Source organism: Herbaspirillum sp. (genome assembly GCF_035644555.1).
In the GTDB taxonomy this organism is placed as follows: Bacteria; Pseudomonadota; Gammaproteobacteria; order Burkholderiales; family Burkholderiaceae_D; genus Herbaspirillum.
Genome location: NZ_DASQOH010000005.1, coordinates 57672 through 115342, shown reverse-complemented (window position 1 = coordinate 115342; position 57671 = coordinate 57672). Strand labels below are relative to the sequence as shown.

Annotated in this window: 51 protein-coding genes (2 of these 51 cut by a window edge); 35 read left to right on the top strand and 16 right to left on the bottom strand. The window is 62.8% G+C overall.

Annotation, left to right across the window (positions count from 1 at the left end):
• Both fdhD and VE092_RS01650 read left to right on the top strand, forming a co-directional pair.
• Nucleotides 1-640: the 3' portion of a formate dehydrogenase accessory sulfurtransferase FdhD gene (gene fdhD / locus VE092_RS01655; RefSeq protein ID WP_324873166.1), read on the top strand. 212 nt of this gene lie to the left of the window's left edge; 640 of the gene's 852 nt are visible here — the last part of the coding sequence; its start codon lies beyond the left edge, outside the window; the stop codon is at nt 638-640.
• Nucleotides 641-702: 62 nt separating this feature from the next.
• Nucleotides 703-930, top strand: a complete 228-nt coding sequence (locus VE092_RS01650) for a formate dehydrogenase subunit delta (RefSeq protein ID WP_180667105.1) — start codon at nt 703-705, stop codon at nt 928-930.
• 100 nt (nt 931-1030) lie between these two features.
• Here the strand turns inward: VE092_RS01650 and VE092_RS01645 are convergent, their stop codons facing one another.
• Nucleotides 1031-1540 (bottom strand): flavin reductase, encoded by a 510-nt coding sequence (locus VE092_RS01645; protein WP_077237886.1) that lies wholly within the window; start codon nt 1538-1540, stop codon nt 1031-1033.
• 192 nt (nt 1541-1732) lie between these two features.
• Between VE092_RS01645 and VE092_RS01640 the strand changes: the two genes are divergently transcribed.
• The 3 genes from VE092_RS01640 to VE092_RS01630 all read left to right on the top strand — a co-directional run bounded on the left by VE092_RS01640 (nt 1733) and on the right by VE092_RS01630 (nt 4166).
• Nucleotides 1733-2659: a LysR family transcriptional regulator gene (locus tag VE092_RS01640; RefSeq protein ID WP_324873161.1), complete on the top strand. Its 927-nt coding sequence runs from the start codon at nt 1733-1735 to the stop codon at nt 2657-2659.
• Nucleotides 2660-2789: 130 nt separating this feature from the next.
• Nucleotides 2790-3719, top strand: a complete 930-nt coding sequence (locus tag VE092_RS01635; RefSeq protein ID WP_324873191.1) for an NADP-dependent oxidoreductase — start codon at nt 2790-2792, stop codon at nt 3717-3719.
• Between the two features lie 123 nt (nt 3720-3842).
• A complete protein-coding gene (locus tag VE092_RS01630; RefSeq protein ID WP_102661382.1) occupies nt 3843-4166 on the top strand; it encodes an antibiotic biosynthesis monooxygenase family protein in 324 nt (107 codons plus the stop codon).
• A gap of 5 nt (nt 4167-4171) precedes the next feature.
• Here VE092_RS01630 and VE092_RS01625 read toward each other — a convergent pair whose 3' ends face one another.
• The 7 genes from VE092_RS01625 to VE092_RS01595 form a co-directional block, all read right to left on the bottom strand.
• The gene (locus VE092_RS01625) at nt 4172-4984 is read right to left on the bottom strand and encodes an alpha/beta hydrolase (RefSeq protein ID WP_324873158.1); all 813 of its coding nucleotides are present in this window, start codon (nt 4982-4984) and stop codon (nt 4172-4174) included.
• A 41-nt stretch (nt 4985-5025) separates the two neighbouring features.
• The gene (locus tag VE092_RS01620) at nt 5026-5589 is read right to left on the bottom strand and encodes a nuclear transport factor 2 family protein (RefSeq protein ID WP_324873156.1); all 564 of its coding nucleotides are present in this window, start codon (nt 5587-5589) and stop codon (nt 5026-5028) included.
• A 115-nt stretch (nt 5590-5704) separates the two neighbouring features.
• The gene (locus tag VE092_RS01615; RefSeq protein ID WP_006462387.1) at nt 5705-6523 is read right to left on the bottom strand and encodes an ABC transporter permease; all 819 of its coding nucleotides are present in this window, start codon (nt 6521-6523) and stop codon (nt 5705-5707) included.
• Nucleotides 6520-7317 carry an ABC transporter ATP-binding protein gene (locus VE092_RS01610; RefSeq protein ID WP_006462388.1) on the bottom strand — a complete coding sequence of 266 codons (798 nt, stop codon included), beginning with the start codon at nt 7315-7317 and terminating at the stop codon, nt 6520-6522. Before VE092_RS01610 ends, VE092_RS01615 begins: the two co-directional genes overlap by 4 nt.
• A gap of 3 nt (nt 7318-7320) precedes the next feature.
• Entirely contained in the window at nt 7321-8280 is a 960-nt protein-coding gene (locus tag VE092_RS01605; protein ID WP_006462389.1) for an ABC transporter substrate-binding protein, read from the bottom strand.
• 133 nt (nt 8281-8413) lie between these two features.
• Nucleotides 8414-9601, bottom strand: coding sequence for an acyl-CoA dehydrogenase family protein (locus VE092_RS01600; RefSeq protein ID WP_006462390.1), 1188 nt, complete (start codon nt 9599-9601; stop codon nt 8414-8416).
• A gap of 529 nt (nt 9602-10130) precedes the next feature.
• Nucleotides 10131-12251, bottom strand: a complete 2121-nt coding sequence (locus tag VE092_RS01595) for a TonB-dependent siderophore receptor (protein WP_324873149.1) — start codon at nt 12249-12251, stop codon at nt 10131-10133.
• Nucleotides 12252-12625: 374 nt separating this feature from the next.
• Between VE092_RS01595 and VE092_RS01590 the strand changes: the two genes are divergently transcribed.
• The 11 genes from VE092_RS01590 (at nt 12626) to VE092_RS01540 (ending at nt 23511) form a co-directional block, all read left to right on the top strand.
• On the top strand, nt 12626-13753 hold the full coding sequence (locus VE092_RS01590) for a LacI family DNA-binding transcriptional regulator (RefSeq protein WP_006462393.1): 1128 nt from the start codon (nt 12626-12628) through the stop codon (nt 13751-13753).
• Nucleotides 13754-14011: 258 nt separating this feature from the next.
• Complete coding sequence (locus tag VE092_RS01585) at nt 14012-14815, top strand: transporter substrate-binding domain-containing protein (protein ID WP_006462394.1); 804 nt, start codon at nt 14012-14014, stop codon at nt 14813-14815.
• Between the two features lie 150 nt (nt 14816-14965).
• A complete protein-coding gene (locus VE092_RS01580) occupies nt 14966-15661 on the top strand; it encodes an amino acid ABC transporter permease (RefSeq protein ID WP_006462395.1) in 696 nt (231 codons plus the stop codon).
• A complete protein-coding gene (locus VE092_RS01575) occupies nt 15661-16311 on the top strand; it encodes an amino acid ABC transporter permease (protein WP_006462396.1) in 651 nt (216 codons plus the stop codon). The genes VE092_RS01580 and VE092_RS01575 overlap by 1 nt, the downstream gene beginning before the upstream one ends.
• Entirely contained in the window at nt 16298-17032 is a 735-nt protein-coding gene (locus VE092_RS01570) for an amino acid ABC transporter ATP-binding protein (RefSeq protein ID WP_006462397.1), read from the top strand. The genes VE092_RS01575 and VE092_RS01570 overlap by 14 nt, the downstream gene beginning before the upstream one ends.
• Complete coding sequence (locus tag VE092_RS01565; protein ID WP_324873141.1) at nt 17029-17772, top strand: sugar phosphate isomerase; 744 nt, start codon at nt 17029-17031, stop codon at nt 17770-17772. The genes VE092_RS01570 and VE092_RS01565 overlap by 4 nt, the downstream gene beginning before the upstream one ends.
• 11 nt (nt 17773-17783) lie before the next feature.
• Nucleotides 17784-18728: a sugar kinase gene (locus tag VE092_RS01560; protein ID WP_324873138.1), complete on the top strand. Its 945-nt coding sequence runs from the start codon at nt 17784-17786 to the stop codon at nt 18726-18728.
• A gap of 37 nt (nt 18729-18765) precedes the next feature.
• A complete protein-coding gene (locus tag VE092_RS01555) occupies nt 18766-19725 on the top strand; it encodes a D-glycerate dehydrogenase (protein WP_324873136.1) in 960 nt (319 codons plus the stop codon).
• A gap of 219 nt (nt 19726-19944) precedes the next feature.
• A complete protein-coding gene (locus tag VE092_RS01550) occupies nt 19945-20700 on the top strand; it encodes an electron transfer flavoprotein subunit beta/FixA family protein (protein WP_006462401.1) in 756 nt (251 codons plus the stop codon).
• A gap of 2 nt (nt 20701-20702) precedes the next feature.
• The gene (locus VE092_RS01545; protein ID WP_006462402.1) at nt 20703-21632 is read left to right on the top strand and encodes an electron transfer flavoprotein subunit alpha/FixB family protein; all 930 of its coding nucleotides are present in this window, start codon (nt 20703-20705) and stop codon (nt 21630-21632) included.
• 94 nt (nt 21633-21726) lie between these two features.
• Entirely contained in the window at nt 21727-23511 is a 1785-nt protein-coding gene (locus VE092_RS01540; RefSeq protein WP_324873131.1) for an acyl-CoA dehydrogenase, read from the top strand.
• An 82-nt stretch (nt 23512-23593) separates the two neighbouring features.
• Here VE092_RS01540 and VE092_RS01535 read toward each other — a convergent pair whose 3' ends face one another.
• Nucleotides 23594-24016 (bottom strand): hypothetical protein, encoded by a 423-nt coding sequence (locus VE092_RS01535; RefSeq protein WP_324873129.1) that lies wholly within the window; start codon nt 24014-24016, stop codon nt 23594-23596.
• 307 nt (nt 24017-24323) lie between these two features.
• Here VE092_RS01535 and rpsP point away from each other — a divergent pair, with 307 nt between their 5' ends.
• From rpsP to fumC, 8 genes are all read left to right on the top strand, one after another.
• Entirely contained in the window at nt 24324-24578 is a 255-nt protein-coding gene (gene rpsP, locus VE092_RS01530; protein ID WP_006462405.1) for a 30S ribosomal protein S16, read from the top strand.
• A gap of 73 nt (nt 24579-24651) precedes the next feature.
• The gene (rimM, locus tag VE092_RS01525; protein ID WP_241811902.1) at nt 24652-25266 is read left to right on the top strand and encodes a ribosome maturation factor RimM; all 615 of its coding nucleotides are present in this window, start codon (nt 24652-24654) and stop codon (nt 25264-25266) included.
• 84 nt (nt 25267-25350) lie between these two features.
• Entirely contained in the window at nt 25351-26106 is a 756-nt protein-coding gene (trmD, locus tag VE092_RS01520; protein WP_102661397.1) for a tRNA (guanosine(37)-N1)-methyltransferase TrmD, read from the top strand.
• A gap of 177 nt (nt 26107-26283) precedes the next feature.
• Nucleotides 26284-26667, top strand: a complete 384-nt coding sequence (rplS, locus tag VE092_RS01515; protein WP_006462408.1) for a 50S ribosomal protein L19 — start codon at nt 26284-26286, stop codon at nt 26665-26667.
• Between the two features lie 123 nt (nt 26668-26790).
• A complete protein-coding gene (locus VE092_RS01510) occupies nt 26791-27462 on the top strand; it encodes a CoA pyrophosphatase (RefSeq protein WP_324873120.1) in 672 nt (223 codons plus the stop codon).
• A gap of 180 nt (nt 27463-27642) precedes the next feature.
• Nucleotides 27643-28602 (top strand): CobD/CbiB family protein, encoded by a 960-nt coding sequence (locus tag VE092_RS01505; RefSeq protein ID WP_006462410.1) that lies wholly within the window; start codon nt 27643-27645, stop codon nt 28600-28602.
• A gap of 334 nt (nt 28603-28936) precedes the next feature.
• Nucleotides 28937-29287, top strand: a complete 351-nt coding sequence (locus tag VE092_RS01500; protein ID WP_324873117.1) for a DUF3579 domain-containing protein — start codon at nt 28937-28939, stop codon at nt 29285-29287.
• A gap of 200 nt (nt 29288-29487) precedes the next feature.
• Nucleotides 29488-30876, top strand: coding sequence for a class II fumarate hydratase (gene fumC, locus VE092_RS01495; RefSeq protein WP_324873115.1), 1389 nt, complete (start codon nt 29488-29490; stop codon nt 30874-30876).
• Nucleotides 30877-31044: 168 nt separating this feature from the next.
• Here fumC and VE092_RS01490 read toward each other — a convergent pair whose 3' ends face one another.
• Nucleotides 31045-31638, bottom strand: coding sequence for a hypothetical protein (locus VE092_RS01490; protein WP_324873114.1), 594 nt, complete (start codon nt 31636-31638; stop codon nt 31045-31047).
• A 7-nt stretch (nt 31639-31645) separates the two neighbouring features.
• On the bottom strand, nt 31646-33715 hold the full coding sequence (locus VE092_RS01485) for a hypothetical protein (RefSeq protein ID WP_324873111.1): 2070 nt from the start codon (nt 33713-33715) through the stop codon (nt 31646-31648).
• 480 nt (nt 33716-34195) lie between these two features.
• Here VE092_RS01485 and VE092_RS01480 point away from each other — a divergent pair, with 480 nt between their 5' ends.
• The 3 genes from VE092_RS01480 to trpS all read left to right on the top strand — a co-directional run bounded on the left by VE092_RS01480 (nt 34196) and on the right by trpS (nt 36471).
• Nucleotides 34196-34522: a hypothetical protein gene (locus tag VE092_RS01480; RefSeq protein ID WP_324873109.1), complete on the top strand. Its 327-nt coding sequence runs from the start codon at nt 34196-34198 to the stop codon at nt 34520-34522.
• 76 nt (nt 34523-34598) lie between these two features.
• A complete protein-coding gene (locus VE092_RS01475; protein ID WP_324873107.1) occupies nt 34599-35159 on the top strand; it encodes a glycine zipper family protein in 561 nt (186 codons plus the stop codon).
• A gap of 262 nt (nt 35160-35421) precedes the next feature.
• Entirely contained in the window at nt 35422-36471 is a 1050-nt protein-coding gene (gene trpS / locus VE092_RS01470) for a tryptophan--tRNA ligase (protein WP_324873106.1), read from the top strand.
• A gap of 84 nt (nt 36472-36555) precedes the next feature.
• Here trpS and VE092_RS01465 read toward each other — a convergent pair whose 3' ends face one another.
• Together VE092_RS01465 and VE092_RS01460 are read right to left on the bottom strand one after the other, a co-directional pair.
• Nucleotides 36556-37932, bottom strand: coding sequence for an ATP-binding protein (locus VE092_RS01465; protein ID WP_324873105.1), 1377 nt, complete (start codon nt 37930-37932; stop codon nt 36556-36558).
• Nucleotides 37929-38666 carry a response regulator gene (locus tag VE092_RS01460; RefSeq protein WP_006462419.1) on the bottom strand — a complete coding sequence of 246 codons (738 nt, stop codon included), beginning with the start codon at nt 38664-38666 and terminating at the stop codon, nt 37929-37931. Before VE092_RS01460 ends, VE092_RS01465 begins: the two co-directional genes overlap by 4 nt.
• A 258-nt stretch (nt 38667-38924) precedes the next feature.
• Here VE092_RS01460 and VE092_RS01455 point away from each other — a divergent pair, with 258 nt between their 5' ends.
• From VE092_RS01455 to VE092_RS01435, 5 genes are all read left to right on the top strand, one after another.
• The gene (locus tag VE092_RS01455; protein WP_102661401.1) at nt 38925-39461 is read left to right on the top strand and encodes a Spy/CpxP family protein refolding chaperone; all 537 of its coding nucleotides are present in this window, start codon (nt 38925-38927) and stop codon (nt 39459-39461) included.
• Between the two features lie 351 nt (nt 39462-39812).
• Nucleotides 39813-41402 carry an MdtA/MuxA family multidrug efflux RND transporter periplasmic adaptor subunit gene (locus VE092_RS01450; protein WP_324873100.1) on the top strand — a complete coding sequence of 530 codons (1590 nt, stop codon included), beginning with the start codon at nt 39813-39815 and terminating at the stop codon, nt 41400-41402.
• A 15-nt stretch (nt 41403-41417) separates the two neighbouring features.
• Nucleotides 41418-44573 (top strand): MdtB/MuxB family multidrug efflux RND transporter permease subunit, encoded by a 3156-nt coding sequence (locus VE092_RS01445; RefSeq protein WP_324873098.1) that lies wholly within the window; start codon nt 41418-41420, stop codon nt 44571-44573.
• 12 nt (nt 44574-44585) lie between these two features.
• Entirely contained in the window at nt 44586-47822 is a 3237-nt protein-coding gene (locus VE092_RS01440) for an efflux RND transporter permease subunit (RefSeq protein WP_324873096.1), read from the top strand.
• Nucleotides 47823-47844: 22 nt separating this feature from the next.
• The gene (locus tag VE092_RS01435; protein ID WP_324873093.1) at nt 47845-49383 is read left to right on the top strand and encodes an efflux transporter outer membrane subunit; all 1539 of its coding nucleotides are present in this window, start codon (nt 47845-47847) and stop codon (nt 49381-49383) included.
• Between the two features lie 9 nt (nt 49384-49392).
• Here VE092_RS01435 and VE092_RS01430 read toward each other — a convergent pair whose 3' ends face one another.
• The 3 genes from VE092_RS01430 to VE092_RS01420 all read right to left on the bottom strand — a co-directional run bounded on the left by VE092_RS01430 (nt 49393) and on the right by VE092_RS01420 (nt 54609).
• Nucleotides 49393-49839, bottom strand: a complete 447-nt coding sequence (locus VE092_RS01430; protein ID WP_324873091.1) for a hypothetical protein — start codon at nt 49837-49839, stop codon at nt 49393-49395.
• A gap of 92 nt (nt 49840-49931) precedes the next feature.
• The gene (locus VE092_RS01425; protein WP_324873089.1) at nt 49932-52463 is read right to left on the bottom strand and encodes a type VI secretion system Vgr family protein; all 2532 of its coding nucleotides are present in this window, start codon (nt 52461-52463) and stop codon (nt 49932-49934) included.
• A 319-nt stretch (nt 52464-52782) separates the two neighbouring features.
• A complete protein-coding gene (locus VE092_RS01420) occupies nt 52783-54609 on the bottom strand; it encodes a bifunctional anthranilate synthase component I family protein/class IV aminotransferase (protein WP_324873087.1) in 1827 nt (608 codons plus the stop codon).
• Between the two features lie 136 nt (nt 54610-54745).
• Here VE092_RS01420 and VE092_RS01415 point away from each other — a divergent pair, with 136 nt between their 5' ends.
• The 3 genes from VE092_RS01415 to VE092_RS01405 all read left to right on the top strand — a co-directional run.
• Nucleotides 54746-56149 carry an MFS transporter gene (locus VE092_RS01415; RefSeq protein WP_324873085.1) on the top strand — a complete coding sequence of 468 codons (1404 nt, stop codon included), beginning with the start codon at nt 54746-54748 and terminating at the stop codon, nt 56147-56149.
• Between the two features lie 25 nt (nt 56150-56174).
• Complete coding sequence (locus VE092_RS01410) at nt 56175-57077, top strand: DMT family transporter (protein ID WP_324873083.1); 903 nt, start codon at nt 56175-56177, stop codon at nt 57075-57077.
• A 62-nt stretch (nt 57078-57139) separates the two neighbouring features.
• Nucleotides 57140-57671, top strand: the 5' portion of a protein-coding gene (locus VE092_RS01405; protein ID WP_324873081.1) for a magnesium and cobalt transport protein CorA. The gene runs 455 nt beyond the window's last position; only the first 532 of its 987 coding nucleotides appear in the window; its start codon is at nt 57140-57142; the stop codon falls past the right edge of the window.

The following is a 57671-nucleotide window of genomic DNA, read 5'->3' as shown; positions in this document are numbered from 1 at the left end:
TTTCGCATTGGGCTTTTCGCTCACCGAAGGCATCCTTGCCAGCCCGGGCGAATTGTACGAATGCGACATCGTCCCCGGTTGTGAAGGCGTACAGGTACAGATGCGCATCGCCACGGAGCGCTTCGTGGCGTTGAAGGAAAAGCGTCGCAACCTGACCGGCCGTACCGGTTGCGGTCTGTGCGGTGCCGAGACGCTGGAACAGGCGGTACGCCATCCGCAGGCCGTCCAGGGTGGCGCCGGCTTTACGGTGGCGCAGGTGCATGCCGCCTTCGAGCAGATGCAGGCCGGCCAGCAACTGCAGCAAGCCACCGGTGCCACCCATGCGGCGGCGTGGATGGATGCAGCGGGTCGTATCGTGCTGGTGCGGGAGGATGTCGGTCGCCACAATGCGCTGGACAAGCTGATCGGCGCATTGGCCGAAGAGAAGACCGATTTCTCGCAAGGTGCGGCCATCATCACCAGCCGCGCCAGCTACGAGATGGTGCAGAAGGCGGCCACGGTCGGCATCGGCTTCATCGCCGCCGTCTCGGCCCCGACGGCACTGGCCATCCGCCTGGCCGAGGAAACCGATGTCACGCTGCTGGGCTTTGTGCGCAAGCAGGGCCATGTGGTGTATGCGCGCCCGCATCGTCTGCGTTGAACCGTCCGCGCCGGGCTGCATGCCCGCGTGAACCGATTGAACAAAATTGCAGGAGGAGACTCATGAATACCGAACACCTGGTCAAGATGGCCAACCAGATTGGCAGCTTCTTTTCCACCATGCCGGACCGCGACCAGGCCATGGCCGACCTCGCCAGCCATCTCAAGCGCTTCTGGGAACCGCGCATGCGCAAGGCTTTCCTGGAACATATCGACAAGACCCAGGGGGAGGGCGTGGATGCCATCGTGCTGGAGGCGGTGAATCGGCATCTGCAGCAGTTGGCTGCCTGATTCCCGTTGTCGCCATGGTGCCGATGTCTGCATGGCATCGGTGCCAGCGCTCCGATAAGCGCCGTCCGCCCCTGTGTCGGACGGCGTTTTCATTTCCCGTTCACGCCGCCAGCGCTGCCTCCGCCACCTCCGCTGCAATCCGGTGGAACCTGCGCCCGAAATAGGCCAGGCCATCTTCTGCGGTCGAGGCCAGGCGGATGTGTCGCACTTCCACGAACAGCACGCTGTGGGTACCGGCCTGCTGCTGAAGCACGATATCCCCCTCCAGCACCGCCAGGGCATCGGGCAGGACCGGCTGGCCGTGGTCGCCGGTGATCCACTGCACCTGGCTCATCCGTTCTTCGGGCGCCACGCCGGTCATGCCGGCGATCATGCGCGCCAGTTCTTCCTGGTGCGCGGCCAGGATGTTGATACACAGGCGACCGTTGCCCACCAGGGTCGCGTGCGCGGCACTCTTGACGTTGATGCACACCAGCACGGTCGCCGGATCGTCCGAGACCGAGCTGACCGCGCTCACGGTCATCGCCGCGCGTCCGGCGGGGCCGTCGGTGGTGATGATGTTGACGGCCGCCGACAGGCGCGCCATGGCATCGCGAAAGTCTTTCTTCATGGTATCCATCCAAAAAAGAGATGACATCCGGCACAAGGCTTCGTTATCCTTTGCGCAAACTGCGGCAAGGGTCGGGCGGATGTCGATCAGCAGGTGAGAGGGAGAACGCATCGCCTGGCAAGGCCTGCGTCCTGGGATGAACAATAGACCCTGAGCAAATCAAGGGTCAAATGATTGTCTGGAATGTCGCGCATGAAGCAAATGAATATCGGGGCGGTGGACCTGAACCTGCTCAAGACCTTCATCGTCATCTGGGAGTTGCGCAGCCTCACCGCCGCCGCCGAGCGCCTGCACCTGACGCAACCGGCAGTGAGCCATGCGCTGCGCCGCCTGCGCGAGATGTTCGACGATCCCTTGTTCGTGCGCAGCACCACTTCCATGGTGCCCACCGAGACGGCCATCCGCCTGCACGAGCCGATTGCCCGCGCCCTGGGCATCATCCACGAAGCCCTGCACACCCATTCCAGTTTTGATCCGGCCACGGCCACGCGCAGCTTCCATCTGGTGATGTCGGACATGTCCTGTAGCCACGTGCTGCCGCTGCTGATGGAAGAGCTGGCCCATGCGGCGCCGCATGTCTCCATCGAGGTGCAGCAGATGGCCATGGAAAACCTGGGCGCGGCCATGCGCAATGGCGACATCGACCTGGCCTTCGGCTACCTGCCGGGCTTGCCGGAGGATTGCCAGAGCCAGCTGGTGCTCAATGACGACTACATCTGCATGCTGCGCAAGGAGCATCCGATGGTGGGGCAGGCCCTGACCATGGAAAACCTGCTGCAGCTGCGCTACGTCTATACCAACACCAATACCACCGGCCACCAGCTGGCCGAGGATGTGTTGCGCAATGCCGGTGTGAAGCGCGACTTCGCGCTGCGCATGCCGCATTTCACGGTGGCACCGGAAATCGTGCGCCATACCGACCTGGCGCTGTTCCTGCCGCGCAGCATCGCCGAGCGCCACAATCTGGACGGCGCCTTCGTGCTGCTGGACCTGCCGCTGGAGATGCCGCGCATTCCGGTGAGTCTCTATACCCACACCCGTTTCTCGGCCGACTCCGGTATCCAGTGGCTGCGCGGCCTGTTGATCGAAATGTTCGGACGCGAAGAAATCGCGCCGTGATGCTTCGCTGAGCCCTGCCCATGGCTGCGGATGACTGCCGCAAATACATGCTATCAGCGGCGCGGATTTGACCATGCAGCCTGCCTGCAACGACACTGCAGGCTGTTCATTTTTCTGCCCCTGCCAGCCCGTGCGCGCCATTGCCTATCACCGTTACGGACCGCCGTCCGTGCTCGAAGCGATTGATCTCGATGAACTTCCCCTGGCGCCTGACCAGGTGCAGGTGGCCATGCATGCGGCCGGCGTGGCACCGGTCGATACCAAGCTGCGTGCCGGCCTGCTGCAGCATCTGCTGCCGCTGAACCTGCCCAAGGTTCCCGGTCGGGACGGGGCCGGGGTGATCACGGCCATCGGTGCCGATGTGCAGGGCTTGCAGGTGGGTGACGAGGTCTGCGTCATGCCCGGCATGCTGGGGCGTGGCACCACCCTGGAGTGCGCCGTGCTGCCGCAGCAGCAGGTGGTGCGCAAGCCGGCCAGCCTGTCGATGCAGGAAGGCGCGGCCTTGCTGCAGCCGGGGGCGAGTGCCTGGATTCCGCTGCTGCGCACCGCACGCATCCAGCCCGGCATGCGGGTGCTGATCCACGCCGGCTCCGGTGCGGTGGGTAGCTTGATGGTGCAGTTGGCGGCGTATCTGGGCGCCGATGTGACGGCCACCTGTCGCAGCAGCAACGTCGATTACGTGGCGGGCCTGGGTGCAAGGCAGGTGATCGCCTATGACCGTGACGACTTTTCTGCCGTGCGTGAACAGGATGTGGTGATCGACCTGGTCGGCGGCGCCACCCATGATCGGTCCTACCCGCTGCTGCGGCGTGGCGGCCATCTGGTGTGGCTGGTGGCGGCACCCATCCGCGACAGGGGCAGCGAGTTCGGCGTGACGGTTACCCGCTCCCTGATCGAGGAAGACCAGCAGGTCCTGCAGCAGGTGGTGGACCTGGCGGCGCAAGGCGTGTGGCGTCCGGCCATCAGTGCGGTGCTGCCCATGGCGGAGATCGCCCGGGCGCACCAGATGCTGGAAGAGGGCGCGGTGACGCGCGGGCGGCTGGTGCTGGAGATCAACTGACCCTGCGCGGGCTTCTCCTCGGGCCGGTCGGCAGCATCGCCGCAATGCAGGCACAATGGCGCGGTCCGGCGGTTGACGTTCCCGTTCCCCGCCGCTGATCCATTCCCCCTTCAGGAGAGACTCATGTCGATCGCAGTCACCGGCGATGTTCCCTATTACGCCGTCATCTTCACTTCCTTGCGTACACCGGGCGACCATGGCTATGGCCGCATGGCCGAGACCATGGTCGAGGCGGCATCGCGCCAGCCGGGCTTCCTGGGCGTGGAGTCGGCGCGGGAAGAGGTCGGCATCACGGTCTCCTACTGGCAGAGCCTGGAGGCCATCGCCGCCTGGAAACGCGATCTCGATCACCTGATGGCCCAGCGCCTGGGACGGGAGCAGTGGTACCAGGCCTATCGCACGCGCATCTGCAAGGTCGAGCGCGACTACGGGTTTGTGCGGGATTAAGCTGATCAGCAATGCTGCTGCAGGAATTCCATCACCGCCTGCGCAAAGCGGGCGGGAATCTGGTCCGGCATGGGGACCATGCCTTCTTCCAGCGTCTGCAGGCGGCTGCCATGGATGGCAGCGGCGATGTGGTCGGCATAGGGCGAGGCATGCGGATCGCGACCGGCGCGCAGCACCAGCGTGGGGGCGCGTACCTGGCCGATGCGTTCTTCCATATGGTAGTTGCGTACCACGATGTGGCCGTGCGAGGCCATGGCACCAGCCTTGATGGCGTCGCCGATGAAACGCGTGAGCAGCTCGGTATCGCCCTCGGGATAGAAGGGCTGCCGGCGCTGCCACAGTTCTTGCAGATGACTGCCGTCGGCGCGGACTTCCACGTCGTCGATAGTGCGCTTGCCAGCATGTGCGGTGCGGCGCGCTGCATCGTTGAAAGGGCAGGAGGACAGCACCAGCGCCGCCACCCGCTGCGGCGTCGCGACCGCCATTTCCATGGCGGTGACGGCGCCGGTGTGGTGGCCCACGACGGCGGCCTTCTGCAATCCCATTCCATCCATCACTTCCAGCGCCAGTTGCGCCCAGCGTTCAATGCTGTGCTGTTCCAGCGGCAGCTTGCATGAATCGCCGAAGCCGATGGTATCGATGGCGATGGCATGAAAGCCCTGCCCCAGCAGCGGCAGCACCTCCCTGAATTCATCCCAGGAACGCGGAGTCTGGTGCAGCAACAGCACCGGAAAACCGGCCCCCGCGCTGGCAACGTGAAGCGGGCCGGCGCTGGTGTCGATGAACTGGCGGCGAATGGGAGAGGTGGTGGACTGCATCAGGCGCGTCTTTCAGGAAATAAGATAAACGATATAAAAGATTATTCCTTCATCAGCACCGAATAGCTTGGCACGTTGTTGGCCCAGCCGCTGGTCAGCGGCGCCACGAACACATTCTCGGTACGCGTGCGGGCGATCTTCCAGACGCCATCGACCTTCTTGAACAGGTTGTTGAGCCGGCTGGAGCGCAGCAGCGAGGAACCGTCGCCGAAAATCCACGGCTGGCAATGAACCCACTGGCCATCGGCATGGGTGCATTCGGCGTTGACGTGGATCTGCTCCGAGGTGAGGTAGTGCACGTTCAAGAGCAGTTCAGGGTCTTTCTTCTGGCCCCAGAAGGCCTGGAAGTGCTTGCGGATGCCGTCCTTGCCGACGGCCTGGCCGAACTGGCCTTCGTAGTAGGCGCCCACGCCTTCCCAGATGGCATCCTCGGCGTAGAGTTCGAGGATCTTCTCGATGCGCTCGGCGTCGTCGGCCACCGGTTCGGGGCAGGGGGTGTCGCACAGGAACATGTAGCGTGCCTGGATGCGACGGATGTCGGCTTCGGCTTCGAGCACGTCGAGACGGCGTTTGAGTTGCAGGATTTCCTGGGTGATGTCGGTCATGGTGGGAGGTCTCTGGTTGTTATGGAAAAGCCACCGTACACGCATGCGCGCACGGTAGACGCCGACGATGAGCGCAGCGCTGCATCGTCGGCGGAATTGGCTGGCGGCTTGCGCCTTACAGGTAGCGCGCCAGCAGCTTGCGGGTGGCCACGCGCAGGACGCGGTCGAACAGGTAGCCCAGCAGGCCCAGGGCGATGATGCCCACGAACACCCATTCGGTACGGCTGAAGTTGCGTGCCGTCCAGATCAGCGCGCCCAGGCCTTCGCGGGCCGAGACGATTTCCGCCGAGACCACGGTCAGGAAGGAATTGCCCATGGCGATGCGGGCGCCGGTGACCATGAAGGGTACGGTCGAGGGCAGGATCACGGTGGTCAGGATCTTCCACTGTCCGGCACCGAGCGAGGCCGCGGCGCGCAGGCGCAGCGGGTTCACCGCCTGGACCCCGGCAATCGTGTTCAGAGTGACGATGAAGACGGTGGTGTAGAAGATCAGTGCGATTTTCGACAACTCGCCCGGGCCAAGCCAGATCACGGCCAGGGTGACGAAGGCGATCGGCGGGATGAAACGGAAGAACTCGATATAGGGATCAAGCAACTGGCGTACCGTTTCGAAGCGTCCCATGAAGATGCCCAGCGGCACCCCGATCACCACGCCTGCGCCCCAGCCGGCCAGGATGCGGCCGGACGAAGCCAGCACCGACTGTTGCAGGGTGCCGTCGCTGATCAGTTCCAGCGCGGCGGCCCAGGTCATCGAGACGGAGGGCAGGAACAATGGCGAGGTGGTCATCGAGACCAGTTGCCACAGGACCAGACCACCGACGATGGCGATCACCGAGATCAGGAAAGGACGGGCTGCTTTCATACGACGCCCCAGGTTGGATGGCATGGCCGACTCTTGTGCCGTCGGAGTGGCTGTCTGCGAGAGCTGCGTCATTTCACTAATTCCTCTTCGATCAATCCCTGGGCGCGCAATACGCGGTTCACTTCGGCACCGATGTCGTCGCGGATGCGGGCGTACAGTGCCATGCAGGCCGGGTCGGCCGGATCGCGCGGATGCGGCAGGTCGATGGTTTCGATGGTCTTGATATGGGCACGCGGACCGGCGGTCATGGTCACCACACGGTCGGCCAGGAGGATGGCTTCCCAGATGTCGTGGGTGACGAAGACGATGGTGCAGCCGGTACTCTTCCAGATGCGGTCCAGTTCGCTTTGCAGCACCTCGCGGGTCTGCGCATCGAGGGCGCCGAAGGGTTCATCCATCAGCACCACCGAGGGCTCGTTGACCAGTACCCGAGCGATCTGGGCGCGCTGGCGCATGCCCCCCGACAGTTCGGCGGGGAACTTGTCGATGGCATGCTTCAGGCCCACCAGCGAGACGTAGCGCTCGGCGGCCGAACGTCGCTCGGCCGCTGGTACGCCGCGCAGCTTGAGGCCGTACTCGACGTTCTCACGCACACTCAGCCAGGGGAACAGTGCTTCCGAGGACTGGAACACCACGCCGCGATCCAGCCCCGGTCCCTTGACGCGCTTGCCGTCGATGCTGATCTCGCCGGCCACGTCCTGAAAGCCCGCAATCGCATTGAGCAGGGTGGACTTGCCGCAGCCCGACGGACCCAGCAGGCAGACGAATTCACCGGCGCGGATATCGAGGTCGATGCCGGCCATGATTTCATTGTTGCCGATGGTTAGTCCCACCCGCTTGATGGAAACAGAGGATCCATGTGCCATGACTTACCCCTTGTAGAAGCCGCGCTGCAGTACCTTGCTCATGTCCACCGGCGCCTTGATGGCCTGCTTGGAGAGCAGGAAGTCGCCGATGGCGTTGGCGGTCTTGAGATCGGTATCGGTGAAGTCGCGCACCACCGGTTCCATGTCCTTGAGCGAGTTCAGTGTCTGCGGCACCGGGATGCGGGTGACGGCCTGTACCGATTGCGCAGCGCGTGGCGGATCCTTGCGGGTGATTTCGGCCGCTTCGGCCAGGGCCTTGAGGATGTTGCCGGCCACTTCCTTGTTGGCGGCCAGCCAGCCGGCAGTGGCCGAGAGCCACAGCGTGCTGGTGTAGCCGACGTCGCCACAGGTCATGAGCACATGGCCGCCCTGTTGTACGCCCAGCGTAGGCCACGGTTCCCAGACGAAGTAGGCGTCGATGTCGCCGCGCGCCAGCAGGGCCGGCAGTTCCGGCGGGCCGGAGCGCACCATCTCGATCTTGCTGGCGTCGAGCTTGAGTTGCTTGATGGTCAGGCCGGTGACGTATTCCGAGACCGAGCCGGCGACGATGCCGAACTTCCTGATCTTGTCGGCCGAGGTGATTTCCTTGCGGGCCACCAGCTTGAGGTAGGTCTTGGACTGGTAGGTCACGGCCAGCGGACGCAACTCGGCGCGCGACAGGCGCACGATGTGCGTGGGTTCGCCGGCACAGCCCAGGTTGACCTGGTTGGCCACCAGCGCATTGAGCGCCTCACCGCCATCGGTGTAGGACTGCACCGTGACATTGGGGGCGCCGTGCTTGGCGAAGAGCTTCTCGTTGGCCGCCACGAAGAAGGCTGTGAACACGGGATCGGCACCGACGCCGATGGTGACGGGGGCTCCCTGTGCCAGGGCTGGCAGGGCAGGGGCGGCACCTGCGGCGAGCATCGAAGCGGCGCCGAGCAGAAGCTTGCGGCGTTGTGGCGAGACGGTGGAGTGGGTCACGAGCTTGGTCCTCTTTGTAAGGTTGGTGAAACGCCAGTGGAGTTGGCAGGCACAGCAGTAACAAAGGCAAAAACGTCACGGATGCTTGCGGCGGCGAGCGATGCGCAGGCAAGACTTGAGAGGGGAATGCGCCTTAGCGCTTGATCCCCAGCTTTGCAAAAAGCGCGCCAGCGCTTTCGTAGTTCAGTTCCGACAGTGCGGCGTGCTGGGTGACCACCATCGCATCGCGCACGATGCGTTGCATGCGGTGGGTGCGCTGGATGGCCGCCATGCCGGCGGCCTGGTAGGCGTCGTTGACCACTTCCATCGAGACCCGGGCGGCATAGGTGGCGGAGAGCTTGAGCATCATGTCGATCTCTTCGGTGACGGGATTGCCGGCCACGATCTGTTCCCAGGCCTGTTCGCAGGCGTCGTAGAAGAACATGCGGGCGCTGCGCCACTTGGCTTCGGACAGGCCCAGCTTGATCTTGTAGTAGGCACGATCGGCCAGTCGCAGCGCGCCGGGCATGATCTTGGCGCCGCCGGCCATGTCGGTGACGATGTCCAGCGCGGCGCGGGCCAGTCCGATGTTGACGGCGGCATGCACCTCGGCCTGGTAGGCCAGCGCCGGGTAGCGATACAGGGGTTCATCGATCAGGCCGGCGGCACCGCGTGCGCAGGTCCACTCATGGGCGACGAACTTGTCCTTGAGGCGGGTGTCGTGGCTGCCGGTGCCTTGCATGCCGACCACGTTCCAGTTGTCGATGATCTCCACTTCCTGTGCCGGCATGACGGCCATGAGCGCCGGCTTCTGCGTACCGTCATCGGCACCGGTGTTGTCCTTGATGCCTACGCCGATCCAGTCGGCGCCCTTGCAGCCGCTGGCGAAGTGCCAGCGTCCGGTGATTTCCCAGCCGCCGGGGACGGCCTTGGCTTCCTGCAGGGGATAGAGGCCGCCGGCATAGACCTGGTCGGGGCCATCGGCGTAGATCTTGCGTTGTGTTTCAATCGGCAGGGCGGCCAGATAGGTGTTGGCCGACCCGAAGGCGGCGACCCAGCCGGCCGAGCCATCGGCCTTGGAGATACGCTCGACCATGGCCAGGAAGGCCGCCGGCGCCAACGCTTCACCGCCGAACTTGCGCGGCGTGCCGCTACGGAAGATGCCGGCCTTCTTCATCGTCGCGACGATGTCGCGCGGCACGTGGCCGAGCTGGTCGAATTCATCCCGACGGGCGGTCACTTCCTCGATGAGGACATCCATTTCGGGGGAGTCCGCATGCGGCGGCGCGGCGGTGACGACTTTCTTCTGGACGGGATAAACATCGAGCGTAATCGAATTCATGGCACACCACTTTGGTTGAAAGAAGGTAGCTGAGTGTCATCCTCGGTCAAAGCAGGGTCAAATTCTATTTAGGAATTGTCCCAATGAATATTAGTAATAATGAGTAGAGCGCTCCGTAATCGCGCACGGCGCCCCTGGCCGGTGCACGGCAATCTGGCGCAAAGCCGCTGTGGTCAAGGAGTTTCCGCTGGTCATGCACCAAACGCGAGAGCGCTGGCGACGTGCCGGGCAAATCATTTACGTTATTTATGGAGCTAATCCGTGGTGCGGATTTGCGTCGGGTGGGAGAGGCTGACTACCATCGATGCCGAGATTGAAATGAACGTCGTTCAGTTTCGTCATAGGCTCCTTCTGGCCTTCTTTTCAGGCGGACTTCGCGAGGAGTTCGCCTGTTTTCTTTCTGATTTTTCTCTCTCGATTCTTCCCGTGCAGGTTTGATTCTCGACGCGCTTGTTCGCAGGCCGGCAGCGCCCCAAAATAAATCGGCCGCAAAAGCGGCCGATTTCAATGAATCACACAGGGCGACGTCTTAGTACCGATACCCCAGGGTCAGCATCACAGTCCGATCATCCCCCAGTGCCACAGCCTTTGCCAGGCCGCCGGCATAGTAGTGGGTGTTGAAGATGTTCTTCACGTTCAGCGCGGCGCGCCAGCGTTCGGCATTGTAGGCCACGCCGGCATCGGTGAGGACGTAGCCGGGGAGGGTGTAGCCGTTGGTGCGCATCATGCTCTGGCCATGCACGCCGCCATTCAATTCCCAACCACTGAGTTCGCCCTTGAGGCGGTAGCGGGCGCTGGCGGTGAAGTTGTGGCGCGGGACGTTGTCCAGCCACTGGCCGACCGTGGTGCTGCGTTGTCCGCCGTCGTCGGTGACGATGGCGGCGGTGTAGGAATAGCCGGCATTGAAGCTCAGTCCGTTGCGCAGGTCGGAGGTGATGCTGATCTCGCCGCCTTGCGAACGTTGCTCGCCCACCGCGATGCTGAAGCCGGTGTTGAGCGGATCGCTCACCAGCACGTTGCGGCGGCGCAGGTCGAACACGGCGACGTTGAGGCTGGTGCGGCCTTCGTCGAGATCGAACTTCACGCCTGCTTCCCATTGCTTGCCGGTCTCAGGCTTGAAGGTGCCGCCGCTGACATCGGTACCACTGTTCGGATAGAACGAGGTGGCATAGCTGATGTAGGGGCGCACGCCCTGCAGTACCTCGACCATCAGCGCGGCCGAGCCGGTGGTGGCGCTGGCCGGGTTGTCGGTATGGGTACCGGCGCGCTGGTTGGTGGAATAGGTGGAGGCGTTGTCGTAGCGCAGTCCGGTCAGCAGTTGCCAGCGCTGGCCGAAGCTGATCTTGTCGCGTGCATACAGGCCGGTGTCGCGCACCGTGGTGGAGGTGTTGGTGGTGGCTGCGGTGGGGCAGGTCATGCGCGCGCCATAGACCGGGTTATACACATTGAGGGCGGCAATGCTGCAGGTGTAGGACAGGTTGTCTTCGCGGGAATTCAGGTAGTCCGTGCCGAGGGTGATCTCGTGCTTGCCCAGTGCGGTGTTGAAGCTGCGCTGGACGTTGGTGTCCATCGTGAAGGTCTGGCCTTCGAAGGTCTGGTCGGTGGCCTGGCGGGTGAGGTTGCGGCCGGTGCTGGCGAGTGCGTTGTTGGTGATGACCTGTCCGCTCATCTCGAACTGCTGGTAGCGCACATTGTTGTTGAGCGTCCAGCCATCGTCGAAGCGGTGTGTCAGGGCATAGCCGATGCGGGTCTCGTTGGCGGCATAGGGGCGCGCACCCGGTTCCCCGATGAAGAGGCTGCGCGGCAGGGCGCCGTTGACGTTGGGGTTGATCGAACCGGACAGCGGCAGGCCTTGCTGGCGCACGTAGCTGCGTTCCTGGTAGCTGGTCAGGATGGTGAAGTCGGTGCGCGCACCCAGGTCCAGAGAGAGCGAAGGAGCGATGTAACGGTTCTTGAACCAGACGTGGTCGGTGGCATCGTCCGAATTGGAAATCAGGCCATTGATGCGGAAGGCCTGCTTGCCGTTCTCCGACAGCGATTTGTTGAGATCCACCGTGGTCTGGTAGAAGTTGTGGCTGCCTGCGGTGACGTCGACGTTGGCGAAGTCCGTCCCCTGCGGGCGCTTGCTGACCATGTTGACCAACCCACCCGGCAAGACCAGGCCATAGAGCAGGGAGCCCGGACCCTTGAGCACTTCCACCTGCTGCAGCCCGAACAGCTGCTCGGCCACGCGCGAGCTGGCGGTGGTGCGCAAGCCATCGAGGTAGAGCGAATCGGAGGCGACCTGGCCGCGGATGATCAGGTCGTCCCAGCCGCGTCGGCCATATTGCTGCGCCACCACGCCGGGGACGTTTTCCAGGGCGTCGGCCAGGGACATGGCTTGCTGGCTGTCCAGCATGGCGCGGGTGACCACGGAGACCGACTGTGGGGTCTGCGACAGCGGGGTATCGGATTTGTTGACCTGGGTGCGGGTGGCCTTGAACTGGGTATCGTTCATGCCATCGGCGACCACATCCACCGTGGGCAGTTGAGACGTTGCGGTAGTGGTGGCGTCATTCGGTGCCGTGACCGGGGCGACAGTCTGGGCGTAAGCACCAGCAGATGAGAATGCGAGCAGGACGGCGAGGGCGCCAGGTGAAAGCAAGGGCATGTTTTTTGATAATAATGAGAATAATTATTATTCATGATATCTCATCTGTGTGCGAAGCAATAGACTTTTCCGGTCCGGCATAAGTGAGCTATGCAGGCCCTGGCAGAGCGTAGGCAGTGCAGTGCAGCATGGATAAGGGTTTGCGAGGGGGAGAACGAACGTGCCGGGCGTTGCAATTTTGCAGCCTGCGTTTGCTGGCAGGAAATACGCGGCGAACTTCATGTCGGCCTGTCAAATTTTTCATGTGAAATTGGTTTGACCTGAACAAATGTGACTGCTATCTTGGAACCGGTTCCAAAAGATTCAAATAAATGAGCAGCCCGGAACCGGAAGCACAAATCAACCCACGCAGTACAACGATTTGGCGGGCAACAGTGAGACAAAGCATCAAGACCGGCACCGACCGGGTCACCATCGCACAGGTTGCGCGGGAGGCCGGGGTGTCCAAGACCAGCGTATCGCGTTACCTGGGCGGCGAGTTCGACGCGCTGTCGGTGCGTCTGCGCGACCAGATCGGCAAGACCATTGCGCGCCTGGGCTATCAGCCCAGCCAGATGGCGCGTGGTCTCAAAGGCGGACGGACGCGGCTCATCGGCATGCTGGTGGCCGATATCCTCAATCCCTATTCGGTGGCGGTGCTGCATGGTGCCGAGGCGGCCTGCCAGAAGCATGGTTACACGCTCATGCTGTGCAATACCGGTAATGACGAGGCCCGCGAGAAGCAATCGCTGGCGGCGCTGCATTCCTACAGCGTGGAAGGTCTGCTGTTCAATACCCAGGGGCGCAATGTGACGCCGCTGCGGGAGCTGGGGCAGGCAGCCTTTCCGGTGGTGCTGCTGGATCGCCATGTGGAAGGGTGTGACTTCGACCTGGTGGGCCTGGACAACGTGAAGGCCGCGCAACTTGGCACGCGCCACCTGCTGGCGCAGGGCTATACCGATATCGCGCTGGTGGTGCAGCCGCTGTATGGCGTCAGTTCGCGCCAGGGACGGCAGGCCGGCTTCCTGCAGGCGATGTCGGAGCGGCCCGATTGCCACGGTGAGACGCTGGAAGTGGATGTGGACCAGCCCGGTCATGTGGCCACGGTGCTGCGCGAATTCTTCCTGCGGCGTGCGGCGGCCGGCAGCCAGGGACGGGTGGCGATCCTGGCCGGCAACGGCATGGTGTCGCTGCAGATCGCGCTGGCCTTGCAGAGCATGAAGCTGCGCTTCCCCGATGATTTGGGGCTGTTGTGCTTCGATGAACTGGCCTGGTCGCCGTTGGTCGGCAGCGGCATCAGTACCATCGAACAACCGACTTACGAAATCGGCTTTACCGCCATCGAGCGCCTGCTGGTACGCATTCAGGGCGAGCGTTCGGTGCGCATGGAACTCCTGCTGGATGGGCGACTGATCCACCGTGGGTCGTCGGCCAGCGTGGCCGAGCATCCAGAGCGCGCCCGGGTGGCAGGCATCAGCGAAAAAATCCACACGACGAACACCCTCCAGTACGCCACAGCCTAGCGTGCGTCTGGAACCGGTACCACCGGCAGTCGAGGAAATACAGGCTACTGGTAAGACCTTAGAACAGGACGGAGGATCAGATGCCGTCGGTGTTCGTCAACAGCAGCAAGCCCGGCCTGGCCGGGTTACAGACCTGATCGCGGGATCAAAGCAGGCACAGGCAATAAAGAGGGGCACAAGAATTCATCCGGCGACCAGCGGGAGGGGTTCCGAGCCAAACGGACTGCCGTCACCACGGCAACTATCGAGGAGACCTACATGAGCATCAAGAAGATTTTCAACGCCAAATTCGTTGCACTGACGCTGGCAGCCGCCTGCGCGGTCGCCGGTGCCGCCAGCGCCAGCGCGCAGAGCATCGCCGAGCTGACCAAGAAGGGCAAGATCACCATCGGTGTGGTGAGCGGCACGCCGCCGTTCGGTTCGGTCGATGCCAAGGGCGTACCCATCGGCTACGACGTGGACGTGGCCAACCTGATCGGCAAGTACCTGGGTCTGCCGGTGGAAATCGTGCCGCTGGTGCCACCGGCCCGTATCCCTGCGCTGGAGTCTGGCAAGGTCGACATGCTGGCCGCGACCCTGGCACCCACGCCTGAGCGTGCCAAGTCGGTGCTGTTCACGATCCCCTACAGCGGTTTCGAGCTGTCCATCGTTGGCCCGGTCGGTTCCAACTACAAGAAGCTGGACGACCTGGTGAAGAAGAAGGTGGGTGTCTCGCGTGGTTCGACCAACGACACCGCGCTGACCCGCCTGGCGCCGCCGGGTACCGTGCTGGTGCGTTTCGAGGATGACTCCACCGTGACTCAGGCCCTGCTGTCGAACCAGGTCGATGCAATCTCGATTCCCAACACCATGGCCAATGAAATCGTGAAGTCGCGTGGCCAGGGCAAGATCGAAGTCAAGTTCCCGTACTCGGTGCAGCCGAACTCGATGACCGTGCGCAAGGGTTCCTACGAGCTGCAGCAGTGGCTCAACAACTTCATCTACTACGTCAAGCTCAATGGCGAACTGGATGCGATCTCGCGCAAGTGGTCCGGCCCGCTGCCGAACCTGCCAGTGTTCTGATGGCTGGTACCGGATGCGTCGCATTTGACGCAACCGGTCTGGCAGAAGCGGCTGCACGCAAGGCCTGGTCCTGCCGTGCAGCCTGGGTAGAACAGATCACGCGCCGGTCGGGAAGGAACGGCCGGCGCGGGTTTGTGGGAGGAGCACACGATGCATTACGATTTTCAGTTCGCGTTCATCTTCCAGCATCTTGATCAGTTGCTGGTTGGCGCGCTGCTCACCATACGCTTGAGCGCGCTGTCGATGATCTGCGGTTTGGCGGTGGGTATCTTCGGCGCCATCATTTCCATCCACGGCAGCGCGCCGGCGCGCTTTGCGGTCACGTCCTATGTGGAACTGATCCGCAGCACGCCTTTCCTGGTGCAGCTGTTCATCATCTTTTTCGGCCTGCCTTCGATCGGGGTGCAGGTCGATGCCAACATTGCCGCGCTGGTGGCGATGACGGTCAACCTCGGGGCCTATTCGACCGAGATCGTGCGGGCCGGCATGATGGCCATCCATCCCTCGCAGATCGAGGCGGCGCAGGCGCTGGCCATGACCCGCGGGCAGGTGATCCGCCACGTGGTGCTCACGCCCGCGCTGGAAAAGGTCTATCCGGCCCTGGCCAGCCAGTTCACGCTGATGATGCTGGCCTCCAGTATCGTCTCGGCGATTTCGGCGGAAGAACTCACGGCCACGGCCAACCTGCTGGACGCCGAGACCTTCCGCAGCTTCGAGATCTATCTGGTGGTGATGGTGCTCTACATCCTGCTGGCATTGCTGTTCCGACTGGCCTTCTGGCTGATCGGCCTGGTGGTCTTCAAACGCCGTCGCCGTCTGGGCGTGGCGCGTCCGAGGAGAATGTAATGCTCGCCGAATTTTCCCTTGATAACTTCATCTTCCTGCTGGAAGCGGCGCAGTGGACGCTGTTGCTGTCGGTGCTGGCCTTCGTGGGCGGTGGCATCGCCGGCTTCATCGTGGCGCTGATGCGCACTTCCCATATCGGCGCGCTGCGGGTGCTCTCGACGGTCTATATCCAGATCATCCAGGGCACGCCTGTGCTGATCATCCTGTTCCTGTCCTTCTACGGGCTGGCGATCTTCGGTTACAAGCTGCCGCCGATGGTGGCGGCCACCATTGCCATGACGATCTACTCCAGCGCCTACCTGGGCGAGATCTGGCGTGGTTGCATCGAGGCCGTGCCGGTCCAGCAGTGGGAAGCCTCGACCGCGCTGGCGATGACCCGCTGGCAGCAGTTGCGCTACGTGATCCTGCCGCAGGCGGTGCGCATCTCACTGCCGCCCACCGTGGGCTTCCTGGTGCAGATCGTCAAGAACACTTCGATCGCCTCCATCATCGGTCTGGTGGAACTGGCCCAGGCCGGCAAGCTGGTCAGCAATGCGACCTTCCAGCCCTTCCTGGTGTTCCCCATCGTGGCCGGTATCTACTTCGTTTTCTGCTATCCGCTGTCGCGCTTCAGCTTTGCCTTAGAGAGGAAATTACATGCCCATCGTTGAAATTGACAACATCACCAAGCGCTTCGGCAGCAACCAGGTGTTGAACGGCATTTCGCTGTCGGTCGAGCGCGGCCAGGTGGTGGCCATCATCGGCCGTTCCGGGTCTGGCAAGAGCACCATGCTGCGTTGCATCAACGGCCTGGAGACCATCGACGGCGGCAGCATCACCGTGGCCGGCCACAAGCTCACCAACAAGCATGAACACCTGATCGAGCTGCGCAAGGATGTGGGCATGGTGTTCCAGCATTACAATCTCTTCCCGCACCTGACCGTGGAGGAGAACATCATGTTGTCACCCCGCATCGTGAAGAAGACCGCCACCGAGACTGCCCGCGAGACCGCCATCAAGGTCTTGAAGCAGGTCGGCCTGGACCACAAGCGTGATGCCTATCCCGAGCAGCTTTCGGGTGGTCAGCAGCAGCGCGTGGCGATTGCCCGCTCGCTGGCCATGGAGCCGCAGGTGATGCTGTTCGACGAGGTGACCTCGGCGCTGGACCCGGAACTGACGGCCGAAGTGCTGAAGGTGATGGAAGAGCTGGCCCGTGGCGGCATGACCATGCTGCTGGTGACCCACGAGATGGAGTTTGCGCGCCGGGTGGCGGACCTGACGGTCTTCATGCACCAGGGCAAGGTGTGGGAGGCGCGTCCTTCCAAGGAGTTCTTCGCCGATCCGCAGACGCCGGAGGCCAAGCAGTTCATCGGTGCGGGAGCCATCAAGTGAGCCCGGTCCTGGTCGCTGCTTCGGCCTATGGCGCCGACCTGGTGCGACGGGTCGGCCATGCCGATCTGGTGCCGATGGTGGCGGCGGCCGGGGCGGCAGGCCTGGAGATACGACGCGAGCTGTTCGATGGTCCGCAGGACCTGACGGCGCTGCGTGCGCTGCTGGCGCAGCACAAGCTGTTCGCGGTGTATTCGGCGCCGCTGGAGCTGTTCGGCGCCGATGGCCGTTTTGAGCACGAACAGATGACCCAGGCGATGGCCGAGGCCGAAGAGGTGGGGGCGCGTTTCCTGAAGGTGTCGCTGGGGCATTTCTCGGCGGGCAGCGATCTGCAGTCGCTGTTGCGCTTCCTCTCGCATGCCCCCATCGAAGTCCTGCTGGAAAACGACCAGACCCCGCAAGGTGGTCGGCTGGAGCCCATCGTCAGCTTCCTGGCGCTGTGCACCGGCAATGGCTATGCCTTCGGCATGACCTTCGATATGGGTAACTGGCGCTGGCAGGGTGTCGATCCCGAGACCGCCGCGCGCTCGCTGGCGCCGCACGTGCGTTACGTGCATTGCAAGGGTGTGCAGGAGGATCGCGGCAAGCTCAAGGCGGTGCCGCTGCAGGCACAGGACAGCCACTGGCAGGCCATGCTGGCGCATTTCCCCACGGGCATCCTGCGGGCCATCGAATTCCCCCTGGTGGGCAGCGATCTGGAAGAGACCACGCGCCGCCATGTCGCCATGCTGGCGGCAGTCTGAGGACAACAACAATGACGATGCAACTGGATGTGGTGACCTGGGGTGAAGCCCTGGCACTGCTGGTGGCCGATGAGGTCGGCCCCTTCGAGGAAGTGGAAAAATACACGCGCCGCCTGGCCGGGGCCGAGACCAATGTAGCCATCGGGCTGGCGCGCCTGGGCCTGAAGGTGGGCTGGGCCAGCCGGGTGGGCAATGATGCCTTCGGGCGCTTCATCCGCCAGCGGGTGGCGCAGGAGGGCGTGGATGTCAGCCGTGTGCTGACCGACAGTGAATTCCGTACCGCCATCCAGTTGAAGGCCAAGGCCGTGGATGGGGCCGATCCGGCCATCGAGTATTACCGCAAGGGCTCGGCGGCCAGTCATCTGTCGCTGGCCGATTTCGATGCCGACTACTTCGGCGCGGCGCGGCATCTGCATGCCACCGGCATTGCACCGGCCCTGTCGGCCACGACCATGGCGTTTGCCCTTCATGCGATGGATTTCATGCGCAGCCAGGGCAAGACGATTTCCTTCGACCCCAATCTGCGGCCCATGCTGTGGCCCTCGCAGGAGGTGATGGCGCAGCAGTTGAATGCGCTGGCCTTCAAGGCTGACTGGGTGTTGCCGGGCCTGGCCGAAGGCAGGATTCTGACCGGCCGCAGCGAGGCGCGCGATATCGCCGCCTTCTATCTGGAGCGCGGCGTGCAGATGGTGGTCATCAAGCTCGGTGCAGAAGGCGCCTACTGGCGCAATGCGCAGGGCGAGGGCAGGGTGGCCGGCGTCGCGGTCAAGGAAGTGGTCGATACCGTGGGCGCCGGTGACGGCTTTGCTGTGGGCGTGATCAGTGGCATGCTGGAGGGCTTGCCGGTGGAGCAGGCAGTGATGCGGGGCAACCGCATCGGTGCCTTCGCCATCCAGGTGGTGGGCGATATGGAAGGCCTGCCGACACGGACCGAGCTGGAGGCGGCTTCGGCCTAGTTTCCCCCGGGCCAGGATTCAACAAACAGGAAATACGATGAAGCAGCGTGTAGTGGTCTACAAGAAATTGCCCGAAGCGTTGGCGCAGCGCCTGCAGTCGGAGTTTGACGTGAGCTGGTTCGACCGCGTCACCGAGGCCAATCGCGCCGACTTCATCGCCGCGCTCAAGACCGCGCATGGCATGATCGGGGCCAGCCTGCCGATCACCAATGCCATGCTGGAGGGCGCGCCGGAGTTGAAGATCGCCTCCACCATCTCGGTCGGGGTGGACAATTTCGACCTGGAGTATTTCCGCCAGCGCGGCCTGATGCTGGCGCATACGCCCGGCGTGCTGACCGAGGCGACCGCCGACACCATCTTTGCCCTGATCCTGTCCACCGCCCGCCGGGTGGTGGAGCTGGCCGGGTACGTCAAGGCCGGTCAGTGGAAGGGCAGTATCGGCGAGGCCCAGTTCGGCGTGAACGTGTACGGCAAGACCCTGGGCCTGATCGGCATGGGACGCATCGGCAGCGCGGTGGCGCGCCGGGCGCATCATGGTTTCGGCATGCCCATCCTGTATCACAATACCCGCCCCAATCCCGAGGCCGAGCGCGAACTCGATGCGCGCTATGTCAGCAAGGAAGAGCTGCTGGCGCAGGCCGACTTCGTCTGCCTGATGCTGCCGTTGACGCCCGCCACCGAGCGCATGATCGGCGCGCGCGAATTCGGGATGATGAAGCGCAGTGCCATCTTCATCAATGCCTCACGGGGTCGTATCGTCGACGAGGCCGCGCTGATCCGGGCGCTGCAGGACAAGACCATCTACGGCGCCGGCCTGGATGTGTTCGAGGTCGAGCCGCTGCCGGTCGAGTCGCCCCTGCTGACATTGTCGAACGTGGTGGCCTTGCCCCACATCGGTTCGGCCACCCACGAAACCCGCCTGGCCATGGCCGAACTGGCCGTCACCAACCTGATTGCCGGCCTGCGCGGCGAACCGGTTCCCCACCTGGCAGTCTGATCCCACGGATATTGCCCGCAGGCACAGCCCGGGCAATTCCGCTGCATGAAGTTTTTTTCACTTGCGCAGCATTTCCTCTTCCGTTCACGTGAATCTTTGGTGTATGCTGCGAACATTAAAAAGAACGATCGTGCTAAAAAACGGTAGGCAGTTCGTTTTGCTTTTATAATCCTGCGGAAGTTTACGTTTACGTCAATTCCTTTTTGCAAGGGCCATGCGATGAAAGTATTAGTACCAGTCAAGCGCGTCGTGGATTACAACGTCAAGGTGCGCGTCAAGAGTGACGGCAGTGGCGTCGATATCGCCAACGTCAAGATGTCGATGAACCCGTTTGACGAAATCGCGGTGGAAGAAGCCGTGCGCCTGAAGGAGGGCGGCAAGGTCACCGAGGTGATCGCCGTTTCCGCCGGCGTGACCCAGTGCCAGGAAACCCTGCGCACCGCCATGGCCATTGGCGCCGATCGCGGCATCCTGGCTGAAGTCGGTGCCGATGTGGAACTGCAACCGCTGGCCGTGGCCAAGATCCTCAAGGCGCTGGCTGAGAAGGAACAGCCGCAGCTGATCATCCTGGGCAAGCAGGCCATCGACGATGACTGCAACCAGACCGGCCAGATGCTGGCGGCCCTGCTGGGCTGGCCGCAAGCCACCTTCGCCTCCAAGGTCGTGCTGGAAGACGGCAAGGTCAGCGTGACCCGCGAAGTGGACGGCGGCCTGGAAACCCTGGCCCTGACCCTGCCGGCCATCATCACCACCGACCTGCGCCTGAACGAGCCGCGTTATGTGACGCTGCCCAACATCATGAAGGCCAAGAAGAAGCAACTGGACACCGTCAAGCCCGAGGAGCTGGGCGTGGACGTCACCCCGCGCGTGAAGACGCTCAAGGTCACCGAGCCGGCCAAGCGCAGCGCCGGCGTGAAGGTGCCGGATGTCGCGACCCTGGTCGCCAAACTGAAAAATGAAGCCAAGGTGATCTGATCATGACCGCACTCGTTATTGCTGAACACGACAACGCCAGCCTCAAGGGCAGCACCCTCAACACCATCACTGCCGCCGTGCAGGCTGGTGGTGACGTCCACGTGCTGGTGGCCGGTTCCAATGCCAAGGCCGTGGCCGACGCCGCTGCGCAAGTCGCCGGTGTGGCCAAGGTCCTGTTGGCCGATGGCGCGCAATTCGCCGATGGCCTGGCCGAGAACGTGGCCGAACAGGTCCTGGCCATTGCCAAGGACTACAGCCACATCCTGGCGCCCGCTACCGCCTACGGCAAGAACATCCTGCCGCGCGTGGCCGCCCGCCTGGACGTGGGCCAGATTTCCGACATCACCAAGGTGGAGTCGGCCGATACCTTCGAGCGTCCCATCTACGCCGGCAACGCCATCGCGACCGTGCAGTCGATCGACCCGATCAAGGTCATCACCGTGCGTACCACCGGTTTCGATCCGGCTGCACAGGGTGGCTCGGCCGCGGTGGAGAGCATTGCGGCGGTGGCCGATTCGGGCAAGTCCAGCTTCGTGGGCCGTGAAGTCGCCAAGTCGGATCGTCCGGAACTGACGGCCGCCAAGATCATCGTCTCCGGTGGTCGTGGCATGGGCTCGTCGGAAAGCTTCAAGATCCTGGAGCCGCTGGCTGACAAGTTGAACGCCGCCATGGGCGCCTCCCGCGCCGCCGTCGATGCAGGTTACGTGCCCAACGACTGGCAGGTTGGTCAGACCGGCAAGATCGTGGCCCCGCAACTGTACATCGCCGTCGGTATCTCCGGCGCCATCCAGCATCTGGCCGGGATGAAGGATTCCAAGGTCATCGTCGCCATCAACAAGGACGAGGAAGCGCCGATCTTCTCGGTGGCCGATTACGGCCTGGTGGGTGACCTCTTCGAGGTCGTGCCGGAGCTGGTCAAGCAGCTCGGTTGATCGCCCCGTACCGTAGTTTTCGCCCCGGCTTTCGCCGGGGTGTTTTCATGCAAGCAAGGAATGCCGCCAGAGCGTTCCCTATTGGAGGTTGGAGATGAGTTACACCGCGCCCGTGAAGGATATGTTGTTCGTCATGAACGAACTGGCCGGCCTGGCTGCCGTCAATGCGCTGCCTGGCTGCGAAGATGCCACGCCGGAAACGGCCGAGGCCATCCTGGAAGAAAACGCCAGGTTCTGCAGCGAGGTGGTCGCGCCACTGAATCATTCTGCCGACAAGCAACCCAGTTCCTGGGCCGATGGCAAGGTGACCACCAGCCCCGGCTTCAAGGAAGCCTTCCGGCAGTTCGGCGAGGCCGGCTGGCAAGGTGTGCAGCACCCGGTGGAGTTCGGCGGGCAAGGCTTGCCCAAGCTGCTGGCCACGCCCTGCATCGAGATGCTGAACTCGGCCAACCTGTCCTTTGCGCTGTGTCCGCTGTTGACCGACGGCACCATCGAGGCGCTGATGACGGCCGGTACCCAGCAGCAGAAGGAAACCTTCATCGCCAACTTCATCTCGGGCAAGTGGACCGGCACCATGAACCTGACCGAGCCGCAGGCCGGCTCCGACCTGGCGCTGGTGCGTACCCGTGCCGTGCCGGAGGGGGATGGCACCTACAAGCTCTTCGGCACCAAGATCTTCATCACCTACGGTGAGCACGACATGGCCGAGAACATCGTCCATCTGGTGTTGGCCCGTACCCCCAATGCGCCTGAAGGCGTGAAGGGCATTTCGCTGTTCATCGTGCCCAAGTTCCTGGTCAATGCCGATGGTTCGCTGGGTGAGCGCAACGACGTGCATTGCGTGTCCATCGAACACAAGCTGGGCATTAAGGCCAGCCCGACGGCCGTGCTGCAGTTCGGCGACCATGGTGGTGCCATCGGCACGCTGGTGGGCGAAGAGAATCGCGGCCTGGAATACATGTTCATCATGATGAACGCGGCGCGCTTCGCCGTGGGCATCCAGGGTCTGTCGGTGTCGGAGCGTGCCTATCAGCAGGCCGTGGCCTATGCCCGCGACCGCGTGCAGTCACGCGACCTGGCAGGCTCGCCGGGGCCGGTGGCCATCATCCGCCAGCCGGACGTGCGCCGCATGCTCATGTCCATGCGCGCCCAGATCGAGGCGGCGCGTGCGCTGGCCTACGTGGCCGCGGCCACCTCGGATGCGGCGCACTTCAGCGATGACGACGCTACCCGCAAGGCCAATCAGGCTTTCTATGAATACCTGGTGCCCATCGTCAAGGGCTGGATCACCGAGCTGTCCATCGATGTTACTTCCACCGGTGTGCAGGTGCATGGCGGCATGGGCTTCATCGAAGAGACCGGCGCTGCGCAGTATTATCGCGACGCCCGCATCCTGCCCATCTACGAAGGCACCACGGCCATCCAGGCCAATGACCTGGTCGGCCGCAAGACCACCCGCGATGGTGGCGCAGTGGCCAAGGGCATCCTGGCCAAGGTGCGTCAGACCGTGTCCGAGTTGCAGGGCGATGCGCAATTGCAGCCCATCGCCACGCGTCTGGCCGAGGCCGCCGATGCGCTGGAACAGGTGGTCGATTATGTGGTGGGCAACGTCAAGGACGACATCAAGGCGGTCTTCGCCGGCAGCGTGCCTTACCTGAAGATGGCCGGCGTGGTGCTGGGCGGCTGGCAGATGGCGCGCGCGGCAGCGGTATCGGCCTCCAGGCTCAAGTCCGGCGAGGGTGACAGCAAGTTCTACGAGGCCAAGCTGGCCACGGCGCGTTTCTATGCCGAGCAGATCCTGCCGCAGGCGCTGGCCTATCGCACGGCCATCATCGAGGGTGGGCAGGCGGTGATGGCGCTGGACGAAGACCAGTTCTGACCCGGTCTTGCGCCTGTCAGCCCGGAAGGCCGCTCTGGCGGTTTTCCGGGCTTGTGTCTTTCTAGGGAGCGGGCGCAGGCCTTCAGCCGAAGGCGCCACCGGTGAAGAGCAGGTCAAAGCTGCGCGCCAGCAGGGCGATCACACCCATGGCACCCAGGCCGACGGTGAGTACCAGGATCACCGCCAGTATCCAGTGCGATTCCGAGGTCTTGCCGCTGCCGGCATTGTGCCGGGCATCCCATTTCTCGTCAGGCGTGAGACCGATCACCAGCGCTTCCAGGCAGGCGATCAGCGCGGAGAGCGCCAAGGGCAGGGCGGTGAACAGTCGAGGAGCTTCCGGTTGCGCCGCCACCAGGCCCAGCGACAGCGGGATGGCCAGGATGTGCAGCCAGCCAAAGCGGTCGCGTCCGCCGTACAGATAGAAGCGATGCAGGCCGATGCTGCCGGTCACGGTGGCCAGGAAGGTCGTCAGGGTCTTGTGCTTGTGGCGGGGTGCAGAAGGCATGCCGGTTGTCTCTTTGTTCTGGTTGTTGCCGTGGCGCATGAAGCTCCCGGCAATGTTGTTGTCAAGCTGTCGGCGCAGTATAGCCGAGGTGCCGGGGGCTGGCCTGCGGGATAGCCCAGACGGCCAGCCGTGGCCGATGTGGCCGCTGATCTGATGTCATTTGGCATCAGATTTGCTGCTTTTTGGGCGTTTTGGGGCCGTTTCTGCGTTGGTCAACTGCACAAAAGCGCCAAGCAGCTTGCCCGAGGGTGGGGAAGTCCGTTATAATCTGCGGCTTTTCCGTGTCCGTATTCTTACTGGAACCATTATGGTCGTTATTCGTTTAGCTCGTGGCGGCGCCAAGAAGCGCCCCTTCTACAACATCGTTGCAACCGACTCGCGCAATCGTCGCGATGGCCGTTTCATCGAGCGCATCGGCTTCTACAACCCGGTCGCTTCGGGCAAGGAAGAAGCAGTGCGTATCGCTGCTGACCGCCTGGCTCACTGGCAAGGCGTTGGCGCACAACTGTCGCCGACCGTTGCTCGCCTGGTTGCCCAAGCTGGTACCAAGGCTGCTGCCTGATCAAGTTTTTCCTGTCTGATCCGGCGCTGCGACTTATCGTGGCGCAAGTGTGAAGATCAGGTCTGGCGTACCCATGACTTATCCAGCCCAGGCGGGTTTCTCCGCACCCGACGATCTCGTGGTCGTCGGCCATGTGACAGGAGCCTACGGAATCCAGGGCTGGATTCGCGTGCGTCCGTATTCTTCGGAAGCGGATGCCTTGCTCAATGCCAAGACCTGGTGGCTGGAGAAATCCGGCCAGCCCAAGCAGGACGTCGATGTCATGCAGTCCAAGGGGCATAGCGGCGATATCGTCGCGCGCCTGACCGGGGTAGCCGACCGCAATGCGGCCGAAGCGATGAAGGGAACGGTGGTCTCCATCTCCCGCAAGCACTTCCCGGCACTGGATGACAATGAATTCTACTGGGTCGACCTGATCGGCTCGGCGGTGGAAAATCTCCAGGGTGAACAGCTGGGCGTGGTGTCCGACATGATGGACAACGGCGCGCATCCCATCCTGAAGGTGACGGCTCCGGCACAGGAAACTGCGGTCGAGCCCGAAGACGCTGTCGAGGCAAAGCCCAGGAAGGGCGCCAGGGAGAAATCCGTGGCTGCGCCTGAGATGCTGATCCCCTTCGTCGACCAGTTCGTCAAGACGGTACTGCCGAAGGACAAGAAGATTGTCGTCGACTGGGGCAAGGACTACTGAATGTTGGAGAACTACTGACCGTCCAGGTCAGTTTTTCTTTTCCGCCCCGCTTGATGTAGAGAGTTACCTGGAAATGGAGGCGTGATGCAGTTTGATGTCGTCACTCTGTTTCCCGAAATGTTTGCCGCGCTGACGCAATCCGGCATTACCCGCCGGGCGCTGGAGCAGAAGCGCTGGGGCTTGTCGCTGTGGAATCCGCGTGAATTCACGACCGACAACCATCGCACCGTGGATGACCGTCCCTATGGGGGTGGTCCCGGCATGGTGATGCTGGCCAAGCCCCTGCAGGCGGCCATCGAGGCTGCCCAGGCACGTCAGCAGACGCTGGGCCTGGACAAGCCAAGGGTGATCTACCTGTCGCCGCAAGGCGCGCCGCTGACCCATGAACGGGTGGTGCGGCTGTCGCAGGACAGTGGGGCCGTGCTGCTGTGCGGCCGCTATGAAGCCATCGACCAGCGCCTGCTCGACAAGTGCGTGGACGAGGAAATCAGCATCGGTGATTTCGTGCTTTCCGGCGGCGAACTGCCCGCCATGGCGCTGATGGATGCAGTGATCCGGCTATTGCCGGGTGCGCTCAACGATAGCGCCTCGGCCGTGGAAGACAGCTTCGTCAATGGGCTGCTGGATTCGCCGCATTACACGCGTCCGGAAGTCTATGAAGGTGAGCCGGTGCCCGCCATCCTGTTGGGGGGGCACCATGCCGAGATCCAGAAATGGCGTCGGCAGCGTGCGCTGGAAGCTACTTTGACCAAGCGCCCCGATCTGATCGTCAGGGCCAGGGAACAGGGCCTGTTGAGCAAGACCGATGAAAAGTTTCTGAGCAGCCTGCCGCAGCCGTAGTCAGTATCGCCGGCATGCAGGTCGCCAAATCGAAGTCGTACCAGCAGTACCGCAGGTCCAGCGATGGACCCGCACCGTGCAGCGGCCTGGCCGCTGCGTTTGAAACCCCATCCTCTACCGGGCTACACAATCAGCCTTCGGGCAACGGCGCCGGCAAGATGGTTACAGGAGCAAAAAATGGATCTGATCCAGCAACTCGAGCAAGAAGAGATCGCGCGTCTCGCCAAGAACATTCCCGACTTCGCCCCCGGCGACACCGTGATTGTCAGCGTCAACGTGGTTGAAGGCACCCGCAAGCGCGCCCAGGCCTACGAAGGCGTGGTCATCGCCCGCCGCAACCGTGGTCTGAATTCCAACTTCATCGTGCGCAAGATTTCGTCCGGTGAAGGCGTTGAGCGTACCTTCCAGCTGTACTCGCCGCTGATCGCTTCGATCGAAGTCAAGCGTCGTGGCGACGTGCGTCGCGCCAAGCTGTACTACCTGCGCGAACGTTCGGGCAAGTCGGCACGTATCAAGGAAAAGCTGCCCAGCCGCGCTGCAAAGGCTGCTGCTGCCGAGTAATCGGTTGCATGTTGATGCGTCAGGAAAAGGGGTGTCTCGCGACACCCCTTTTTCGTTTCCGTCAGTTGCATTGCATTCTTCGTTGAATTCCGATTAACAGATCTCAGATCAAGCGAGCACATCGTGGCCAGTTTCGATCCCGTCAACCTGCCGGTGGATGCCGTCGCCGGCGAAAGCGCCCTGGATGCGGCGCGCCTGAACGCTGACTGGCTGCGCCAGCGCTTTGCCACACCGCCGCGCTGGGAACCCGAGCACAGCGGCGACCAACTGGCACGCATGGCCGAGACCAAGGGCCGCTTCCGGCTGGCGTCGGTCTTGATTCCGATCGTGCTGCGGGAAGAGGGGATGACGGTACTCTTCACGCGCCGCACCGCTGACCTGAAGGATCATGCCGGCCAGATCAGCTTCCCCGGTGGTCGCCGCGAAGACTATGACGGCTCGGCCATCGAGACCGCCTTGCGCGAGACCGAGGAAGAAATCGGCCTGGCCCGACAATACGTCGAGGTCATCGGTTCCCTGCCCGATTACTTCACCGGCACCGGTTACCGCGTCACCCCGGTGGCCGGCCTGATTCAGCCTCCCTTCGAGGCGGTCGGCGATCCCCGTGAGGTGGCGGAGATCTTCGAGGTGCCGCTGGCCTTCCTGATGGATGGACTGAACCACCAGCGCCGCTCGGTGGAACTGCCGCAGCCGGTGGGCCGGCGCAGCTTCTATACCATGCCCTATGAACGTTATTTCATATGGGGGGCAACCGCAGGCATGCTACGCAACCTTTTCCATTTCCTCCGTAGCTGAGTCAAATGTAGTGTTTGGTCAGCTGGTTGTCTCTTATAAGAGACGACAAGTCTTTGTTAGTGTTCAAAAGCGTAAATATTGATGACATCGCGAGCTTGATTCTCGTCAACAAATCAATTGTTTGATTCCCATCTTGCACTGCGCTATCGTACGGGCTACAGAGACACCTAAGGCTGCTTGATGACATTTCTATCCATTCTCTTTGCGCTGTTAATCGAACAACTCAAACCACTGCGTGCAGACAATCCGGTTTATGCATCCATCAAGTCTTTCGCGGCCACGATAGAGGGCTGGTTCAACGCCGGCCATGTTCATCACGGCCGACTGGGCTGGGTGGTGATGGTCGGTGCACTGACCGTGCCGGTGGCGCTGGTGTACTGGTTGCTGCTGCATGTGAGCCTGGTGGCGGCGTTCGCCTGGAACGTCCTGGTGGTCTACATGACGCTGGGCTTCCGTCATTACAGTCATTACTTCACTTCCATCCAGCTGGCCCTGAACACGGGCGACGAGATGACCGCGCGTACCCTGCTGGCCGAATGGACCAAGCTGGATACCGCCGGCATGGACGTCAGCGAAATTTCGCGCATCGCCTCCGAGCGCGCCCTGATCACCACGCATCGCCATGTGTTTGGCGTGTTCTTCTGGTTCCTGATGCCGGTCGGCCCGGCACTGGCGGTGATGTATCGCGTCGCCGAATATCTCTCGCGCGCCTGGAACGAGCCCGATCACATGAAGTTCGAGGCCTTCGGCCGCTTCGCTGCCCAGGCCTTCTACTGGATCGACTGGATTCCGGCACGCCTGACCGCCTCCGCCTTTGCCGTGGTGGGTAACTTCGAGGATGCCATCTACGCCTGGCGCAACTTCGCCAACCGCTGGGAGGACGAGGCTGCCGGCATCATCCTGGCCGCCGGTGGTGGCGCCATGGGCGTGCGTTTCGGCACCGAAAACCAGGCCGCTGCCGGCATCATCCTGCCGGTCGATGCGGCTACGGTCGATTCCATGCCCGAGGAAACCGACGGCCTGCCCGGCGACACACCATCCCCGCGCACCCTGCAGAGCACCGTGGGCCTGGTCTGGCGTGCCTTGTTGCTGTGGATGTTCCTGTTGCTGCTGCTGTCAGTCGCGGTCTGGATGGGCTAGTTCTTTCGAATTGAGACGAGCGGGCAATGGCCCGCTTCGTTTTTTTGGGGAACGCGATTCCCGCCAACCCGGTATACTTCCGGATTCACATCACCAAGATCGCATCCCGCCCGGCAGCAGCTCAGCCCGGACCAGGAACGAGCGACGCGCAGGGCCAGGCAAGGCAGAATGGCTGGAGGCGAGGAGACCGGTAGAAGCCAAGTCTTCTATAAGATATAATACTCAACACCGCAGGCACCCCCGCGACAAGTCGCGCAGGCACCGCGGAATCCAGGGCTCGGGTCTCACCAGGACCGGGGCATTCGGTTGCAAGCGCTATAGAAGAACTGCACGTATGGCTGATCCCATCAAACCCGCAAACGCACCGGCCAAAGAATTCATCATCCTGGGCAAGACCTCGGATGGCCGGCAGTTCCGCCCCAGCGACTGGGCGGAGCGCCTGTGCGGCGTGATGTCGTGTTTCCGTCCGGAAGGCAGTGGCGGGCGCAACGCGCACCTGAAGTATTCCCCCTATGTCTTGCCGACCCACATCGACGGCGTGCGCTCGGTGGTGGTCAACGAAGCCCTGCGCGAGCTGGAACCGCTGGCGTATCACTTCGTGGTCAACTTCGCCAAGGACAACGACCTGCAGGTGATCGAGGCCTGTGTCCTGCCTGACGCTCCCAAGGAAAACAAGGCGCCCTGAGCCTTGTTTTCCTGCTCCGGGCGGTTTTGTGTCGCCCGGTCAATACCCCGCCAGCTTCATGCCGCTGCCTGCAAGCGGCCCCGCCAGCAGTTACACTAGAACTTACCGTCTTCAACTCCCGCGCTCAGCCGAACACATCAGCCAGAGCCAGCGGGATCACCTGGCCGTACGCGGCCGCCTAATCACGGAGAAGAAGCATCATGAACCACCGCATGGAGCGCGACACCTTTGGCCTGATCGAAGTCCCGGCCGACCGCCTGTGGGGCGCGCAGACCGAACGTTCGCTGCACCACTTCCACATTTCCACCGAGCGCATGCCAGCCGAGCTGATCGTGGCACTGGCTGCCGTCAAGCGCGCCTGTGCCAGCGTCAATTGCGACCTCGGCAAGCTGGACGGCAAGAAGGCCGAGGCCATCATCGCTGCTGCTGATGAAGTGATCGCCGGCAAGCATCCGCTGGAATTCCCGCTGTCGGTCTGGCAGACCGGCTCCGGCACCCAGAGCAACATGAACATGAACGAGGTGCTGGCCAACCGCGCCTCCGAGCTTTTGGGTGGCGTACGTGGCGAAGATCGCCTGATCCACCCCAATGATGACGTCAATCGCGGCCAGTCCTCCAACGACATCTTCCCGACCGCCATGCACGTGGCCGCCTGCATGGCCGTGGCGACCCACCTGATTCCCTCGCTGCACAAGCTGCGCGGTACCCTGGCGGAGAAATCCACCCAGTTCGCCGACATCGTCAAGATCGGCCGCACCCACCTGCAGGACGCCACACCGCTGACCCTGGGCCAGGAGTTCTCCGGCTACGTGGCCCAGCTGGAACATGCGGAGTCGGCCGTCATCGCCACCCTCAATGCCATCTCCGAACTGGCCGCCGGCGGCACGGCGGTCGGCACGGGCCTGAATGCCCACCCCGAATTCGGCGAGCGCGTGGCTGCCGAGCTGGCCAAGTTCTTCGGTTTCCCCTTCAAGACCGCGCCCAACAAGTTCGCCGCACTGGCCGGCCATGATGCCCTGGTGGCCTCGCATGGCGGCCTGAAGACACTGGCCGCGGCGATGATGAAGATTGCCAACGACGTCCGCTGGCTGGCATCCGGCCCGCGCTCGGGCCTGGGCGAGATCACCATCCCCGAGAATGAGCCGGGCAGTTCCATCATGCCGGGCAAGGTCAATCCGACCCAATGCGAGGCCATGACCATGCTCTGCGCCCAGGTCTTCGGCAACGATGTTGCCTTGAACATCGGTGGCGCCAGCGGCAACTTCGAGCTCAACGTCTTCAAGCCGGTGATCATCCACAACTTCCTGCAGAGTGTGCGCCTGCTGGCCGACGGCATGGCCAGTTTCGAGGAGCACTGCGCCCGCGGCATCGAAGCCAACCGCAGCCGCATCGGAGAACTGATGGAAAAGTCGCTCATGCTGGTGACCGCCCTGGCACCGCACATCGGCTACGACAAGGCCGCCAAGATCGCCAAGCAGGCGCATCACGACGGCACGACCCTGAAGCAGGCCGCACTGGCCCTGGGCTATGTCACTGAAGAGCAGTTCGTGGAGTGGATCAAGCCGGAGCAGATGACGCGGCCGGGTTGAGACTGGGATAAGACGAAATACAGCCAAATATGGCTGAAGCGAGAAGTCGGCAAGGAGGGCAGAGCGAAGCTTCTGCCCTCCTTCTTCTTTGCAGGGCATCGAATGTGGACTAACCGGGATATGTCTGGCTAGTCGCTGAAGAAATTGCCAAGTATGTATGCTGACGCACTAGAAACTGAAGCAAGGCTCGTCATTGATGCTTTTGCCGTCTCGCACCTCGTATTCGCACGCTGGCAGGTCACGCCCTGGGCCTTTGAGTCGGGTGACAGACCGCCTCACCACTTGGGTGGAGTCGACATCGAGGGCCCTATCGAGAAGCTGATCGTGCAACCGGAGCTTGCAGCTCCTGTAGGAATAGCGATTGATGATTTGTTCGCTCGCGCTCGAATAAGTCACTTCAATCAGCAGCCGTGTTTTTTCATCAAATTCCAGCCGACCATATTTCCCTATCAGGCAGCCGTTGCCCGGACTAATGTCGTAGTAGGCAACGGCGGGTATTCTCCCGCGTTCGTCCAAGCTCAGAGCGAGTATCGCTTGATCCCCCCATTTTGCGCCTGCAATAGAAAATGAATGGCGATAGGCGCCGGGCGTCGGAAGCCTGAGCCTTCTTATGCCGCTGCCGACCCTGATGTCAACGCTCATCACGTAATCGGCATTCGTTTTCATACCGACAAGCTTGAAGCTTTCTTCCTCCTTGGCATGTGTGGACAAGGCGATGCCCAGCACCAAGGCTGGAGCAAGGAAATGGAATAGTTTTTTCACGTTGTACTCAGCTCAACAGTATCTTCTTCACCCAGTGGAACTTTTGTAGCCGGTCCTCGTTACTCAAAGGGGGATATTCAGGAAGATTTCTTCGCGCCGGGCCTCGATTGATGACTCTGCCCACCTCTTCAACTATGGCATCTTCCATGCCTTTTTTAGCTGAGCGTCTGAGGTCATTGGAACGCCAGTACCAGCACGAAGCGGCGAAGGCCAGATACGAATCACTGCCAAGCGTTTCGGGCTGGTTGACGAGATTGGTCGGCCTGACGAAACGATTTAGAAACAAGTTGAGTGCGTTGTAATTTACCTCGGAGGTGATTTGAACGAATCCCCGTCCTTTGTAGCGTGACGCGCTGCTGGCATATTTCGAGGGAAGTTCGGTCATCAAACGCATTCCTGCAGACTCGTGCATGCCTTGCGCCAAGAAATGTGCTTGTTCAAGACGATCAATAAAGCCCCATTGCATCATCGTCTTGTTCAAACTGAAGCGATGAGTTCGTACGACCTCTTTATCCGTATCCGGCATTATTCGTAGAAGCTCGGCTTCGCTTAGCCACATGCATTTTGCCAAATGCTCAATGAATCTGATCGGATGAGCATGCCAGACGCTCTTTGCGTCCGGAATTCCATCAACCTCTTCCCAGAAGGCAAGGCGTTCGATGTGGCAGGCTAGTCTCCCAAACTCTTCTTCGCTGAGCTTTTGGGGACCAAAATCTTCCTGTGTGACACGTTCAAACCTCTGCTTGATATCCACCTTACTCCATTCGGTAGGGTGTTTCGCTATCAAGTTGCCGACATTTATTTCTTCCTGGGCAGACGGGTGCGCAGCGTTATGGCTATTCAGTTTCTCTAGCAGTCTGTCACCATCAAGCAAGGCATCTGCGCTATGTTGTCCTTCCTCTTCTTGGAATTTCTCGAAGCTTGGCCAATCTGCGTCGCTCGTGTAGTTGAGTACCTTTTTCTCGACCCAGCACAGTTTGTCCTTGCCTGGAAGAAAAAGCGGAATCCAAGTTTTTCCTTGGTAGGTCTGTTCGCTGAATTCATCGATTTCCAACCACGGCCCTATCCAGGGAACCACTACTGTTCCCATTGCCAGCGTTTGCATATTCCTTAATGGATCTTTGGTAAATACGGAAAGAGCGTCAGTTCTTGCCACATGTTGCCTTTCAAAACGCGTTTTACCTTTGTGCTTGGCGGTGGAAACTTGAGAGTGGACTTCCTCAATTTGGTCCTGGCTGACCCAGTAGCTTTTTCCCTCTTGTTTGATCTTGAAATAGCCTCCCTCAGAATGCGATTTTTCTAAGTCCAGTGGTATCGCTGGGTTAACGCGAAGGGTCTGCTCGGGGAGAAGTTCGTCCAACACCAGATGTGCAGCGGCAAGAACGCATCTGCCCCATATTGTCTTGCAGGGATTGCTGAGGAATTCGGGGCTATCGAAAAATATCTCGAAATGGATTCCCCTCGACGGAGTCGTCATGTTGTCGGGTATGTTCCCACAATAGCCAAGCACATCGCCCCTCCGGACTCGGGCGAATCCCGTGCCGGAAATGACAGATCCATTTGCCACAGGAGCAATGATCTCTTCATGCTCCTTTTCCATCACGGGACGCTTTTGCTTATCGAAGACCGGTTGCCCGCTTTTGAATTGCTGACGTTCGGGAATGATTTTCCGCACGAAGTTCACCGCATTTGGGGCGATTTTTTTGACATCCCCCCAAGAGCGGAGATGCATGTAAAGAGAGTAAAAGCTTAATTTGGCGGCTCCCAGTCCCGTTTGCCCAAGTTCTGCTTCATGCTTGAGGAGAACAAAGCTCCGCGAACAGGATGTCTTGTTGAAGTATTCATCGGTCTCATCGATTTCGTCGTAGCGGTATGCAATGAGATCGCCGTCAGCAATGGCGACTATTGGCGTGTCTTTTCCCAATGGATGAATATGGATGCCGCCGTGCCAGAAACGATTTTTTCCCAGTAGATAAGAACCGCTGAGGATTTCGCTACGATTGGAAATGCTGTCGGGAACGACGCGTTGTTCGCTACCGGCTATGTAAGGGAGTTGAATAGGATAGGTGATGATCATTGTCGGAAGAAGGTTGCCAAGCCGGGCAGCGCTAGGGGACATCCGCTGCGCGATCTCTATGTAGCGCGGATTTGTAAGAAGATTGCTGTGGAAATCGGGAGATCTTATGAGAGCGGGGTAGTGCCCAAGTCTTTCGGCGGCAAAGAAGTCCGCGTGGCTCGAAGTTTTACTGCGGTGACTGGCGTATTTATTACCTTAATCGTCTTCCGATGTGCCGCCGTCTGCTGACATCTTGTCGCCTGGAAACCAGGGCTTCCAACGGGTTGCAAAGCCTTTTCAACCCCATGTATATCAATATTGATTAGGGTTACGAATTGAAACATCTCAAGATTTAAGACCAGCCCCGGCGTATATTGCTTTCATGCGCCAGATGCGTCTGCAAGCCGCGCCCGACAAGGAGTTTCGGGCGATCGGGGAAAGCGGCGGCGATGCCATCGGCGATAATTCCAGACATTCAGAGACACTCCCAAAGGCAATAACATGAAGAAAATAGCGGCAATCGGCGTCTGCGGCATGCTGGCGGTGGCCGGCCTGGTGGCTAGCGCGTCGGTGTATGCGCATGGGCGCTTCTATGGCGGCGTGGTGATCGGCGGGCCGATCTGGGTGCCGCCGCCGGTCTACTATCCGCCGCCGGTCTATGTGGAACGGGTGCCGGCACCGGTCTACGTGGAGCCGCCGCGCCAGGATTACTGGTACTACTGCCAGGAATCCAAGGCGTATTACCCCTATGTGCAGAACTGCCCCAGTCCCTGGATGAAGGTGGTGCCCAATACCCCCGCCGTTCCCGGCGGTCCGCCGCCGCAATAGCCTGGCGACCAGATCGCGCAGGCCGTTCTCAGCTGCTCTGCGCTAAAGCAATACCTTCACAGATAAAGGAATCATCGTGAAACCCCTCTACAAGACCGCCGCTACCGTCACCGCCGTCGGCGCCATGCTGGCGCTGGGTGGTTGCGTGACCGTGCCCACCGGCCCGTCGGTAATGGCCATGCCGGGCAAGGGAAAGAGTTACGAGCAGTTCCGTGCCGACCAGCAGCAATGCCAGCAGTATGCCCAGGACGCCATTGGCGGGCAGGCGGCGCAGACTCAGAACAATGCGGCCAACAGCGCCGCAGTCGGTACCGCCGTGGGTGCGGTGGCCGGCGCACTGATTGGTGCGGCTTCCGGCAATGCCGGCGCCGGGGCGGCCATCGGTGCCGGTGGTGGTCTGCTGGTGGGCAGTGCCGCGGGCAGCAATGCGGCTGCGGGCGGCAATTATTCGATGCAGCAGCGTTATGACATGACCTATACCCAGTGCATGTACAGCAAGGGCAACCAGGTGCAGCAGCCGGTCCAGACCACCACCGTCTATACCTACCACCCGCGTTACTATTACGCTCCGCCGCCGCCTCCGGGCTATTACGGCCCACCGCCGGTGTACTACGGCCCGCCGCCGGGTGCATATTGAGGCCGCAGGTTGGCGAAGAAGGCAAACCGCATCCCCGGATGCGGTTTTTTCTTATGCAACGCAACATGGCGGCCCGCCAGTGCTATACTCGCCGCCATGCTTTTCCGAACCCAACTTGCGAAAACCCAGCATTGGTGGCGCGCCTGACTTAGGCGGCCCGTTTTCACACAGCTTGACCATGTGATGCCGCCGGTTCCGGCGGCATGTTTTTTTCAGCTTCGGACCGGCGGCATTCCAGACAGATTAACGATCAGGAATGACCATGTCTTCGAACGCCACTAGTTCCGCCTCCAGCACGACCTCCGCTTCCACCTTGCCCGTGGTCCTCACCGGCGACCGTCCTACCGGTCCGCTGCACCTGGGGCACTACATTGGTTCCCTCAAATCGCGCGTGGCGCTGCAGGAGACTTCGCGCCAGTTCCTGCTGCTGGCCGACACGCAGGCCATGACCGACAATGTCGGTCGCCACCAGAAGGTCACCGACAACGTGCTGGAGGTGGCGCTGGACTACCTGGCCGTGGGCATCGATCCCGAGAAATCGACCATCTTCATCCAGTCCCAGGTGCGCGAGCTCTACGAACTGTCGATGGTGTTGCTGAACCTGGTGACGGTGTCGCGCCTGGAGCGCAATCCCACCATCAAGGAAGAGATCCGCCTGCGCGGCTTCGAGCGCGATATCCCGGCCGGTTTCCTGACCTACCCGGTCAGCCAGGCGGCCGACATCTCCGCCTTCAAGGGGCAACTGGTGCCGGTGGGCAGCGACCAGTTGCCGATGATCGAGCAGACCAACGAACTGGTGCGCAAATTCAACGCCACCGTCGATCGTGAGGTGCTGGTGGAATGCAAGGAAGTGCTCTCCGAAACCGGCCGCCTGCCCGGCATCGACGGCAAGGCCAAGATGAGCAAGTCGCTGGGCAATTCCATCGCCCTGGGCGCGACGCCGGCCGAGATCAAGCAGGCCGTGCACCGCATGTACACCGACCCGAATCACCTGCGCGTGGACGATCCGGGCCAGGTCGAGGGCAATGTGGTGTTCACCTTCCTGGATGCCTTCGACCCCGACCGCGATGCCGTGGCCGAGTTGAAGGCCCACTACACCCGGGGTGGTCTGGGCGACAGCGTGGTCAAGCGTCGGCTGGAAGGCATCCTGCAGGAATTGCTGGAGCCCATCCGCACCTGTCGCGAAGAGTTCGCCAAGGACCGTGGTGAAGTGCTGGCCATCCTCAAGCGGGGCACCGAGCGCGCCAGCGCCGTGGCCGCGCAGACCATGTCGGAAGTCAATGCCGCGCTGGGCCTGAACTACTTCGGCTAAGGCCCTCAGTCGACCGACTGCACAAAACGAAACCGCCGCTTCCCGGCCAGGGGAGCGGCGGTTTTTTCATGCCTGCGGAGCAGTTCAGCGTGCCTTGGCCGGCGTCATCTGCGGCAGTTCCAGCAAGACTTCCAGCCCGCCCTCCGGAAGATTGCGCAGGCGCAGCTGGCCATGATGGTTCTCGGCGATATTGAGCGCGATGGTCAGGCCCAGCCCGGTGCCACCGGTATCGCGTGAACGCGAGGTTTCCAGCCGATAGAAGGGTTCGAAGACCGCCTCCAGCTCGGCATCGGGGATGCCCGGCCCCTGGTCGCGGATACGGATGGCGATCCGCTGTTGCTCCAGGGCGATGCTGACCCGCGCCTGGCGGCCGTACTTGCAGGCGTTGTCGATCAGGTTGGTCAGGCAGCGCCGCAGCGCCCCCGGCTGGGCCATCACGAAGGCGCGGGTGCTGCCCTGCAGGCTCACGTCCTGGCCGGCGTCGGCGGCATCGGCGCAGACGCTGTCGAGCAGGGAGTCGATATCCAGCGCCTGCACCTTCTCCGAGGAATCCATGCTGCGCGCCAGGTCCAGCCCCTCGCGCACCATGCCGTGCATTACGCCCAGATCGTCGATCAGTTTTTGCTGCAGTTCGGCGTCGGTGACCTTTTCCAGCCGCAGGCGCATGCGCGTCAGCGGCGTCTGCAAATCGTGGGTGATGGCCGCCAGCATGTGGGTGCGATGCTGGATCTGGCGCCGGATGCGGCCCTGCATGGCATTGAAGGCATGTGCCGCCTGGCGGATTTCGGTGGGGCCGGTCTCGGCCAGTGGCGCATGGTCGATATCGCTGCCCAGGCGCGATGCGGCCTGAGCCAACTGGCGGATCGGGCGGGTCGCCATGCGCGCCACCAGCCAGGCCAGCATCGCGATCAGCGCCAGGAACAGCAGGATGTACTGCAGGCCGAACGGGCCACCCGGTCCGCCGCGGCCGCGCAGGGCAGGGGGCTCGCCCGGCTGATGCAGGCGCAGGCGCATCAGGGCCTGGTCGTGCAGGCTCACGTAGATCACGCGGCAGGTATCGCGGCGTGGGGCGTGGGCATCATCGGCCCGCAAGGGCGGGCATTCGCTCTCGCGCTGTACGGCGATCTTGCGATCCTCGCCCAGACGCGACTGCAGCATCTCGATGAGCGGGCTGGTACTGGCGTTGGGACCGATGGCGTCATTCATGTCGTCCACCATGCGCGCCTCGAATCCAAAGTTGGTGGCAGCCTGCAGCACGATGGGACGCTGCGGCGGCGGGATGTCGTCCACCGCCTGGACGATCTGCTCCACGCGGTCGGCCAGATGCTGGAAGCGCAGTTCGCGCAAGGTGCTGCGGCGCTCGTTGCCAGCCAGCCAGGTGGTGGCCATGACCGCCACCACGATGCCCGCCAGCAGCAGGAAGAAGATGCGGTTGCCGATGGAGCCCAGGAAATCCTTCATGCCGGCCGGCCCGCGCCTTCCGCGCTGACGGTGGTGGCCAGCACATAACCTTCGTTGCGCACGGTCTTGATGATGGTGGGCGTGCGCGCATCGTCACCCAGCTTCTGGCGCAGGCGGCTGATCTGGATATCCACCGAGCGGTCGAAGGGATCGGATTCGCGGCCCTGGGTCAGCTCCAGCAGCTGGTCGCGGTTGAGCACCCGGTTGGGATGATCCAGGAACACCTTCAGCAGCCGGAACTCCGCCCCCGACAGGGCTACCACCACGCCATCGCGGTTCACCAGGTGACGCGCCGTCAGGTCCAGCGTCCAGCCGGCAAAGCGCATGGTGGCCACGTCCGGCTGGGCCATGTTGGGCGGCAGGGCCTGGGTACGGCGCAGCACGCTGCGGATGCGGGCGAACAGCTCGCGCGGCTCGAAGGGCTTGGCCAGGTAGTCGTCGGCGCCCATTTCCAGGCCCAGGATGCGGTCCAGCGGCTCGCCGCGCGCAGTCAGCATGATCACCGGCACCGATGAGGTGGCGCGCAGGTTGCGACACAGCGTCAGGCCGTCTTCCCCGGGCAGGGTCAGGTCCAGCACGATCAGGTCCACCCGCGACTCTTCCAGCACCCGACGCATCTCGCTGCCATTGGTGGCGGTCAGGGTGCGCAGGCCGTTGCTGTCCAGGTATTCGGCCAGCAGGGTGCGGATGTCGCGGTCGTCATCGACGACGAGGATGTGAGTATTTGTATCCATGGGACGCATTATGCCGAACTTGTCCGTACGTGCAGGATGGATTTGTATCGGGTCTTTACAAGGAGGGGCGTGGAAATAAAACGATACCTGGGAGGCCTGCGGATATACAAAACGATACAAATGACGGCACAGCCGAAAAATCGCCGATACACGCCGCCGGTTTAATGGGAACCGTGCCAAGACAGCACTTCGCTGTATGACAGTACAAGCGCAGTACAAGCACAGTACCAAGCGCAAGACCACTGAAAGGAGCAACACATGTTGACATTCAAGAACCGTATCCTGGCCGGCATCGCCGCCGTAAGCATCAGCGCCGTGACCCTGTCGGCCTTCGCCCAGATGCCCCCGGGCGGCCCGCAAGGCCATGCCCCGAGCCCGGAACAGATCGCCAAGTTCGAGCAGATGCGCGCCAAGCACCAGGCCCAGCTGCACGACAAGCTCAAGATCACCGCCGCCCAGGAAGCCGGCTGGAAGCTGTTCCTGGACAAGACCAAGCCGGCCCCGTTTGACCGTGCCGCTCGTCCCAACAAGGAAGAATGGGCCAAGCTGTCCACCCCGGAACGTCTGGACAAGCAGCTGGACATGATGCGCAAGCGCGAATCCTTCGCCGAACAGCGCATCGCCGCCACCAAGGAGTTCTACGCCACCCTGTCGCCGGAGCAGCAGAAGACCTTCGACGCCGAGTTCGCCAAGATGCAGCATCATCGCTGGGAACAGATGCATCACGGCCAGCGTGGCGAGCACAAGGGCCCGCCGCGTGACGGCAAGCCCGCTCCCGACGCTCCGGCCAAGTAAGGCGCGCGGCAGCATTCGCCCGTGCGTTGCAAGCGCGGGCGTTTTCCACCCCGACAGCCTTGCGCTCGACCGGCAAGGCTGTTCTCATTGGCGCGGCCGGCAATAGCTGGGTACACTGCGTGCCAGCCGATGCAGGTGGCATGCGTGGTTGCAGAGTTGCAAGCCGCCCAGGAGAGAATAGCGGCAGGCGGTCCGATCCAACAGGATGGGCCGCCTTCCCTTATGCTCTTGCCTTTGCGTGACCGGATAACGGCACGCCGACGCGATGGCAGAGTGCTGCATCGATTTCCCATGAGACAAGGCCGCCTGTTGGCGGTCTGCATACGTGATCGGTTTACTGGTTTCCCTGACATGACAAATACTCCCAATCCCGGCCAGCCATCTCCCTCCCCATCTCCTTCGCGTTCCCGTGGCAGCATCCTGCGCCGCTGGTGGTTCTGGGTACTGGTGGCCGCACTGGCCGCCGGTGGCGGGTACAAATACTGGTCCAAGAAGAAGGCCGAGCAGGAGCAGATGAGTGCCATGGGTGGCCCCGGTGGCCCCGGGGGCCGACCAGGTGCTGGCGGTCCGGGCGCCCGCCGCCCGGGCGCCGGCGCCTTCGCCGGCCAGACCATGCCGGTCGGCGTGGCCAAGGCCCGGGTGCAGGATGTGGATGTCTTCCTCAACGGCCTGGGGGCGGTCACGCCGACGGCCACCGCCACCGTGCGCGCCCGGGTCGATGGCCAGTTGATGAAGCTGCATTACAAGGAAGGCCAGGTGGTCAAGGCCGGTGAGCTGCTGGCCGAGATCGACCCGCGCTCGCTGCAGGCCGCGCTGACCCAGGCCGAAGGCCAGCTGGCGCGCGACCGCGCACTGCTGAGCTCGGCCCGGCTTGACCTGAAGCGCTACCAGACCCTGCTGTCGCAGGACTCCATCGCCAGCCAGCAGGTCGACACCCAGGCCGCGCTGGTCAAGCAATATGAGGGAACGGTCAAGGCAGACGAGGGCAGCGTCGCCAGCGCCCGCCTGCAGTTGTCGTTCACCCGCGTGATCGCCCCCATCAGCGGTCGCCTGGGCCTGCGTCAGGCCGACGTCGGCAACAACGTCACCACCAGCGACACCAACGGCCTGGTCATCATCACCCAGCTGCAGCCGATCACCGCCATCTTCAGCATTCCTGAAGACAATATCCCCAAGGTCTTGCAGCAGCTGCAGAGCGGTCGCAAGCTGCCGGCCCAGGCCTGGGACCGTGAGCAGAAGAAGAAACTGGCCGACGGCGTGCTGCTGACCATCGACAACGTGGTCGATTCCACCACCGGCACGGTCAAGCTCAAGGCCCAGTTCCCCAATACCGACTACGCGCTGTTCCCCAGCCAGTTCGTCAATATCCGCCTGCAGCTCAATACCGAACAAGGTGCCACCGTCATCCCGACGGCCGCCATCCAGCGCGGGGCCAAGGGTTTGTTCGTCTATGTGGTCAAGGAAGACAACACCGTCACCGTGCGCCCGGTCAAGACCGGCCCGGTGCAGGATGACCTGACCGTCATCACCGACGGCGTGGCCGCTGGCGAGACCGTGGTCATTGACGGCATCGACCGCCTGCGCGAAGGCGCCAAGGTCGAGGCCGTGGCACGCGGCGGCGCCGACGATCCGGCCAACAAGCTCACCACCGAGAACCCCGATGCACGCCGCCATGGCAAGCGTGGCCAGGGTCAAGGACAAGGGCCGGGGCAGGGCGTAGAAGGCGGTCAGGGCGGCATGAGCCCGGAAGAACGCCAGAAGCGCTGGGCCGAGCTCAACAAGCGTATCGATGCCGGCGAATTCGGCGAAGAGATCAAGAAGCTGCCTGAAGACCAGCGTCGCCAGAAGATGATGGAACTGCGGCGCCAGCGCGAGGCGGGCAATGCCAATGGCGGCACCGGTGGCGCCAGCAACGCAGGCAACGCCAACGGCGCCAAGTAAGCACAAGGCTCACGCATGAATCCCTCGCGCCAGTTCATTCTGCGGCCGGTCGCCACATCCTTGCTGATGCTGGCGATCCTGCTGGTGGGCATCGTCGCCTACCGGCTCCTGCCGCTGTCGGCCCTGCCTGAAGTCGATTACCCGACCATCCAGGTGGTCACCCTCTATCCCGGGGCCAGCCCGGATGTGATGACCTCCTCGGTCACCGCGCCGCTGGAGCGCCAGTTCGGCCAGATGCCGGGCTTGAAGCAGATGTCTTCCACCAGTTCCGGCGGAGCCTCGGTGATCACGCTGCAGTTCAACCTCGACCTGAGCCTGGACGTGGCCGAGCAGGAGGTGCAGGCCGCCATCAACGCCGGCAGCAACCTGCTGCCCTCGGACCTGCCGATGCCGCCGGTCTACAGCAAGGTCAACCCGGCGGATACGCCCATCATCACGCTGGCGGTCACCTCCAGGACCATGCCCCTGCCCAAGGTCCAGGACCTGATCGACACCCGCCTGGCGCAAAAGATTTCGCAATTGTCGGGCGTGGGTCTGGTGAGCCTGTCGGGCGGCCAGCGTCCGGCCGTGCGCATGCAGTTGAATCCGCGTGCCGTGGCCGCGCTGGGCCTGAATCTGGATGACGTGCGTACCGCCATCGGCAACGCCAACGTCAACCAGGCCAAGGGCAGCTTCGATGGCCCCACCCGCGCCTCCACCATCGATGCCAACGATCAGCTGCGCTCGGCCGACGAGTATCGCAACCTGATCATCGCCTACAAGAATGGCGCGCCGATCCGGGTCTCCGATGTGGCCGATGTGATCGATGGTGCAGAAAACGTCCGCCTGGGCGCCTGGGCCAACCAGCAGCCTGCGGTGATTGTGAACATTCAGCGTCAGCCGGGTGCCAACGTGATCGCCGTGGTCGACAGCATCAAGAAGATCCTGCCGCAGCTGCAGGCCAGCCTGCCGGGCTCCATCGACGTCCACATCCTGACCGACCGCACCACCACCATCCGTGCCTCGGTAGCCGATGTGAAGTTCGAGCTGCTGCTGTCGGTGGCGCTGGTGGTGATGGTGATCTTCGTCTTCCTGCGCAATGTGCCGGCCACCATCATCCCCAGCGTAGCGGTACCGCTGTCGCTGGTGGGTACCTTCGCCATCATGTATCTGGCCGGTTTCTCGATCAACAACCTGACCCTGATGGCCCTGACGATTGCTACCGGTTTCGTGGTCGACGACGCCATCGTCATGATCGAGAACATCTCGCGCTACATCGAAGAAGGCATGAAGCCCATGCAGGCGGCCCTGAAAGGTGCCGAGCAGATCGGCTTTACCATCATCTCGCTGACCTTCTCGCTGATTGCGGTGCTGATCCCGCTGCTGTTCATGGGTGACGTGGTGGGGCGCCTGTTCCACGAATTCGCGGTGACCCTGGCGGTCTCCATCCTGATCTCGGCCGTGGTCTCGCTCACGCTGACGCCCATGATGTGCGCGCGCCTGCTGCGCCATCAGCCAGAAGAACAGCAGGGCTGGTTCTACCACAAGAGCCAGGTCTTCTTCGATCGCATCATTGCCCGCTACGGCGTCATGCTGGAATGGGTGCTGGAGCGCCAGAAGCTGACCCTGCTGGTGGCCGTGGCCACCCTGGGCCTGACCGTGCTGCTGTACGTGTTCGTGCCCAAGGGCTTCTTCCCGCTGCAGGACACCGGGGTCATCCAGGGTATCTCGGAAGCCACGCAGTCCATTTCCTTCAGTGCCATGGGAGAAAAACAGCAGCAACTGGCCAAGGTGGTGCTGCAGGACCCGGCCGTGGAAAGCCTGTCCTCCTTCATCGGCGTGGATGGCACCAACGCCACCCTGAACAGCGGGCGCATGCTGATCAACCTGAAGCCGCACGAAGAACGCGACGTTTCCGCCGCCGACGTGATCCGTCGCCTGCAACCCACGCTGGCGCGTGAAGTGCCGGGCGTCACCCTCTACATGCAGCCGGTGCAGGACCTGACCATCGAGGATAGCGTCTCCCGCACGCAATACCAGTTCACCCTGGAAGACGCCGATCCGGCCCTGCTCAGTACCTGGGTGCCGAAGCTGATTGCGCGCCTGCAACAGGTGCCTGAACTGGCTGACGTGGCCACCAACCTGCAGGACCAGGGGCTGCAGGCCTATATCCAGATCGACCGCAACGCCGCGTCGCGTCTGGGCATCACCACCGCCGCCATTGACAACGCGCTCTACAACGCCTTCGGCCAGCGCCTCATTTCCACCATCTATACGCAATCGAACCTGTATCGTGTGGTGATGGAGGTCAAGCCGGAATTCCAGCGCGGCCCCGAAGCGCTGGACAGCATCTACCTGGTCACCTCGGGCGGCGGCAAGGTACCACTGTCGTCGATCGCCACCGTCAGCGAACGCACCGCGCCGCTGGTGGTGAACCACATCGGCCAGTTCCCGGCGGCCACCGTGTCCTTCAACCTGGCCAAGGGCGCCTCGCTGGGCAAGGCGGTCGAGGCCATCAAGGCCGCCGAGGCCGAGATCGGCATGCCGGCCTCCACCGTGACCAACTTCCAGGGCGCCGCGCTGGCCTTCCAGGCCTCGCTGTCCAACACCTTGTGGCTGATCCTGGCGGCCATCATCACCATGTACATCGTGCTGGGCGTGCTCTACGAGAGCTACATCCATCCCATCACCATCCTCTCCACGTTGCCCTCGGCCGGCGTGGGCGCGCTGTTGTCGCTGATGATCTCCGGTACCGACCTGGGCATCATCGGCATCATCGGCATCATCCTGCTGATCGGCATCGTCAAGAAGAACGCCATCATGATGATCGACTTCGCCCTGGAGGCCGAACGGCACGAAGGCAAGAGCCCGCGCGAGGCGATCTATCAGGCTTGCCTGTTGCGTTTCCGGCCGATCCTGATGACCACCATGGCAGCGCTGCTGGGCGCCTTGCCGCTGATGCTGGGCACCGGCGTGGGCTCCGAACTGCGCCAGCCGCTGGGCATCACCATGGTGGGCGGCCTGCTGGTGTCGCAGGTGCTCACGCTCTTTACCACGCCGGTGATCTATCTCGGCTTCGACAGCCTGGGCCGTCGGCTGCGCGCACGCTTCGGGCAGCGCGCGCCTGGGCATGGCGGCGGCGACGATGATGCTGAAGACGGCAAGCCGGCCACGCTGCCGCCGGCGGTGTAGGCGGATGCGCGCATGAATATCTCGCTTCCCTTCATCAAGCGGCCCATCGCCACCACGCTCTTGACCATCGGCATCGCGCTGGCGGGCATGGTGGCCTTCCGCTTGCTGCCGGTCTCGCCGTTGCCGCAGGTGGATTACCCGACCATCTCGATCTCTGCCTCGCTGCCCGGCGCCAGCCCCGAGACCATGGCCGCGACCGTGGCCACGCCGCTGGAACGCGCCATGGGCGCCATCGCCGGGGTCACTGAGATGACCTCCACCAGCTCCCAGAACTCCACCCGCATCACCCTGCAGTTCGACCTGAGCCGCGACATCGATGGCGCCGCCCGCGACGTGCAGGCCGCGCTCAATGCCGCGCGCAGCCTGCTGCCCACCGGCATGCCGAGCAACCCGACCTATCGCAAGGTCAACCCGGCCGACGCCCCCATCCTGATCCTGGCCATGACCTCCGACACCATGACCCAGGGGCAGATGTACGACGCCGCCGACAGCATCGTGGCGCAGAAACTGTCGCAGGTGCGCGGGGTAGGGCAGGTCAGTGTAGGCGGCAGTTCACAACCGGCCGTGCGCATCGAACTGAATCCGACCGCCCTCAACAAGTACGGCATCGGCAGCGCCGACGTGCGCACCGCGGTGGCTGCCACCAATGCCAATCGCCCCAAGGGTTTGCTGGAAGACGATGGCCGCAACTGGCAGATCTACGCCAACGACCAGGCCAAGACCGCCGCCGAATATGCGCCACTGATCGTGTCCTACCGCAACGGTACGCCGGTGCGGGTGCAGGACGTGGCCGAGGTGCGCGACTCGGTGGCCGATGTGCGCAATGCCGGCTCCTCCAACGGCAAGCCCTCGGTGCTGATCATCATCAATCGCCAGCCCGGCGCCAACATCATCGACACCGTCGACAACGTGCGCGAACTGCTGCCGCAGCTGCAGGCCTCGATTCCGTCCGCCATCGACATGAAGGTCGTGCTGGACCGCACCCCCACCATCCGCGCCTCGCTGAAGGAAACCGAATTCACCCTGATCCTCTCGGTGGCGCTGGTGATCATGGTGGTATTCCTGTTCCTGCGTAACGCCCGTGCCACGCTGATCCCCGCAGTGGCGGTGCCGGTGTCCCTGATCGGCACCTTCGGCGTGATGTATCTGGCCGGCTTCAGCCTGGACAACCTGTCGCTGATGGCGCTGACCATTGCCACCGGCTTCGTGGTGGACGATGCCATCGTGGTGCTGGAAAACATCTCGCGCCATATCGAGTCCGGCATGAAGCCCTACAAGGCGGCCCTGCTCGGTGCGCGTGAGGTCGGCTTCACCGTGCTGTCGATGAGCATTTCGCTCATCGCCGTGTTCATTCCCATCCTGCTGATGGAAGGCATCGTCGGCCGCCTGTTCCGCGAATTCGCCATCACCCTGTCGGTGGCCATCCTGGTTTCGCTGGTGGTGTCCCTCACCACCACGCCAATGATGTGCGCGCAGTTGCTGCGCCATGACCCGGAGGCCGACGCAGCGCGTCGCCAGCGCCGCCATCCCTGGCTGCAGAAGATTTCCGACCAGACCGCCGCCATCTTCGAAGACATGCTGCTGGCCTACGAACGCACCCTGGCCTGGGCCCTGCGGGCGGCCCCCCTGATGATGCTGATCCTGCTGGCCACGATTGCCCTGAACGTGTATCTCTACAAGGCCATCCCCAAGGGATTCTTCCCCCAGCAGGATACGGGGCGCCTGATCGGCGGCATCCGTGGCGACCAGGCCATCTCCTTCCAGGCCATGCGCACCAAGCTCAATGAGTTCATCGACATCGTCAAGGCCGATCCCGCCGTGTCGGATGTGGTGGCCTTTACCGGTGGGCAGCGGCGCAATGGCGGCTTCATGTACGTGACCCTGAAGCCGCTCACCGAACGCAAGGACAGCGCCGACAAGGTAGTGGCGCGGCTGCGCATGAAGACCGCCAAGGTGGCTGGCGCCCGGGTGTTCCTGGTGCCGGTGCAGGACATCCGCATCGGCGCCCGCCAGAGCGACTCGCAGTATGAATACTCGCTCAAGTCCGACGATGTCGGCCTGCTGCGCATCTGGGAACCCAAGATTCGCCTGGCCCTGTCCAACCTCAAGGAACTGGAAGACATCAGCACCGACCAGCAGGACAACGGCCTGCAGACCACCCTGACCATCGACCGCGAGACCGCCATGCGGGCCGGTGTCACGCCGCAGCTGATCGATTCCACGCTGTCCGACCTGTTCGGCCAGCGCCAAATCTCGACCATCTACAGCGGCATGAACCAGTACCACGTGGTGATGGAAGCCGCACCGCAATACTGGCAGAGCCCGGAAACCCTGCGCGATACCTATGTCAGCCTGGCCGGCTCGTCCAACCTGTCGCCGACCACCTCCAGCCTGTCCACGCCACCGGCCCTGTCGGCGGCCGGCAAGCTCAATGCCAACACCGGCCTGGCGCAGACCATTTCCACCGCGCCCTCGCGCCAGATTCCGCTGGCCGCGTTCTCGCGCTTCGAACCGACCACCACCGCGCTGTCGGTCAGCCACGAGGGCCAGTTCGTGGCCTCCACGCTGTCCTTCAACCTGGCCGAGGGCGTGTCGCTGTCGCAGGCCACCGAAGCCATCGACCGCGCCATGGCGCAACTGGGCGTACCCACCAATGTGCTGGGCACCTTTGCCGGTACCGCCAATGCCTTCCAGTCCTCCACCTCCAGCCAGCCCATCCTGATCCTGACGGCATTGCTGGCGGTGTACATCGTGCTGGGCATACTCTACGAGAGCCTGATCCATCCCATCACCATCATCTCCACCTTGCCCTCGGCCGGTGTGGGTGCCTTGCTGGCACTGATGGTGACTGGTACCGATTTCAGCCTGATCGCGCTGATCGGTGTGATCCTGCTGATCGGCATCGTCAAGAAGAACGCCATCATGATGGTGGACTTCGCCATCGATGCCGAACGCAATCGTGGCCTGTCCCCGCGTGACGCCATCTTCGAAGCCTGCCGGCTGCGCTTCCGCCCGATCATGATGACCACCATGGCCGCCTTGCTGGGCGCGATCCCGCTGGCCATGGGCCACGGCGACGGCGCCGAGCTGCGCCAGCCGCTGGGCATTTCCATCGTCGGCGGACTGGTCGTGAGCCAGCTGCTCACCCTCTATACGACCCCGGTGGTGTACCTGTACATGGAACGCCTGCGCGCCTGGGGCCAGCGCCGCTTCGGTCGCAAGAACCAGACAGAAACCTCGGCGGCCTGAGGCTGCCGCCATGGAGAAACGCATGACGCAACAAGACCTGCTCAAACTCAAGCCCGTACTGATGGCGCTGGCGGTTAGCCTGGCGCTGACGGCCTGCGCGGTCGGCCCCGATTACGTCCGACCGCAGATGGACGAGGCCACCATGGCCCCGGCCGTCTTCAAGGAAGGCCAGAACTGGAAGCCCGCCCAGCCGCGCGACCTGGTGGCCGACGGCAAGTGGTGGGAGATGTTCAACGATGCCCAATTGAATGCGCTGGTGGCGCAGGTGGACGTCTCTAACCAGAACCTGGCGCTGGCCGAAGCCAACTTCCGCAGCGCCGTAGCGCTGGTGCAGAGTTCGCGCTCGGCCTATTCGCCCACCTTGTCGGCTTCGGCCGGCGCTTCGCGGGGTCGCTCCGGTTCGGCCGGTTCATCGACCTCGTCCGGTACCTCGTCCTCGTCCGGATCGTCCGGCGGCGTGCGCAATTCCTATACCTTCTCGCTCACCGCCGCCTGGGAGGCTGACATCTGGGGCAAGGTCCGGCGCGACGTCGAATCCAGCCAGGCCAGCGCCCAGGCCAGCGCAGCGGACCTGGCCGGCGCCCGTTTGTCGGCGCAGGCACAAGTGGCGCAGAACTACCTGCAGCTACGCGTGCTGGACGCCCAGCAGCAGTTGCTGGATGACACCGTGCAGGCCTACCAGCGTTCGCTGGAGGTAGCACAGAACCAGTACAACGCCGGCATGGTCGCCAAGTCCGACGTGATCCAGGCGCAGACCCAGCTGAAATCGGCCCAGGCCTCGGCGCTGGACAACGGCGTCACCCGCGCCCAGATCGAACATGCCATCGCCCTGCTGGTGGGCAAGACACCTGCGAGCTTCTCCCTGCCCAGGTCGCCGCTGACCGCCGTGGCGCCGCCGGTCCCGCAGGGTGTGCCGTCGATGCTGCTGGAGCGCCGTCCTGACGTGGCCGCCGCCGAGCGCCGCGTGGCCTCCGCCAATGCCAAGATCGGCGTAGCCAAGGCCGCCTATTTCCCCAGCCTGACGCTGTCGGCCTCGGGCGGTTACCAGAGTTCCACCTTTGCCGACTGGTTCACACTGCCGGGTCGGGTGTGGTCGCTGGGACCACAGCTGGCACAGACCATCTTCGACGGCGGCGCGCGCCAGGCCGCCACCGATCAGGCCATCGCCAGCTACGACGGCACGGTGGCCACCTACAAGCAGACGGTGCTGACCGCCTTCCAGGAGGTCGAAGACAACCTGGCCGCATTGCGCATCCTGGAGCAGGAAGCCGCGGTGCAGGCCGAAGCGCTGCAAGCGGCGCGCCAGGCTGTCACGCTGGTGACCAACCAGTACAAGGCCGGCACGGTCAGCTACGTCAACGTCATCACCGCCCAGGCCACGGCCCTGTCGGCCGAACTGAATTCATTGAATATCCTGAACCGCCGCATGGCCGCCAGCGTGCTGCTGGCCAAGGCCCTGGGCGGTGGCTGGGACGGACATAGCCTGGATGACCTGGGACCGCTGGAGCAGCAGAGTGCAGAGCGGGCGAGAGGCTTGAAGGAGAATGCGGCATTGAGGTAGAGGGGGACATTAATCCTCAGGAATCAGCGCCCCGGTCTGAACAGAGAAATTTCGTTTGACCTTCTTGAATGAATGACGACCCGAGCATGCGCTCGTAGCATCGAAGACGAACGTCAAGATGTCGTCCGAGTTAGTGGCTTCTGAAAGCTCGAACTCGTAGCCCCACGGAATGTTCTTCGGGGGCGTATTGCATTGCCGCGACTTGGCATAGAAGCTTGCAGAGAGTTGTTTAAGTTGCGCGTTGATCTTGTTGGCCGACCTGGTGTTCAGATATCTGGAGGGTTTTACGGTCACCTTCTCGATATAGATCCGGTTCATTGCATCTCTTGCCCCGGTTTTTTTATAAACGGAAGTCTCCAGCTTGATATCGCCGAGATCCAGTTCTTCCCCGAAGCTGGGTTGAAAAATCGACGGTATTAATACGGTGATTGCCAAGGCTAGGTTTTTTTTCAGCATTCTGTGATCTCGAAAGTTTGGGTTGAATGGGTTACAGGGGCTGGCGCACAGGTCTGCTCTTCCCGGTCAGCGCTAGAAGTTGGTTCAGACGGTCAGCTGGGTCGAATGGAATATTCTTTAAAGCAGATTGAATTTGGATGGCTAAAACCCGGTGTCAGTATCAAAGCGCCATCGCGGAGCCATATATGGAAAGCCGCAGATCGGAAATAGGACTCGCAGGATGCCATTGCTTCAGATTTGAATAGATCTTCGTTCTGTTCCAATAGGTATTGAACCGCAAAGCCGCCGTTGGTACCGAGTTCGATGCCGCCTGCACTGAAGTTGGCGTAGCTGCCGCCGCCGTTGATGACGATCCTCTCCTGCGCGGTGATGGTGATCTCATTGGCGGTCTGCGATATCTTCAGCTTGGCGAGCAGCCGGATGCTGTCGTTCAGTGCCTGCACGTCGATGTCGCCGGCGGCCGCGACCAGCTTCATCCCGGCCTGATGGACGAGTAGCCGCAAGGTCTTGCGCACGCTGGCGAAGAAGCCCTCGCCGCTGGCAAGCGAGAAGGTCTTGCCGGTACTGATGACGGTATGCCCATCACTTGCCAGGTGGGTGGAGCCGGCCGTTGTGCTTGCGATGCCGGCCGGGCTGGCCAGTACCAGATGGGGTGCCGATAATTCCGGGAAGGCATGGTCGGCGGCGATCTTCCTGCCACCAATGTCGTCGGTCTGTGTCTTGATCGCCGCGAGGGTGTCGGACTGCTGTTCCGGATCGAGGGCCGTACACTGTTCGGCAAAGCGGGCATGGCGCTCTTGCGCTTGCTGGGCGCTGGCCAGACGCTGGTGCGTCTCGCCCAGGTCCTTGATGGGTCCGGCGGCATTGCGGCGCGCTTCGGTGGTGATCAGCATTCCCTTGCCGGCACGGGCGACGCCCCAGGCGTTGGTGGCAAGCTCCCATCCTTCGCCTCTGGCGTCTTCTACCCCCTGGCTGGACTGGATGCGTTTGACATAGCCCAGGGAGAGCTGGCTGCATTGATGATCGGATTTGAGCTGCGCCTGGATGCGTTCGAAGGTATCGTCGAAGACCAGGTGGTTGCCACGTCGTGCCACCCACTGGCCATTGTTTGGCGTCAGCTCGCGGCTGCGCAAGCCGGAGAGTGCCCGCTGGTCGGGCAGCATCCATGCCGGCTTGTTGTCCTCATTGGCGACCGCGCCGGTAATGATGGGCCGGTCCGGGTCGCCCGAGAGCCATTGCACGATCACTTCCGTGCCCAGGCGTGGAACGGCGGCACTGCCCATTTCGGGGCCGGCCCATAAGGCTGAGACGCGAATCCAGGCCGAACTGGACGCGTCGTTCTGGCCCACCCGGTCCCAGTGGAATTGCACCCGGACCCGGCCGTACGGATCGGTATGGATGCGGTCGCGCCCGGCGATGCCGACTACGGTCGCGGTCTGAGGGGCCAGGATGCGGGTGTCCGTGCTGTTGAAACCTCTTCCCGGTCGCCATTGCACGCTCCTGCGGGAGCAGGTGAACCAGTTGCGGTACGTCGGTTCGGCCAGGCCATCGCGGGCAAGATAGTTATTGCAGACCCGGTGTCTGATCGACAGCACCAGGAAATCATTACGACCGTCCCGCGCGTCCCTGCCATAACGTTCGTGATTGAAATGGTCCACCAGACGGAAATAGCGTCCTGCTTCCAGAGTGCGGCAATTTCCCTCCGCTTCGAAATACTTGCCGACGGCTTCGATCTCTTCCATGCGCAGCTTGGCTTGTCCATACGCGTCATCGAAATTCTCGCAGCCATAGGAGCCCGCATATTCATACTGTTCCATGCGCGGGGCGCTGCCTTGCTGATTCAGCGTCGGCGCGGTACGCAAGAGCTGCCTGGGCTCGCAGAAGTTGTATGAACTCACGCTGAAGCTGGACGGTACGAGCTCGCGCACGGCCACCCAGCGATCCACGGCGTCTTCCTCGGCGCTGCCACCTTGTGCTTGGAAGCGCACTTCCAGATCGCCATCGATGGGGGCGGAGCGATAGGGATCATCGGCGATGATCAGGGTATGGCCTTGCTCGTCGTGCCGGAAAGAGTAAACCCAGCCCGCAGCTTCCCAGCGCCGGCTGAGGTAATTGAAGTCGGTTTCGTCAAACTGGCAAGCGTAGGTCATGGCGGCGCTGTCGCCGTATATCTGCCATTCCCAGCGGGGATAGGCCGAATAGTCCCTGAAGATGCTGCTGGTCTGATCCTTCAGGGACTTGTAGTGGAAGACGTAGTTGTCCTTGCGCAGATTGAGGAAACGCAGCCACGGTCCGAGTACGGCTTCGTAGAGCGCGATGCCGCCGTCCGCATGACATCTGCGGAAGCTGAATACGTAGCCGGAGAAGTAGCGCAAGCTCCCATCTGCGCGCACCATCTCGATGTTGAGCAGCTTGCCTTGCATGTCCTTGAGTGCGATGCCGGGGTCGTCGGAGAGCAGCTTGACCTTGTATTCGAAGTCGCGGGAGATACTTTCCACGGCGTCGATGCTGTCGACGACCATCAGCGCATCGGGTGCATTACGGTGGGGGAACGACAGACGCAGCATGCGGTTGTGCTGCCGTCCTTTGATCAGTTCCTGAAATGTGGGAATGGTCTTGGCCATGCGGACTCCGGGCAGGTTCCGGGTGCGCATCGAGCGGCGTCAATGACCAGGGCCATTCATGAAGTCAGCGCAGACGGAGGATCATGAGAAAGGAGAGATGGTAGCCAACGCAGAACACCCGCCATAGCGATGGAATTCTAGAAACGCGGACAGAATGCGAGGGAGGGCAGGGGAGCAAAGGTAAACGGCAAAGAGAGCATGCTGGCGGCACAGGGTGGATGTTGAAACGTTCCGGAGCGCCGGTCCATGGTTTGGATGCGACAGTGGTCGCATGACTGTGCAAGGCGAAGCGTGACCAGGCCTGATCAGGCGTGATTATTTAAGAGGAAATCTGGACGTGCAGCACGCCCCGCAACGCATTGCACACCACCACCTCCTGCGCGCGCAGCAAGTCGGCGCGGGTGATCACGGCTTCGCGGGCCTGCCAGTGTGGATCGGCCAGCAGGACGCGGCGCATCACGCCCGGCAGCACGCCGGCGGACAGGGGCGGGGTGCACCACTGCCCGTCAAGTTTGACGAAGACATTGCTGCGTCCCCCCTCGGTCAATTCGTCGCGCTCATTGAAGAACAGCATGTCGAAGCCGCCACGTCGTTCGGCTTCTTTCCAGGCCGCGTCGTAATGTGCACGCCGCGTGCTCTTGTGACGCAGGAAAAAGTCGTCGCTGGCGCAACGATGCTCGGCCAGGAAGACCGTCAGCGGTCCTGCCAGCGGTAGCAGCGGTGCATGCTGCAGGCTGATGTTGCCGCCTGCATCCAGTGCCAGTCGCAGGCGCAGGACGACGTCCTTGGGCAGGCCGGCGCAGAGCGCATCGATCTGCTGACGCATCGCCTTCTCGTCGCAGGGAAAACCGAACACCGCCGCCGAGGCCTGCAGGCGCTGCAGGTGCAAGTCCAGATGGCGGCAGCCGGCGTGGCTGACGTGCATGGTTTCGAAGAGGCTGAATTCCTGTTCCAGCCCGGTGAGGAAGGCCGATTTCAGGCGGCATTCAGCAAATTCGGAGGCGGCGTCACTGTCGTAGACGATGCCGGCGCCCACGCCCATCACGCCCTGTCGCAGGCCATGCGCGGGCGCTTGCAGTTCCAGCGTGCGGATCGGCACCGACAGGCAGAAGTCGCCGATGGTGCCGCCGCCTTCGCGTGGCGCGTCGAACCAGCCGATGGCGCCGGTGTACAGGCCGCGGGCCTCGGTTTCCAGCTCGTTGATGATTTCCATGGTGCGCCGCTTGGGCGCGCCGGTGATGGAGCCGCAGGGGTAGAGGGCGGCGATGACGGTGGCCAGCGTGGCGTCCTCGCGCAGGCGGGCGCGGATGGTGGAGGTCATCTGCAGCACCTGCCCATAGCGGCGCACGTCGAACAGGTGCGGTACCTGGACTGAACCGGAGCGGGCCACGCGGCCCAGGTCGTTGCGCAGCAGGTCCACGATCATCAGGTTCTCGGCCCGGTTCTTTTCGTCGTTGGCCAGGGCCAGGGCGCGCTGGGCATTGACCGTGTCGGCAGCGTCGGCCTGGGCGTCCATGGCCCGTGCGGTGCCTTTCATCGGCTTGGCCTTCAACATGCCATCCTGGTGCGAGACGAACAGTTCCGGCGAGCAGGACAGCACCATTCCCCCTTGCTCATCGCGGACAAGGGCGCCATAGGGCACCGGCTGCCGCCCGCGCAAGCGGCGATACAGCGTGATGGCATCGCCATATGCCTGGAAGTGCAGGCGATAGGTGTAATTGACCTGGTAGGTATCACCGGCGGCGATGTAGTCGCGGATGCGTCCGATGGCGGTGCTGAAGGCGGCCTCATCGACGCTGCTGCGCAGGTTGACGATGCCTGCCGCTTCGTCAGCGCATTGGCCGGCCAGCCAGGCATCGACCTCGGTCGCACCCAGGCGCTGGCAATGCTGGAACAGCAGGACGCGCGCCAGCGGGGCCGTCAGCGGCCGGTGCGGCAAGCCCTGCAGTGCCGCGCCCAGTTCATAGCTCCATAAGGCGACCGCATGCTGGCCAGCGGCCAGCGCTGCCTGCATCTGCGCCAGCAGCGCCGGAAAGCCGGCGGCGTCGGTGCAGGCCAGCGTGCGCAGGTGGCCGGTATAAAGGCGCGAGCGCGGTTCGGCCGGCGTGGCGAGATGGTCGTCGAGGAGGGCGAAGCAGTCGGTCATGGAACAGGGGGCAAGGACGGCAAGGGCAGGCAGGGCGGGCAGGGCAGCGCAGCACCGCCGGCAGCATGATAGCGTAAAAGGTATACTTGAAGGCTTGCCACGCTGCCAGGGCGCTGTCCCTTCACTACCTAGTCCGATGCCCATTCCACGCACCTTCATCATTCCCCTGATCGTCGCCTGTGCGCTGTTCATGGAACAGATGGATTCCACCGTCATCTCGACCTCCCTGCCGGCGCTGGCGCTGGACATGAATGTCGATCCGATTTCGCTCAAGCTGGCGCTGACCTCCTACCTGGTCAGCCTGGCCGTCTTCATTCCCATCTCGGGCTGGATGGCCGACCGCTTCGGCTCGCTCACCATCTTCCGCACCGCCATCTGTGTCTTCATGCTGGGCTCCATCATGTGCGGGGCTTCCTCGACCCTGCCGCAGTTCGTGGCGGCGCGTTTCCTGCAGGGCATCGGCGGCGCCATGATGGTGCCGGTGGGGCGCCTGGTGATCCTGCGCAGCGTGGAAAAGGTCAACCTCGTCAAGGCACTGTCCTACCTGACCATTCCTGCGTTGTTCGGGCCGGTGCTGGGGCCGCCGCTGGGCGGCTTCATCACGACCTACTTCCACTGGCGCTGGATATTCTTCATCAATATCCCGATCAGCATTCTCGGCCTCTACCTGGCCACGCGCTTCATTCCCGACCTCAAGGCCGAACAGGTGGCGCCGCTCGATTTCAAGGGCTTCGTGCTCTCGGCGCTGGGTTGCTCGCTGCTGATGATGGGGCTGGCGACCTCCGGCCGGCACCTGGTCTCGGGCGATGTCTCGCTGGCCTGCGTGGTGGCGGGCGTGCTGTTCCTGGCAGGTTACGTGTGGCATGCGCGTCGTGCCACGGCGCCGCTGATCGACCTGGCGCTGTTGAAGATTCCCACCCTGCGCGCCGGTGTCTTCGGCGGCTCGCTCTATCGTGTAGGGATCGGCGCCATCCCCTTCCTGCTGCCGCTGATGCTGCAACTGGGCTTTGGCTATACGCCTTTCCATTCGGGGTTGTTGACCTGCGCCTCGGCAGCCGGGGCCATGTTCATGAAGACCATCGCCGCCCGCTTCCTGCGCCGCTATGGGTTCCGCCGGGTGCTGCTGGTCAATGGCGCGCTGGGCGTGCTGGGCTTGTGGGCCATCGCCGGCTTCACGCCGCAGACGCCGTATGTGGTGATGATGCTGGTCCTGCTCATCGGCGGCTGCTTCCGCTCGCTGCAGTTCACCAGCCTCAATGCGATTTCCTATGCCGATGTCGACAAGCCGCGGCTGAGCCAGGCTACCAGCATGGCCAGCGTGGCGCAGCAGTTGTCCATCGGCATGGGCGTGGTGCTGGCCGGCTTTGCCCTGCAGATGTCGAACGACCTCCAGGGTCATGCCACCCTGGTGGCCCAGGATTTCTGGCCGGCCTTCCTGGTGGTGGGGGCGGTGGCCTCGCTGGCGCTGCTGATGCTGCGCCAGCTGCCGCATGATGCCGGCGCCGAGATGGCCGGGCAGCAAGAGAACAAGTCGGCCTGACGCGGCCGCCACGACGAGGAGCGCAATGCGTAGCGATCAGCCCTATAAAGCCCTGTGGTTCCCGCTGGGTGCCGTCCTGATCTGGGCCGGCAACACGGTCATCAGCAAGATGTCGGCCAGCGTCATCGCGCCGGAGGATATTTCCTTCTACCGCTGGGTACTGGCGGCGGTGCTGATGTCGCCCTTCCTGGCGCGCTCGACCTGGGCCGCACGCGCGCAGATCCGCCCCCACCTGGGCAAGATCCTGGTGCTGGCGCTGCTGGGCATGGTGCTGTTCCAGAGCCTGGCCTACTTCGCCGCCGCCACTGCTTCGGCCACCAGCATGGGCATCATTGCCTCGCTGATGCCCTTGCTGACGCTGGTGCTGAGCATCAAGCTGCTGTCCGAACCGCCCACCATCGGCACCCTCGCCGGCGGGGTGCTGTCGCTGTTCGGCCTGGCGGTGCTGATCGGGCGCGGTCACCCGCAGAACCTGTTCGAGCAGGGCGTGGTCACCGGGGATCTGCTGATGCTGCTGGCCACCATCGCCTATGGTCTGTATGGCGTGATGCTGCGGCGCTGGGCGCTGCCCCTGCGCACCTGGCAATTGCTGTACATGCAGGTGCTCATGGCGGTGGTGCTGCTGTTCCCGGGCTTCGTGCTGGGGCATCATTCGCCCATCACCCGCGACAACCTGCCCATCCTGCTGTATGCCGGTATCGCCGCGTCCATCCTCTCGCAGTTCCTGTGGATGCGCGGCGTGGCCTACCTGGGCGCCAGCCGCTGTTCCATTTTCGTGAACCTGATGCCGGTGTTCACTGTCATCATTGCGGTAGCGGCACTGGGTGAGCAATTGCATGGCTACCACGCCGTGGGCGGCCTGATCACGCTGACCGGGGTGATCATGGCGCAGGTGTTCAAGCAGCGCCTGCGCTGGCGTGCCGGCTGAGCCACTGTTGCCGCCAGAACCCGGTTGATCCGACAAGAACAGGTAGAGAACAGGACAGAGACATGATCGATCCCACCATGATCGTCAATTGCACGGTCTACAAGAAGGGCAAGAAGCTGCGGGAGATCTCTCTCGATGAAATCAGCGACGTGCTGGAAGAGGAGGGGACCTTCGTCTGGCTGGGCCTGCTCGAACCCAATGTCGAGCTGATGAACAAGATCAAGGAAGAGTTCTGCCTGCACGAACTGGCAGTGGAAGACGCCTACGCCGCCCACCAGCGGCCCAAGATCGAGGAATACGGGGACACCCTCTTCGTGGTCCTGCACACGGCCCAGCTGGCCGGCGGCGAGGTGCAGTTCGGCGAGACCCACATCCTCACCGGCCCGCGCTTCGTGGTCACGGTGCGGCACGGTGCCTCGCGCAGCTATGCCAAGGTACGCGAGCATTGCGAGATGCTGCCCGAGCGCCTGGTGCGCGGTCCCAGCTTCGTGCTCTATTCCATCATGGACTTCGTGGTCGACAACTACCGCCCCATCATGGATGACCTGGAAGCCAAGTTCAGCCAGTACGAGGAACAGCTCTTCAACCCCGGTG

Coding starts and splice junctions, on each gene's coding strand:
- VE092_RS01650 (WP_180667105.1), top strand. CDS start 703: ATGAATACCGAACACCTGGTCAAGATGGCCAACCAGATTGGCAGCTTC.
- VE092_RS01645 (WP_077237886.1), bottom strand. CDS start 1,540: ATGAAGAAAGACTTTCGCGATGCCATGGCGCGCCTGTCGGCGGCCGTC.
- VE092_RS01640 (WP_324873161.1), top strand. CDS start 1,733: ATGAAGCAAATGAATATCGGGGCGGTGGACCTGAACCTGCTCAAGACC.
- VE092_RS01630 (WP_102661382.1), top strand. CDS start 3,843: ATGTCGATCGCAGTCACCGGCGATGTTCCCTATTACGCCGTCATCTTC.
- VE092_RS01625 (WP_324873158.1), bottom strand. CDS start 4,984: ATGCAGTCCACCACCTCTCCCATTCGCCGCCAGTTCATCGACACCAGC.
- VE092_RS01620 (WP_324873156.1), bottom strand. CDS start 5,589: ATGACCGACATCACCCAGGAAATCCTGCAACTCAAACGCCGTCTCGAC.
- VE092_RS01615 (WP_006462387.1), bottom strand. CDS start 6,523: ATGACGCAGCTCTCGCAGACAGCCACTCCGACGGCACAAGAGTCGGCC.
- VE092_RS01610 (WP_006462388.1), bottom strand. CDS start 7,317: ATGGCACATGGATCCTCTGTTTCCATCAAGCGGGTGGGACTAACCATC.
- VE092_RS01600 (WP_006462390.1), bottom strand. CDS start 9,601: ATGAATTCGATTACGCTCGATGTTTATCCCGTCCAGAAGAAAGTCGTC.
- VE092_RS01595 (WP_324873149.1), bottom strand. CDS start 12,251: ATGCCCTTGCTTTCACCTGGCGCCCTCGCCGTCCTGCTCGCATTCTCA.
- VE092_RS01585 (WP_006462394.1), top strand. CDS start 14,012: ATGAGCATCAAGAAGATTTTCAACGCCAAATTCGTTGCACTGACGCTG.
- VE092_RS01580 (WP_006462395.1), top strand. CDS start 14,966: ATGCATTACGATTTTCAGTTCGCGTTCATCTTCCAGCATCTTGATCAG.
- VE092_RS01575 (WP_006462396.1), top strand. CDS start 15,661: ATGCTCGCCGAATTTTCCCTTGATAACTTCATCTTCCTGCTGGAAGCG.
- VE092_RS01570 (WP_006462397.1), top strand. CDS start 16,298: ATGCCCATCGTTGAAATTGACAACATCACCAAGCGCTTCGGCAGCAAC.
- VE092_RS01560 (WP_324873138.1), top strand. CDS start 17,784: ATGACGATGCAACTGGATGTGGTGACCTGGGGTGAAGCCCTGGCACTG.
- VE092_RS01555 (WP_324873136.1), top strand. CDS start 18,766: ATGAAGCAGCGTGTAGTGGTCTACAAGAAATTGCCCGAAGCGTTGGCG.
- VE092_RS01550 (WP_006462401.1), top strand. CDS start 19,945: ATGAAAGTATTAGTACCAGTCAAGCGCGTCGTGGATTACAACGTCAAG.
- VE092_RS01545 (WP_006462402.1), top strand. CDS start 20,703: ATGACCGCACTCGTTATTGCTGAACACGACAACGCCAGCCTCAAGGGC.
- VE092_RS01540 (WP_324873131.1), top strand. CDS start 21,727: ATGAGTTACACCGCGCCCGTGAAGGATATGTTGTTCGTCATGAACGAA.
- VE092_RS01535 (WP_324873129.1), bottom strand. CDS start 24,016: ATGCCTTCTGCACCCCGCCACAAGCACAAGACCCTGACGACCTTCCTG.
- rpsP (WP_006462405.1), top strand. CDS start 24,324: ATGGTCGTTATTCGTTTAGCTCGTGGCGGCGCCAAGAAGCGCCCCTTC.
- rimM (WP_241811902.1), top strand. CDS start 24,652: ATGACTTATCCAGCCCAGGCGGGTTTCTCCGCACCCGACGATCTCGTG.
- trmD (WP_102661397.1), top strand. CDS start 25,351: ATGCAGTTTGATGTCGTCACTCTGTTTCCCGAAATGTTTGCCGCGCTG.
- rplS (WP_006462408.1), top strand. CDS start 26,284: ATGGATCTGATCCAGCAACTCGAGCAAGAAGAGATCGCGCGTCTCGCC.
- VE092_RS01505 (WP_006462410.1), top strand. CDS start 27,643: ATGACATTTCTATCCATTCTCTTTGCGCTGTTAATCGAACAACTCAAA.
- VE092_RS01500 (WP_324873117.1), top strand. CDS start 28,937: ATGGCTGATCCCATCAAACCCGCAAACGCACCGGCCAAAGAATTCATC.
- fumC (WP_324873115.1), top strand. CDS start 29,488: ATGAACCACCGCATGGAGCGCGACACCTTTGGCCTGATCGAAGTCCCG.
- VE092_RS01485 (WP_324873111.1), bottom strand. CDS start 33,715: ATGATCATCACCTATCCTATTCAACTCCCTTACATAGCCGGTAGCGAA.
- VE092_RS01480 (WP_324873109.1), top strand. CDS start 34,196: ATGAAGAAAATAGCGGCAATCGGCGTCTGCGGCATGCTGGCGGTGGCC.
- trpS (WP_324873106.1), top strand. CDS start 35,422: ATGTCTTCGAACGCCACTAGTTCCGCCTCCAGCACGACCTCCGCTTCC.
- VE092_RS01465 (WP_324873105.1), bottom strand. CDS start 37,932: ATGAAGGATTTCCTGGGCTCCATCGGCAACCGCATCTTCTTCCTGCTG.
- VE092_RS01460 (WP_006462419.1), bottom strand. CDS start 38,666: ATGGATACAAATACTCACATCCTCGTCGTCGATGACGACCGCGACATC.
- VE092_RS01455 (WP_102661401.1), top strand. CDS start 38,925: ATGTTGACATTCAAGAACCGTATCCTGGCCGGCATCGCCGCCGTAAGC.
- VE092_RS01450 (WP_324873100.1), top strand. CDS start 39,813: ATGACAAATACTCCCAATCCCGGCCAGCCATCTCCCTCCCCATCTCCT.
- VE092_RS01445 (WP_324873098.1), top strand. CDS start 41,418: ATGAATCCCTCGCGCCAGTTCATTCTGCGGCCGGTCGCCACATCCTTG.
- VE092_RS01440 (WP_324873096.1), top strand. CDS start 44,586: ATGAATATCTCGCTTCCCTTCATCAAGCGGCCCATCGCCACCACGCTC.
- VE092_RS01435 (WP_324873093.1), top strand. CDS start 47,845: ATGACGCAACAAGACCTGCTCAAACTCAAGCCCGTACTGATGGCGCTG.
- VE092_RS01430 (WP_324873091.1), bottom strand. CDS start 49,839: ATGCTGAAAAAAAACCTAGCCTTGGCAATCACCGTATTAATACCGTCG.
- VE092_RS01425 (WP_324873089.1), bottom strand. CDS start 52,463: ATGGCCAAGACCATTCCCACATTTCAGGAACTGATCAAAGGACGGCAG.
- VE092_RS01420 (WP_324873087.1), bottom strand. CDS start 54,609: ATGACCGACTGCTTCGCCCTCCTCGACGACCATCTCGCCACGCCGGCC.
- VE092_RS01415 (WP_324873085.1), top strand. CDS start 54,746: ATGCCCATTCCACGCACCTTCATCATTCCCCTGATCGTCGCCTGTGCG.
- VE092_RS01410 (WP_324873083.1), top strand. CDS start 56,175: ATGCGTAGCGATCAGCCCTATAAAGCCCTGTGGTTCCCGCTGGGTGCC.